A 54180-nucleotide genomic window follows, 5' to 3' on the forward strand; every position below is an offset into this window, starting at 1 on the left:
GGCCGAAGCGGCAACGAAAATCGACCGCTGCGCTGAACCTTGGCGTCCTCGCCCCGACCGAGCGAGGACGCCAAGCACCGCTCATCCCACTTCGAGGACCGCCTTCACGACCTCGGGCCCATGCACCATCAGGCTGTGCAGCGCACTGACCTGCCGGGCGCCGGCCCACACTCCCGTGGTCGGTACGCCGAACTGCCGCAGTTCGACCCGTTCAGCCGTGAACGGGTCCGGCTCGATGTACCTGCTGCCGCCCGTGCCGCACAGGTACGTATCCGCGCCGACCGCCAGACACAGGTCCACGAGGCGCTGCGTCCGCCCGGAGCCTGCGGACAGGGCGCTGCTGCGGACCACCGTTCCTGACCAACCGAGGAAACGGAGCAGTAGCAGGGTGGACGCTTCGGCGATCTCCGCCATCCGGTCGGTACTCCTGAAGAGTGTCAGGAGCCCTGGTAGGTCCGTCGCCAACAGAGGCCAGTAGGGGCTGACCCCGTAGTGCTGGCGAAGGACGTGTTCCACCCGGCGGACGCTGCGCGGGATTTCGACGAGGCGGGCGTCGCGGATCAGGGTTGCCCTTCCGGACGGAAGGTGCGTGGGAACGGACAGCCACCGGGTCGGGCGGCTACCGTCGACCGGCGCCACCCGGGCCCGGTGCTGGTAGTCACGGCGGCTGAACTGGACGTCGTCGAGGACCACCCAGACGTCCGCGGCGGCGAGTTTCGCCACGGTGGAGAGGCGGGGGAGGAAGTTGGGTTGGTGGACGGCGCACACCAGCCCGGAGGGCGGTGCCGCGTCAGCCGATGACCTTGCTGTCGAATCCGTCGGCGAGAAGCCGCTGGTACGCATCATGAACCGTCTCCGGAACATCCTGGGCGACGGCGAACCCGAGCCTCGGATACTCGATCACCCGCTGGAGGTCGCCCACGAGACTGTCGATCACGAGTCTTTCGTCGCCGATGCTTTTCACGTAGTCGTTCAGGTTCATCGGGGTGGAGGTGCACACCACCTCCGCCTCCGGCCACACCTGGCGGGCCGTCGCGTACGCCCGGCGCTCCATGTAGGGCGTGCTCACGAGCAGCACCGACCGTGCCTCGACGCCGGCGGCCTCCAGGACCTCACGGGAGTACTGGATGTTCTGCCCGGTGTTGCGGGCGCGGGGTTCCTGGTGGATCGCACGCTCGGGCACTCCGAGGGCGATGGCGTGTTCGGTGAAGTGCACGGCCTCACCCCGGGGGAAGAGCTCCGGCCGGGACGGGTTCGGCCCGCCCGTGAACACGATCTTCCCTACCAGGCCGTCCAGGTACAGGGCTGCCGCCTCGGCCGCCACTCCGAGATCGTGGCAGCCCAGACCGATCGCCACATCGCACGGCCGCCGCTCGTGCCCCACCTGGTGGTATTCCCAGATCAGCGTGGCGTCCGCCCACTGTCGGTCGGTGATCTCGCGCTGCTGCGTGTCCGCCACGTTCTTCTCCCGCTCACTGAAGGCACCGTGCCTGCTGGAATCCGGACCGGATGCCTCGGATGCTCCTTCGCTGGTGGGTCATACCGTACTTGTCCGCCATCACCTCGGCCCTGTCCAGCAGGGCGAGCCCCTCTCCGGCAGTCGCGCGGTCGGTCAGCAGGATGTGCCCGTGCGCGGTGGTCAGCCGCACGTCTTGCATGGGCGTCGAACCGCTCGTGTTCGTCCTCGCCACCTCGATCAACCGGACTGCCTCTCCGAGATTCCCCGCACCTCGGTACGCGAGCGCAAGCTTCTGGTTGCCTGTCGCCCAGTCCTCCATCTCATCCAGGTTCTCGAACACCCGGATCGCCGACTCGGTGATGCCGATGGCCTGTTCGTGCTCGCCCTGCTTGTCGAGCGAGGTTCCCACCCACAGAGCCGCCCGGGTTCGATCCCGTACGCTGAGGCGGAAGTCACCGGAAAGGTCCGAGTACCGGCCCGCCGCAGCCGAGAGCTGCCCGGACATCTCCGTCACCACGGCCAATGCCAGGTCCAACTGGGCCGTCCGCCGGGGGATGTCGAGCTGGGTGTACAACAATCGGGCCTTGGTGTACGAGGCCGAGGCCGACAGCGGGCCGATCAGTGCACCCTGATCACGACGGAGGTCGCCGACCAGGGCCGTCGAACGGGCCAGCAGGTAGAGGCCGCGGTCGTCGAGTTCGGCTGCCGGCCAGCGTGACTGCCAACGTTCCAACAGGACTCCCGCCAAGGCGAATTCCTGCCGGGACGCCGCCAGCACCGCCCGTTCGATGTCCTCCGTCCACGACTCGTACTCCCATGCCCGCGGCCCGGCCTGGATCTCCGCGAGTACCGGAGTGCCGACTTGTTGCGCCACCAGTGCCTCGAATCGCATACGAGCATCGGGATCGCACTGGCGCAGCACGTGTACGCCGTCGTGCTGCCCACGATCGCGCACCTCGGCGACCAGGATGCCGCCGACAGACGACGCAAGCACCTTGAGGACATCGGCATACGCGTCCTGGTCACTCGGACCTAGAAACCGCGGTCTGCGGGATTTCTTTCTTCCTCCCGGCCCCTGACGCAAAGAGTCTCAGCGAGAACGCGATGACCATCACTCGCCACTCCCGCCACCGGCCCGGGATCGCCTCCCCACGTCCATCCCGGAGGAACAGCCATGAATCGCGTCCTGGAGTTCAGCACCACAGTCACGACCGCGTCCCTCGGCACGATTCGCCACCTGCTGTCCGAGGAGGTCGTGAGAGTCGGCGTAGTCCTCGACGAATCCCGGGCGTACGCGCTTCGTGTGTGCTCGTCGGAGTTCATCGACAACGCGATCAAGCACTCCACCGGTCAAGGGCCCCGAAAAGAGGCCGAGTTGTCGATCGAAATCGGTGTCGACAGGGAGCGCGACCGGCTGCGGATCACCGTGACGGACCCGAACGTGGTCGAACCGGCGATGAACAGCAGCATCGATGACCTCGACGCGACCAGCGGCCGCGGACTGGTGGTCGCCGACGGCTACGCGGACGACATCGGCTGGCACCAGCGGCTCGACCTTCAGGGACAGCCCACCGGTTGGTCCGTCTGGTTCGAACTCGACCTGGAACCGGAGACCTTCGACCAGGCCACCGTCGCTGAGGCGGAAGCGCAGTCGAAGGCCGTCGCGCGACCCGTGAGCGTTGCCTGAAGGCCGGCTCCGGGCACGTACTCGGGAATGTCCCAAGGCTGAACTGCCCGGCGCAACGGCCCAGGCAACGCACCACCACCTTGACGACGGCCACGAGTCGACGTCTCCAGAGGCCGGGCCGATCCCCTCCCTCTGTCCACCCGTCCACTCCGTACCCGAGGACTGCGCCGTGAGCGTCGGACCGCGCACCAGAACACTGCTCAAGACCTCCACTCCGGCCCGCAGACTGGACATCGCGGCCTCCTACGAGGCGCTGACGCAGGCCTGCGTGGTCACCGGCGACGACCCGGCGAAGGCCGAGCTGGTCAGTGAGAGCCCGAACCACCTGTGGTCGCTGGGCTCGCGCTCGTGCGCACTCGCCATCGTCCACCCGGACCTGGATGAGGCCTGGGCGCTCATCAAGGGCGCCCAGTTCCTCCGACAGCACCGGGTCGCCGTCACCTCGCCCTACTACACCGAGGCTCGCGCGACTGCCGACGGCCGCGCCGTGACCTTCTGGCGCGACCTCGGGAAGCCGAGCACTGACACGTCGCTGTCCGCGTGGGTGACCGCCCTCACGCACCGAATCGACCCCAGGACGGCCCCGTGGCTGCGGGAACACGACCCGTTCGCCGGGCTGCTGGACGGCTTGGACGACGCTCCGCTGGACGATCCCGCCCGCCGGTTCCTGCGCGAGCGCGCGGCCCGACTGCGTGAGGAGTGGGACTACCTGGACTGGCCGACGCCGGACGCCGTCGTCCTTGGCGCCCTCGGCATGGTCCCCGTCCACGACGACGGAGTCCGTGTCGGGCTCCTGCTGCGCCGCCCACTGCGGCGCGGCCACCGCGAGTGGGACCTGGTCGCCGCCCGCTGGCGCAGCGAACTGCTCACGGGCGCCCGCGAGGACCACCGGACCTTTGCCGACACCTACCTCTCCTACGAGTGGGAGAATCAGGCCCCCGGCCACCCCTGCATCGGCGCTTGGTCCGGCTACCAGGTCGTACGCGACATCGTCGTCCTCGCCACGGTGATGGACACGGTCCGCCGCTCCCGGCTCGACGACGGCGCCCGTCGGCAGGCCGTCCATCGCCTCGCGTATTTGCGTGGTGCGCACCCCTCCCCGTGGAACTGGGGCCGTGATGACGGCCCGAACATCGTGCACTCGCACGTTCCGCATCACATCGAGAAGGGCAACTCGCCATGACCGTTACTGAGTTCGAAGCGAAAATTCTCAACGTCGAGCCGGAGAAGGTGCGCGCGCTCCTGATCCGGGCCGGGGCGGAGCACGTGGGCGACCGGGCTCAGCGCCGGTACGTCTACGACATCCCCGGTCGGCCCGGTGCGTGGGTACGGCTGCGTGACACCGGCACCGACGTCACGTTGTGCGTCAAGGAGATCCACTCCGACGCGATCGACGGCGTGACCGAGACGGAGACGACCGTCGGTGACTTCGACGCCGCGAACACGCTTCTCGGCAAGCTCGGCTACCAGCCGAAGGCGTACCAGGAGAACCGCCGGTCCTCCTGGACGCTGGGCGGCGCGTCCGTCGAGATCGATGAGTGGCCGTTGATCCCCCCGTACCTGGAGATCGAGGGCAACAGCGCCGAACACGTCCACACGACCGCTCTCGCACTCAAGCTTCCTCTGCAGGAGCTGACGAGCGAGAACACGATCAAGGTCTACCGCCGGTACGGGATCGACATCGAGTCGATTCCCCGGCTCACGTTCGAGTGACAGGAGACGAACGGGGTCGGTTTCCTCTCCGCCAGGATGGCCCCGGACATGGCTTTCCGGCGGGCCGTACGAACCGTGGCGAGGGCTTTCGACGCCGACGAGGTTCACCTCACCGGTGGGGAACCCACTCTCCACACGGAGGTTCCCGCACTGGTCGGGGCACTCACCGGCATGGGCTTGAACGTCGGGATGACCAGCAACGGGGAGCGCGGCCGGCAGGTCATGCCGGAGTGTTCGGCAGCCGGCCTCAACCGGGTCAACGTCTCGGTCTTCGGCACCACTGCGGCAGAACTCCAGGCCGTTCAGTCCGAGCGCTTCAGGTCGGCGGGCTTGGCCGAGGCGAAGATCCGTGCAGCGGAGCAGACCGTCCGGTCCGCCGTCTCCAACGGCGTGAAGGTCTCCGTGAACATCGTCGTTCCCGGGATGGTCCACGTCGACCGGGTCGTCAACCTGGTCGAGTCGTACGGCCAGTTCGCGGACGTGCGGATGCTCACCAGCATCCAGCACGGACCGGAGTCCGTGGCGGCGATCTCCGAAGTGCTGGCCCGGGTCGGTGCGGAACCGGTGCTCCGGACGTTCACCGCCGGCACCTCCGACGAGCGCACCCTGTACCGGGCGCTGGGCGGCCGGGCGGTCTACGTCAAGCGGCTGCTGCCCGTGCGGCTGCCCGACACCTGTGCGTCGTGCCGGTTCAACAACGACACGGACTGCGAGGAGGGCTACTACGGCATCCGGCTGTACCTCACCGATCAACGGGAGTACATGGTGGGCGTCTGCATCCAGCGGATGGACCTCTGTGTTCCCGTGGCCGAGTTGCCGAGGAGTGGAATCGTGGAGGAGGTACAGGCCTTCAAGGATGCCGAGGTCCGGAGGTTGACGCGCGAGTACGGGGCCGCTGCCTGAGTGGAGGGCCTTGCCGGTGGGGCTGTGGCGGCCTCGCTCGGTGCGAGCGAGGCCGCTGTCCATGTGCGGGTCAGCCCGTGATCCTGCCTAATCCACGCAACACCACTCGAACGAGGGAAGTGTCGCCAATTCTCCTGGTGTCGAATATTTCAGCGATAATCGTAAAGAAATTTAAACATTCTTCGTGAAAGTCAACTGCCCGCGCATCTGTCTTTGTGTGGCAGCGATCCGCGCCCTAGCCTCTGCCATGCACATTGAGATGGCAGGAGGCCAATGCGATGAGTTTGGAAGTTTTCGAAGACGGTCAAAATTCACCCGAGTATCGGCAAGTCTTGACGCCGGAGCAAGAGCAGTACCTTCAGGAAGATTACCGGAGGAAGGTCAAGGACTTTGACCAGCTGGAGGTGGTGCTCCGCGAGATCCGAACCTCCCAGCGGATCTATTTTCTGGTCATGGTCGGTGCGACCGTGTTGACTGTCCTGTTGGGCTACAGCGTGCTCGCCGGGTTTTGGGGAGTCAAAACCGCATTCACGAGATGCCTGGGGCTTGTAACCTTTGTCGCCCTGTCGATTGCGATGCTTCGACTCCTGAAGGATGGCCGCAAGAGGCTCGCCGCCAAGTCTGGCGAGCTGCGCAATGCGCTGCAGGACCGCCAGACCGCCGCTGCCCGACTCCCGCTGGACTCTCCGTCCGGGCTGAGGATCTACCGAGAAGCATCGCTGGAGATCGTCGACCAGTACAGGAAGAGTGCCAACAGGAATCGCAGGGTCCACAACTTCTTCCAGGTGATCATCATCACCGGGTCAATTGTGACCTCATCCCTCACTGCGATGAACACTGGAGACAGTGTCGTGCTCAGGATCGGAACCACATTCCTCAGTGGCTTTGTTGGAATTTCGGCAGGTGTGACCGGATATTTCAAGTTCCGGGAGCGAGGCTATAATCTCCAGTCAACTGCTGATGAGATCGAGAAGCATTACAATGCTTCGCAGTTCATGCTCGATGAATATGCCGGGAGTGACCCGAATGAACCGCCTTCGGAGAGCCATCGTCTGCGAATGTTTGCTCGATTCGTCGAACGCTTGAAGGAGGAGCAGCGGAAGCGAGAGTTGCAGCTTGAGCAGTCCAGTTCGACGAGCGAGGAGCATGTCGGCGGATGAGGCCAGGGTGCAGAAGGATAGGGCTGGGATCGCGCTATCTGCTCGCGCCGGCCCAGCATTGGCGCGCTCGCCGATTGATGGCGGCGCATGGCTCAATTTCGTACGCGACCGCTTGGTGCTTGGTGGAGTTGGCGAGATCTCCTTCCGAACTCCCGTACGTTCACAACATCGCTGTTCGGATGGCGGCACGCGGCATATCGGCGTCAGGAGTCACTCTCGATTCCTGGGCTGCCCTGGAACCGGGAGAGCAACGCCGTCGGCTTCTGTGGCTGGAGCGTCATGGGGCCACCCCACTCGCTGTCATGGGCGTGACTCTCGGAGCGGTCGAGCAGGCGAAACTCCATGTTGTGGAGTGGGGCTTGCCGACCGGGCATCGAGCCATCGCGGTCAGACCGAGTCGGGGCGTTGCGCCTGATTGAGGTCCACCGGTTGGGCCCGCACGTTGGTGTCGAACGTGCGGGCCCCTTCGGTGTGTGCTCAGCGGGCGGCGAGGGCCTCCAGGACGCGGTCGAGGGAGGTGCCGAGGCCCCAGCGGGTGGCGAGGTGTTCCAGGGTCATGGGGTCGAGGGGCTCGCGGGGGACGGTGGGGTCGAAGGCGGGGAGGGGGGCGTCGTCGGCGACGCGGACGACCTTGGGGGCGACGTCGAGGTAGGCGGCGCCCTCGACGATGTTGCGGCGGCGGGCGGGGGTGAGCTTGGAGGCGACGTCGAGGGCGGCGGCGCGGATGGCCGCGAGGTCGCCGTACTCGTTGATCAGCTGGGCCGCCGTCTTCTCGCCGATGCCCTTGACCCCGGGCAGGCCGTCCGACGGGTCGCCGCGCAGGGCGGCCATGTCGGCGTACCGGGCGCCGCGCACGCCGTACTTCTCCAGCAGCAGGGCGTCGTCGGTGACCTGGAGGTTGCCCATCCCCTTGACCGGGTAGAGCACGGTGATCCCGCGGGCGTCGTCCACCAGCTGGAAGAGGTCGCGGTCGCCGGTGACGATCTGCACCGGCCCGGTGGCGCGGGCGGTGAGGGTCCCGATCACGTCGTCCGCCTCGTAGCCGGGGGAGCCGACCCGGGCGATGCCGAGGGCGTCCAGCACCTGCTCGATCACCGGGACCTGCGGGGCCAGCGTGTCGGGCACCTCCTCCTCGCCGTCCTGGGCCTCCTCGGCGACCCGGTGGGTCTTGTACGAGGGGACGAGGTCCACCCGCCACTGGGGGCGCCAGTCGGCGTCCATGCACGCGACCAGCTGGTCGGGGCGGTGGTCGTGGACCAGCCGGGCGATGAAGTCCAGCAGGCCGCGGACGGCGTTGACCGGCTCACCCTGCGGCGAGCGCAGGGTGTCCGGTACGCCGTAGTAGGCCCGGAAGTACAGGCTGGCGGAGTCGAGCAGCATCAGTCGCGGTGCGGTCACGCCTCCGATCATGCCGCATCGGGGTGACGGGCCGCCGGTTCTCAGTGCTCGTGCGGTCCGGCGCGGTGGACCGGGCCGTGGGTGTTGGCGCAGTGCTCGGCGGCGGAAGCGGAAGCGGCGGAGTCGCCCGGGGTGGCGATCTGCAGCAGCGCGCCGGCCTCGTCCTCGCCGACGTGGTCGACCTGGAGGGTGGAGTGGGTGATGCCGTACTCGGTCGAGAGCCGGCGCTCCAGGGAGCGCCGCACCGCGTGGCAGTCGCCGCCGGGGGTGACCAGGATGTGCGCGGACAGGGCGGGCTGGCCGGAGGTGATCTCCCAGATGTGCAGGTCGTGGATCTCCTCGACCAGCGGCTCGGTGACCATCCGGTCGGCCACCGCGTCCGGGTCGATCCCGGCCGGGGCGGCCTCCAGGAAGATCCGCCCGGAGTCCCGGACCAGCGCGATGCCGGCCTTGAGCATCAGCGCGACGACGATCAGCGAGGCGATCGAGTCGGCCCGGGCGAAGCCGGTGGTCAGGACGATCAGGCCGGCGACGGCGGTGGCGATGAAGGCGTACAGGTCGGTCAGTACGTGCTGGAAGGCGCCCTCGACGTTCAGCGAGCTGCGGTTGGCCTTGGACATGCACCAGGTGGCCGCGAGGTTGACGACGATCCCGACCAGTGCGGTGACCAGCACCAGTGAGCCGGTGACCTCCGGCGGTTCGAGCAGTCGGGCGATCGCCTCGTAGCCCAGCCACGCCGACAGCACCAGCAGGGTGACCCCGTTGGCCTGCGCGGAGAGGATCTCGGCGCGTTTGAGGCCGTAGGTGTAGCCGCCGCGGGCCGGGCGGGCGGCGAGGCGCATGGCGATCAGGGCGAGCACGATCGAGGCTGCGTCGGTGAGCATGTGCGCCGCGTCCGAGATCAGCGCCAGGGACTGGGCGGCGAAGCCGACCACGACCTCGCCGGCCATGAAGACGACGATCAGGGCGAGGGCACTGAGCAGCCAGCGGCGGTCCGCGTTGGCGGCGACTCCGTGCGAGTGTCCGCCGTGTCCGCCGGATCCGTGCGCGTGGCCGTGTCCGCCGGAACCGTGTGAGTGCGACGGCGAGTGCTCGTGGTCATGCGCATGATCATCGTGCGAGTGCTCGTGCCCGGCCATGGAAGTCCTCTCTGGGCGCACGGGTGGGAAGGGGGCCTCGATGCGACCGGCCCGCACCCGAAGTGAACCGCAGAATCGACAAAGATCCAAAGGCTGTACTGGTGACCGTTGTCGTTGCCGTTCAGGCGGCCGCAGCCGGCGCACTCCACAGCCGCCAGGCACGACGAACTCCCCTCCCATTGAGCCCAGTTGAGCTATCCCAGTGCCAGTGCGTCGAGACTCGCGGCGGTGGCCGCCCGGACCAGGGCCCGCATCAGCCGCAGGTCGTCCCCCTGCTCCGGGTGCCACTGCACTCCGAGTGCGAACCCCGGCCCCTCCACCGCCTCCACCGTCCCGTCCGGAGCGTGGGCGCTCACCCGCAGGCCCGCCCCCACCCGGTCGACGGCCTGGTGGTGGAAGGTCGGCACCTCCAGCTCGCTCTCCGGCAGCAGCCCGCCCAGCAGCGTCCCGGGCACCGGTCGCACCGGGTGCGAGCCGTAGTGCCCGGGCGAGCCGCCGTGCACGTCGACCGCCAGGACGTCCGGCAGGTGCTGCACCAGCGTCCCGCCGCACACCACGTTCAGGATCTGCATCCCCCGGCAGACCGCCAGCAGCGGCATCCCCGCCGCCAGCGCCGCCCGCAGCAGCGCGACCTCCCAGGCGTCCCGCTCCGGCGAGTCCAGCTCGGCGGCCGGGTGGGCCGGCTCCCCGTAGTAGGCCGGGTCGATGTCCGGTCCGCCCGCGATCACCAGGCCGTCCAGCCGGGCCAGCACCTCCGGCGCGCGCTCCGGGGCGTCGGGCGGAAGCAGGATCGCGATCCCGCCGGAGTCCCGGACCTGCGCGGTGTACCGCTCGGGCAGCAGCGCCACCCGGCGCCCCCGCCAATCGCTCCAACTCGCTTCCACCAGATAGGTGCTGATGCCGATCAAAGGCCTGCGATCCATGGCGGGCATTCTCCACCCGAACCGCCTGATGAACCGTCAGACACGCGCGTCGGCGCGCCGAGGGCGTCCGACACCCGCCGCCCTCTTCCGCCCCGCGAGCCGCAGGCCGTACGGTTCGCTGTGACCGCTTGATCTCGAAGAGTGATCGAGGAGGAGGGTTCGGTCATGCCCGAACAGAGCGCCGCGGGCTCGCGGCCCCGGCCGCCGCTGACCCTGGACGAGCTGCGCACCCTGGTGGACGCCGGGGAGGTGCACACCGTCGCGCTCGCCTTCACCGACATGCAGGGGCGCCTCCAGGGCAAGCGCTTCGCCGCCCGGTTCTTCCTCGACGAGGTCGCCGAGCACGGTGCCGAGGCCTGCGACTACCTGCTGGCCGTCGACGTCGACCTGAACACCGTGGACGGCTACGCCTTCTCGTCCTGGGCCACCGGCTACGGCGACTTCGCGATGCGGCCCGACCTCGCCACCCTGCGGCTGACCCCCTGGCAGCCCGGCACCGCCCAGGTCACCGCCGACCTCGCCCGGCACGGCGGCCGCCCGGTGGACGCCGCCCCGCGCCAGCTGCTGCGCCGCCAGCTCGCCCGGCTCGCCGAGCACGGCCTGGCCGCCGACGTCGGCACCGAGCTGGAGTTCCTGGTCTTCCGCGACACCTACGAGCAGGCCTGGCAGGGCGGTTACCGCGGCCTGACCCCGGCCAACCTCTACAACGTGGACTACTCGATGCTGGGCACGGCCCGGGTCGAGCCGCTGCTGTCCCGGATCCGCGCCGAGATGGCCGGGGCCGGACTGGTGGTGGAGTCCGCCAAGGGCGAGTGCAACCTCGGCCAGCACGAGATCGCCTTCCGCTACGCCGACGCCCTCACCACCTGCGACCAGCACAGCGTGTACAAGACCGGCGCGAAGGAGATCGCCGCCCAACTCGGCTGCGCGCTCACCTTCATGGCCAAGTACGACGAGCGCGAGGGCAACAGCTGCCACATCCACCTCTCGCTGCGCGACGCCGTCGGAGCGCCCGCCTTCGCCGACCGGGACGGCCGGATGACCGACAACATGCGGCACTTCCTGGCCGGGCAGCTGGTCGCCCTGCGCGAGTTCAGCCTGCTGTACGCGCCGAACATCAACTCCTACAAGCGCTACCGCCCCGGCTCCTTCGCCCCGACCGCCGTCGCCTGGGGCCGGGACAACCGCACCTGCGCCTACCGGGTGGTCGGCCACGGGCCCGGTCTGCGGATGGAGAACCGGGTGCCGGGCGGCGACGTCAACCCCTACCTCGCGGTGGCCGGGATGGTCGCGGCCGGCCTGCACGGGCTCCAGCGCAAGCTGGAACTGCCCGCGCCCTGCCTCGGCAACGCCTACGCCGTCGAGGAGTACGCCCGGGTGCCCGGATCGCTGCGCGAGGCGGCCGAGCTGTGGGCGGGCAGCGAACTGGCCCGGGAGGCCTTCGGCGACGACGTGGTCGAGCACTACCTGAACATGGCCCGGGTCGAGCAGGCCGCCTACGACGGGGCGGTCACCGACTGGGAGCGCTACCGATCCTTCGAACGGATGTGACGCATGACCGAGTCGACGGCGGGCGACGGCCCCGTGAGCACCGTCCGCAACCCCGCCACCGGCGAGCCGCTCGCCACCGTCCCGGACACCACCCCCGAGCACCTGGACGCGGCCGTCCGGCGGGCGGTACGCGCCCAGGCCGGCTGGGCCGCGCTCGCCCCCGGCGACCGGGCCCGGCTGCTGCGCCGGTTCGCCGACCAGGTCGAGGTGCACGTCCCGGAACTGGCCGCCCTGGAGGTGAGCGAGGCCGGCCACCTCCTGGCCAACGCGCGCTGGGAGGCCGGCAACGTCCGCGACCTGCTGGAGTACGCGGCCGGGGGAGTGGAACGGCTCACCGGCCGGCAGATCCCCGTCCCCGGCGGCCTGGACGTGACCTTCCACGAGCCGGTCGGCGTGGTCGGCGTGATCGCGCCGTGGAACTTCCCGATGCCGATCGCCGCCTGGGGCTTCGCCCCCGCCCTCGCGGCCGGCAACGCCGTCCTGCTCAAGCCCGCCGAGGCCACCCCGCTGACCGCGCTGCGGCTGGCCGAACTCGCCCTCGCGGCGGGCCTGCCCGAGGGCCTGTTCCAGGTGGTCCCCGGCGCGGGCGCCACCACCGGCCGGGCCCTGGTGGACCACCCGGCCGTCCGCAAGATCGTCTTCACCGGCTCGACCCTGGTCGGCAAGGAGGTCGCCGCCCGCTGCGCCGCCCGCGCCAAGCGGGTCACCCTGGAACTCGGCGGCAAGAGCCCCAGCATCGTCTTCGCCGACGCCGACCTGGCCCGCGCCGCCGACCCGATGTCCTTCGCCGACAACAGCGGCCAGGACTGCTGCGCCCGCAGCCGCGTCCTGGTCCAGCGGGAGGCGTACGAGGACTTCCTCGCCCTGCTGCTGCCCGCCGTCGAGACCCTGCGCACCGGCGACCCGACCGACCCGGAGAGCCGGCTCGGCCCGCTGATCTCGGCCGCCCAGGTCCGCCGGGTGGCCTCCTACGTCACCCCCGACCTGCCGGTGCTGGCCCGCGGCAAGGTCCCCGACGGGCCCGGCTACTGGTACCCGCCGACGGTGATCGCCCCCGAGGACCCGGACGTCCCGGCGGTCACCGAGGAGATCTTCGGCCCGGTCGCCGCCGTCCTGCCGTTCACCGACGAGGCCGACGCGCTGCGGCTGGCCAACGCCACCCGCTACGGCCTGTCCGGCTCGATCTGGACCCGGGACGTCGGCCGCGCGCTGCGCCTGGCCCGGGGCGTGCGGGCGGGCAACCTGTCGGTCAACTCGCACGCCTCGGTGCGCTACTGGACGCCCTTCGGCGGCTTCGGCGAGTCAGGGGTGGGCCGGGAGCTGGGGCCGGACGCGCTGCGCCACTTCACCGAGACCAAGAACGTCTTCTTCCACAGCGAGGAGTAGGAGCCCGATGAGCGACAACGACGCCGTGGTCTGCCGCCGGCTGGTCGGCCGCACCGCCGTGGTGACCGGCGCGGGCAGCGGCATCGGCCTGGCCGCCGCCCGCCGGCTCGCCGCGGAGGGGGCGAAGGTGGTCTGCGCCGACCTCGACGAGGAGACCGGGCGGGCCGCCGCCAAGGAGGTCGGCGGGCTGTTCACCCACACCGACGTCACCGACCCGTACATGGTCGAGGCGCTGTTCGACGAGGCGTACGAGACGTACGGCAGCGTGGACGTCGCGTTCAACAACGCGGGCATCTCACCGCCCGAGGACGACTCGATCCTGACCACCGGTCTGGACGCCTGGCGCAAGGTCCAGGAGGTCAACCTGACCTCGGTGTACCTGTGCTGCAAGGCCGCGCTGCCGTACATGCGCCGGCACGGGCGGGGCTCGATCATCAACACCGCCAGCTTCGTGGCCCGGATGGGCGCGGCCACCTCGCAGATCTCCTACACCGCCTCCAAGGGCGGGGTGCTGGCGATGTCCAGGGAGCTGGGCGTGCAGTTCGCCCGGGAGGGCATCCGGGTCAACGCGCTCTCGCCCGGGCCCGTGGACACCCCGCTGCTGCGCGAGCTCTTCGCCGCGGACCCGGAGCGGGCCGCCCGCCGGCTGGTGCACATCCCGCTCGGCCGGTTCGCCCGGGCCGAGGAGATCGCCGCCGCGGTGGCCTTCCTGGCCAGCGACGACTCCTCGTTCATCACGGCGAGCGAGTTCCTGGTGGACGGGGGCATCTCCGGGGCGTACGTCACCCCGCTGTAGCCGCCGTGCCGGGTTCTCACCGGAATCTCATCGAAAACGCCGGGAATTCCCGGCTGCGCTGATTTCGCGTTTATCCGGCTGCCTTTAGATTCTCTGTCGTGAGCGAGCAGATTCCCGCCGGGTGGTACCCGGACCCGAAGGACACCACCGGCGACCCGAGGCCGCAGCGGTGGTGGGACGGCAGGGGCTGGACGGCCGACACCCGGCCCGCCCCCTCGGACGCCCCGGCGCCGGGTGCCGCGCAGGCCGAGCCGACCGCCGCCGCGGACCCGGAGCCGGGAGCGGCCGAGCAGCCCCGGGTGCTGGAGGGCGAGGTGCTGGACAGCGGCCCGACCGTCCGCTTCCCGGAGCCGCCGCCCTTCGGCACCGCCTACGGCTCGCCGGCCGGGCCGCCGGCCAAGGCCCGGCGCAAGCCCTCCAGGCTGGCGGTGGCCACCACCGTCGCCGCCCTGCTCGGCCTGGGTGTCGGCTCGGGGATCACCTACCTCGCGATGGACGGCCACTCGGACCGTGCCCCGCGCAGCGCCCGGCCGGCCCCGCAGGGCGGCTACGGAGGACCGTGGGGCGGCATCCCGGGCTTCGGCGATCCCGGCAACGGCGACGGCGGCGACGGCAGTGGTGGCGGGAACGGCGGCAGCGGTGGCGGGAACGGCGGTGGGAGCGGCGGCAACGGCAAGGGCGGCGGCGGCAAGACCCGCCCCGGCACCGACCAGGCGATCGACGTGGTGAACCGGCTCACCCTGCCGGTCCCGGACGGCTGGGAGGCCGGCACCACCACCCAGGGCTTCGCCGCGATCACCATCGGCTCGTACACCTGCGCGGACGGCAAGGGCAGCTGCTCCCTCGGCGGGGTGAACACCGGCCGGATCGACGGCGGCGGCACCGACGCCCAGGCGGCGGCCAAGAACGACATCGCGGCGGCCGCGAAGGACTCGTACGGCGACGTCACCGGGCACCAGGAGCTCAAGTCCGAGGCCGTGAAGGTCAACGGCCAGGACGGCTACCTGGTCCGCTGGAAGGTGGACGTCTCCAAGGGCAACAGCGGCTACGTGCAGACCGTGGTCTTCCCGTCCGCCGACGGCAAGGCGCTGGTCTCGGTGCACTTCGGCTTCGACATCGCCGACAAGTCGCCGGACGTCGCGGTGATGGACACCGTCGTCCAGGGCATCACCGCCTACAAGGGCAAGCTGCCGAGCCTCCCGGGACTGCCCGGTTCGGGCTCGGGCTCCGGTCAGGGCGGCTCCGGCGGCACCACCACCTGAGCCCCGCGCTCCTCACACGGCGGCGGCCCACCCGGGAGGGATACCTCCGGGTGGGCCGCCGCCTTCTCGTCGCGCGTGTCACGGGAACCGGGCCGGACGGGGGAGTGGCCGGCCCGGTCCCGCGCCCGGCGTCAGGCGTCGCGTCGAACAGCCTCGACGCGACGGCGCCGGAGCACCATGCCGGCCCAGCCGACGCTGATCGCGGCGGCACCGGCGAGCAGCAGCGGGCCGGTGGAGGAGGTGCCGCCCACGGCCGCCGAGGCGGTCGGGATCACCTGGCCGGCCGGGGAGTCGGGGTCCCCGCCGTGGCCGTGGTGGGCGACGGTGGACTTCGAGGCGTCGGCCGCGATCTGGGCGTCGCTGGGCGCGGCCGGGGCCTGGGCGGCGAGCGCCGACACGGCGGCGGTCTTGGCGCCGAAGTCGACGTCGGAGCAGGCGTAGAAGGCCTCCGGGCTGTCGCTGCGCTGCCACACCGTGTACAGGACCTGGCGGCCGGTGCGCTGCGGCAGGGTGCCGGAGTAGCTGTAGGAGCCGTTGACGGCGTTGCGGTCGACCTGCACCTGGGCCACCGGGGTCGGGTCGAGGTCCGACCACTTCAGCGCCTTGGTGGGGTCGTAGCTCGCCTTGGTGATGTAGACCGTCTGGGTGCCGACGTGCGGCGCGGTGGTGCGGAACTGGAAGGTGAAGGCACCGGGCTTCACCGCGGTGGCCGGCCAGTCGGTGCGCGGCCAGTCCAGGGCCGCGTACTTGTCGCGGTTGGCCGAGCAGAGCTTGCCGTCCGGGATGATCGCCTGGCTGTTGCCGGCGGCGTTGGCGATGTTGACCTCGTTCCAGTCGTAGAGCGGCTGGGTGCCGCTCGCGGCGACGAGGTCCTTGCAGACCTGGGACACCGGGTGCTCGGGGCCCTCGGCGTAGCAGGCGGCGACCCGGCTCACGGGGTTGGTCATCGTGCCGTGGGCGCTGGCGGTGCCGGCGGTGGCACCGGCCACCGCGAGGACGGCGGCGCCGATCACGCCGACGGACAGGGCACTTCGCTTGATGGACATGGGGTGGGGCTCCTTGACCGTCGTTCCGGGCGGGTGTGGGGGAACGGACACGCCTGCCCGTTCGGGGGCCGCCGGCCCGGCGCACGCCCCCCGGGCCAGAGCGTAGGATTGGTCTGGACCATAAGGCAATAGTCGGGCGCACTGTGCTTGCTGACGGACTGTAGGCCCACGAGCAGCGCAAAGGCCCGACGGAACGTCGCGGTTAGCCGTTCCATCGGGCCCCGTTAAGGCTCCGGAAAGGTCCGAATCAGAAGTGCAGGTCGCCGTTGATCGTCTCGGTCTTGACGACCTTGCCGCCGTTGCCGACCTGGCCGACCTGGAAGACGGCCCCCTCGACGGTGGTGTCCCGGATCTCGTTGTGGTACACGGTGGCCGCCTGGCCGGTCTCCGCGGGCGTGAACTCGGCGATGATCTCCCGGAGTTCCGCGGCCAGGGCCGGGTCGGCGGCCAGCAGGCGGCGCAGCCTCGGCTGCCACTCGCTCTCGACGCTCCGCAGGGCGGACTCGCGGCCGGCCTCCGGGGCCGCCGTCAACTCGGCCCGGGTCTCGTCCAGTTCCTCGGAGACCGAATCCGCCTTCTGGCCGAACAGCGCGACCACGCGCGGCTTCACCCGGTCCCAGGCCGAGGTGACCATGAGGCCGGCCAGAACGGTCGCGCCCCTCGTGGCGATGTCCGTGAGCTCGGGGTCCATGCTGCTCCCTTGTCGTGCCGAGGTGTCGGCACCACGGTAGGGCAAGGCCGGACGAAGCGTCAGAGGAACGTCCTGCCCTCGCCCCGGTAGGTCGGCACCGTCCGGACGACGCGGTCGCCCTCGATCAGGTGCAGCTCGGCGAAGCGCTCGCACAGCTCGCCCGCCTTGGCGTGCCGGAACCAGACCCGGTCGCCGATCAGCAGGTCGTCCGCGGCCGGGCCGAGCAGCGGGGTCTGCACCTCCCCGGCGCCCTCCATCGGGTCGTAGCGCAGCCCGGCCGGCAGGTACGGCACCGGCGAGCGGTCCGGGCCGGCCGCGCCGGAGGCCGGGTAGCCGCCGCCGAGCACGGTCACCACGCCGAGGCCGGGGCGGCGCACCACCGGCTGGCCGAACAGCGCGGCCGGTCGGCCCCGGAACGAGCGGTAGTGGTCGAAGAGCCGCGGCACGAACAGCCCGGAGCCGGCGGCGACCTCGGTGACGGCGCGCTCGGCCACGGTGGACTCCACGCTGCCGGTGCCGCCGCCGTTGACGAACTCCAGGTCGGCCACCCGCCGCAGCCGCCGGACCACCGCCGCGCGCCGCTCGGCCAGTTCGGCGCGGGCCTTGGCCTGCATCAGCCGGATCAGCCGCGAGCGCACCGGCCGTCCGGGCACCCGGTCACCCACCCCGGCGACGTGCCCCTCGTACGCCATCAGGCCGACCACCCGGAAGCCCCGGCGGCGCTGGACGAGCTCGGCGAAGGCGCCGAGCTCCTCGGGGGTGCGCAGCGGCGAGCGGCGGGCGCCGACCCGGACCCGGCCGCCGAGCAGGTGCAGCGAGGTGTCCAGCTCCAGGCAGACCCGCACCTCGGCGTCGCCGGTCCGGGCCGCGTCGATCAGGTCCAGCTGGGCCGGGTCGTCCAGGACGACGGTGATCTCGCGGGCGGCCTCCGGGTCGGCGGTCAGCTCGGCGAAGCCGGACCGGTCGGCGGACGGGTAGGCGAGCAGGACATCCCGGACGCCGGTGCGGGCCAGCCAGAGCGACTCGTCGAGGGTGAAGCTCATCACCCCGAGGAAGCCGTCCACGGCCAGCGCCCGGTCCAGCAGCGCCCGGCAGCGGATCGACTTGCTGGCCAGCCGGATCGGCTTGCCGCCCGCCCGGCGCACCAGGTCGGCGGCGTTCGCGTCGAACGCGGCGAGGTCCACGACGGCCACCGGGCCGTCCAGGTGGGCGGTGGCGCGGTCGTACCGGAGGCGGTCGGAGACCGGGGTGGGCGCGGTCGCGGGCGCGTCGAGGATCACCATGGGCGCAGGGTGCCACACCGCGCTACCGGTGGGTAGGCCTCGCGTGCGGGGAAATGGGGCCGCTCGGGCGCGGTGGCATAGGGTCGGGCGGGTGGACCGCAAAGACTTCTCCAACCCGGCGTTCGTCGGCAAGAGCATCCCGAATCCCGGCTTCTCCGACGACGACGGCACCGCCGACCAGGCGCTCACCGAGGCCCTCGCCCGCTGGTCGCGGGACCGCGCGGCCGAGCCCGAGGTGCTGGCGGCGCTGACCCCGACCCGGCTGATGGTCCCGATCGTCGCGATCCTCGGCGAGGTCGAGGTGGACGTGAACGGGCACCGCCACGAGAAGACCAGCGACATGGCCGTCCCGGTGCTGGAGGCCCCGGACGGGCGCCGCGCGCTGCCGGCCTTCACGTCGCTGGAGTCGCTCGCCCGCTGGCGCGCCGACGCCCGCCCGGCGCCGACGGCGGCCCCGCAGGCCGCGATGGTCGCCTTCTCGGAGCGCGCCGACACCCTGTTGATCGACCCGGCCGGGCCGGTGCCGTTCCAGCTGAGCGGTGCCCGGCTGCGGGCGCTCGCGGAGAACCGCCCGTTCCTGCCGCCGGCCCGGGACCCGGAGGTGCGCGAGGCGGTGCGCGGGCTGCTGGCGGCCGAGCCGCAGGTGGTCACCGGGCTGCTGGAGGCCTCGGAGGGTTCGGACGGGGTGCTCGCGGTGGTGTTCGACCCGGCGCTGGACCAGGCGGGGCTCCAGGAGGCCGCGCAGCGGGTCGGGCGGGCGGTGGCCGGCGATCCGGTGCTGCGGGTGCGGCTGGACCGGGGGCTGGACCTCGCGGTGCTGCCGGCCGGCGCGGCGCTGCCGGGGGAGCCGCTCTACCGGCGGTGAGGGGCGGAGGACGGAGGAGCGGCGCAGGTGTGCCGCTCCTCCGTGTCGGGCCTCAGGAGTAGACGGGCCCGGTGAACTTCTCGCCCGGGCCCGCGCCCGGGGCGTCCGGCACGACGGAGGCCTCACGGAAGGCGAGCTGGAGCGAGCGCAGCCCGTCGCGCAGCGGCGCGGCGTGGAAGTTGCTGATCTCCGGGGCGCCGGCGGTGACCAGTCCGGCCAGCGCGGTGATGAGCTTGCGGGCCTCGTCCAGGTCCTTGTCCTCGTCGCCGCCCTCGGCGAGACCGCACTTGACGGCGGCGGCACTCATCAGGTGCACCGCGACGGTGGTGATCACCTCGACGGCCGGGACCTCGGCGATGTCGCGGGTGAGGTCGTCGAAGCCGATCGCGTCGTCGTCCGCGCCGGGGTTCTGGGTGGGCTCGCTGCTCAAGGGGGGCTCGTTCCATCGTGTCGTGTGGGTACACGTGGAGCGTACAAGGGGCCCCACGCCGGGGCGGAATAGCGTTCGACCCCCCGACGCTGTAAGCTTCGAGACTGACCGGCCGGGCTCCCGTATGGGCACTCGGCCAGCAAGTGGAGGCTCCACTGAGGAGGCCCGAGAGGGCAACCGCGAAAGTCTCCCACCCGAGCGGCCTCGCGGTCGACGGGTCCCGGTCCGCGACGGGCGCCACTGGCGCCGAGTCGCCGCAGCGCCCCTCACCGGGCGCAGCCCCCGGTTGTGTGGAGCCCCGCTTGTACCGAGCGGGGCTTTTTTCGTGTGGCGGTGTACGTACCGGACAGCGCAGCACGAATGAAGCCCCGCCCAGTGGTCGAGTCCACTACGTGCGACCGCCGTCCGACGGCCGCATCGCAGAAGGTGCAACCGAGGAGGCCCCATCAGCACCGAGCCCCGCATCAACGACCGGATTCGCGTCCCCGAGGTGCGACTCGTCGGTCCCAGCGGCGAGCAGGTCGGCATCGTGCCGCTTGCCAAGGCGCTGGAGCTCGCGCAGGAGTACGACCTCGACCTGGTCGAGGTCGCGGCGACCGCCCGGCCGCCGGTGTGCAAGCTCATGGACTACGGCAAGTTCAAGTACGAGTCGGCCATGAAGGCCCGTGAGGCGCGCAAGAACCAGGCGCACACGGTCATCAAGGAGATGAAGCTCCGGCCGAAGATCGACCCGCACGACTATGACACCAAGAAGGGTCACGTCGTCCGGTTCCTCAAGCAGGGCGACAAGGTCAAGATCACGATCATGTTCCGTGGTCGCGAGCAGTCCCGCCCCGAGCTGGGCTTCCGTCTGCTCCAGCGGCTCGCCGACGACGTCCAGGACCTGGGCTTCGTCGAGTCGTCGCCCAAGCAGGACGGCCGCAACATGATCATGGTCCTTGGTCCGCACAAGAAGAAGACCGAGGCGATGGCCGAGGCCCGCGCCCTCGCGGACGCCCGCAAGGCCGAGCGTCAGGGCCGCACCGCCGGCTCCGACGCCCTTGCGGAGGACGAGCTCGAGGACGTCGTGACCGAGGACATCGAGACCGAGGTCGAGGACGTCGTGACCGAGGCGCAGGACGCCCCGGCCGAGGCGCCGGCCGTCGAGGCCGACGCTCCGGTCGAGCAGCCGGCCGCCTCCCAGGGCGCCTGAGCCCTCACCGGCCAGGAGGCCCGGGAGACCGGCCCACAGGGTGACGGGGCGACCCGCCCGGTCACCGCAGATCCATCCAGTTCGCGCCCGCGTGGCAGCAGCCGCGCGGGCGTGGACGGGACCGACGAGGAGATACGGCGAAATGCCGAAGCAGAAGACGCACAGTGGCGCCAGCAAGCGCTTCAAGATCAGTGGCTCTGGCAAGGTGCTGCGCGAGCGCGCCGGCCGTCGCCACCTCCTGGAGCACAAGCCCTCGACGCTGACCCGCAAGCTGGCCGGGACGGTCGAGCTGGCCCCCGCTGACGCCAAGAAGATCAAGAAGCTTCTCGGCAAGTGATCGCCCTCCCGCCCGGCGCGAGCCGCGTGCGGGGCAGCTGATCCTTCCCGACCCATTCGAATGACGGACCACGTGAAGTAGTCCGTGGTCCAACCCAAGGAGTAATCAAGTGGCACGCGTCAAGCGGGCAGTCAACGCCCACAAGAAGCGCCGGGTCATCCTGGAGCGCGCCAGCGGCTACCGGGGCCAGCGCTCGCGCCTGTACCGCAAGGCCAAGGAGCAGGTCACCCACTCGCTGGTCTACAACTTCAACGACCGCAAGAAGCGCAAGGGCGACTTCCGTCAGCTGTGGATCCAGCGCATCAACGCTGCGGCCCGTGCCAACGGCATCACCTACAACCGCTTCGTGCAGGGCCTGAAGGCCGCCAGCGTCGAGATCGACCGCAAGATGCTGGCCGACCTGGCCGTCAACGACCCGGGTGCGTTCGCCTCCCTGGTCGAGGTCGCCCAGAAGGCGCTGCCGGCCGACGTGAACGCCCCCAAGGCCGCCGCGGACGCCGCCTGATCTTCCGAGATCGGTTGAGCTCTGACCGGACCCGCAGGCTCTCCTGCGGGTCCGGTTCTGCTTTTACCCCCTCCTCCAGCGCCTCCAGAGATCGAGACCATGCCGAGCACCGAGACCCCCCTGCTGACCTCCCTGCGCTCGCCGCGCGTCGTCGCCGCCCGCCGGCTGGCCAAGCGCAACCAGCGCACCAAGGAGCGCCGCTTCCTGGCCGAGGGCCCGCAGGCCGTCCGGGAGGCCATCGCCTTCGGCAGGCTGCCGGGCACCGGTGAGCACGCCGTGGTCGAGGTCTACGCGACGCAGGAGGCCGCCGAGCGGCACGCCGGGATCGTCGAGGCGGCCCGGGCCGAGGGGCTGTCCGTGCTGACCGCCACCGACGAGGTGATCGCGGACATCTGCGACACCGTGACCCCGCAGGGGATCGTGGCGCTCTGCCGCTTCATCGACACCCCGTTCGCCGAGGTGCTCAAGGCCCGCCCCAAGCTGGTCGCGGTCCTCGCCCACGTGCGCGACCCCGGGAACGCCGGGACCGTGCTGCGCACCGCCGACGCGGCCGGCGCGGACGCCGTGGTGCTGACCGACGCGTCGGTGGACCTCTACAACCCCAAGGCCGTCCGAGCCTCCGTGGGCAGCCTGTTCCACCTGCCGGTGGCGGTCGGCGTGCCGGTCGAGGAGGCCGTCGGCAAGCTGCGCGAGGCCGGGGTCCGGGTGCTCGCCGCGGACGGTGCGGGGGAGCGCGACCTGGACCGGGAACTGGACGAGGGCACCCTGGGCGCGCCCGGCGCGTGGGTGTTCGGCAACGAGGCCTGGGGGCTCCCGGAGGAGACCCGGGCGCTGACCGACGAGGTCGTGCGCGTCCCGATCCACGGCCACGCCGAGAGCCTCAACCTGGCCACCGCGGCGGCCGTCTGCCTGTACGCCTCGGCCCGCGCCCAGCGCTCGCCGGGCGGCTGCCGTTCGAACGCCTGATCCCTCCCCGGGGGCGCACCGGGATCACCCCTTGCAAGCCCTACTGCGGGCGCCTGGGAGGCGCTAGGGTCTGCCTCTGTGGGGGGAACGGCACGGTGGGTAATCGGGGAGGCAACCCATGGTCGGCAGCGGACCCGAGCTCGACCCGGACGACCTGCCGGACGGGCTGGTGGTCGCCGACGCGCTGGGCCGGGTGGTCTGCTTCAACCGGGCCGCGGCCCGGCTCACCGGCGTGCTCCCGCAGGCCGCGCTCGGCAGCGCGGTGGAGGACGTCCTCCCGTTGGAGGACCTGGACGGCCGCCGCTGGTGGCAGCTGACCGACCCGTACGGCGGCCTGGCCATCCGCACCCGCCAGCCGGAGCGCAACCTGCTGCTGCCCGGCGGGCGCGAGGTGCTGGTCTCCGCCATGTACGTGCGCGCCGTGCCGGGCGGGCCGCTGGAGCGCCTGGTGATCGCCCTGCGCGGCACCGAGGCCCGGCGCCGCACCGAGCGCAGCCACGCCGAGCTGATCGCCACCGTGGCGCACGAGCTGCGCTCCCCGCTGACCAGCGTCAAGGGGTTCACGGCGACGCTGCTGGCCAAGTGGGAGCGGTTCACCGACGGGCAGAAGCGGCTGATGCTGGAGACGGTGGACGCCGACGCCGACCGGGTCACCCGGCTGATCGCCGAACTGCTGGACATCTCCCGGATCGACGCCGGCCGGCTGGAACTGCGCAAGCAGGTGATCGACCTGACCGCGGCGGTGCGCCGGCACGTCGAGCGCAAGGTCGCGACCGGCATCCCCGAGGAGCGCTTCGACATCCGGATCGGCGAGCCGCTGACCGTGCTGTGGGCCGACCCGGACAAGGTCGACCAGGTGCTGGCCAACCTGCTGGAAAACGCGGTGCGGCACGGCGAGGGAACTGTCACGATCGAGGTGGCACCGGCCAAGGAGATCGTCGAGGCACCCGTCTGGGAGCGCTCCGGCACTCCTCCCCGCATCGTGGAAGGCACAGCGGTCACCGTGAGCGATGAAGGCAGCGGCATCCCCGAGGACTCGATGCCGCGCGTCTTCACCCGCTTCTGGCGCGGCTCCAAGCGTGGCGGCACCGGCCTCGGCCTCTACATCGTCAAGGGCATCGTGGAGGCCCACGGCGGCTCGATCCGCGTCGACCGCGCACCCGGCGGTGGCGCCCGGTTCCGGTTCATCCTGCCCGCCGGGGTGCCCGACTTCATGCTCTAGGGGCGCTCCGCGGGGAAGCGGCGCCGAGCGGCGCGACACGCTGCGACTACACTCGACCTTCGGCGATGGCCCAAAGACCTTGAGCACGGACGAGCAGGAGCACGGGAAAGATAGAGATGTCGGCACCCAACAAGTCGTACGACCCGGTCGAGGTCGAGGCCCTCAAGCCCGAGGTGGTGGAGCAGGCGCGCGACGAGGCGATCGCCGCCTTCGCCGCCGCCGGCTCCCTGGACGAGCTGAAGCAGGCCAAGGTCGCCCACACCGGCGACCGCTCCGCGCTCTCGCTCGCCAACCGCGAGATCGGCGCCCTGCCCCCGCACGCCAAGGCGGCCGCCGGAAAGCTGATCGGCCAGGCCCGCGGGGCCGTCAACCAGGCCCTCGCGAAGCGGCAGGCCGAGCTGGAGGCGGAGCGGGACGCCCGCGTGCTGGTCGAGGAGGCGGTGGACGTCACGCTGCCGTACGACCGCGCTCCGCGTGGCGCCCGGCACCCGCTGACCACCATGGCCGAGCGCATCGAGGACACCTTCGTCGCGATGGGCTACCAGGTCGCCGAGGGCCCCGAGGTCGAGGCCGAGTGGCTCAACTTCGACGCCCTCAACCTGGGCCCGGACCACCCGGCCCGCTCGATGCAGGACACCTTCTTCGTCCAGGCCCCGGACGGCTCCGCCGACTCCGGCGTGGTGCTGCGCACCCAGACCTCCCCGGTCCAGGCCCGCACCATGCTCGACCGCGAGCCCCCCATCTACGTGGTCTGCCCCGGCCGGGTCTACCGGACCGACGAGCTGGACGCCACCCACACCCCGGTCTTCCGCCAGGTCGAGGGTCTCGCGGTGGACGAGGGCATCACCTTCGCCGACCTCAAGGGCACCATCGAGGTGCTGGTCGAGAAGCTGATCGGCGGCGGCCTGGAGCTGCGCTGGCGCCCGTCGTACTTCCCGTTCACCGAGCCGAGCGCGGAGATCGACCTCCAGTGCTTCGTGTGCCGCGGCGAGAGCGTCGGCAACCCGGACCGGCCGTGCCGCACCTGCTCCTCCGAGGGCTGGATCGAGCTCGGCGGCTGCGGCGTGGTCAACCCGCGGGTGCTGGTCGCCTGCGGTGTCGACCCCAACCGCTACAGCGGGTTCGCCTTCGGCCTGGGCCTGGAGCGAATCCTGATGAATCGTCACAACGTCGCTGACATGCGCGACATGGTCGAGGGTGACGTCCGCTTCACCCTCCCGTTCGGGATGGAGATCTGATGCGCGTCCCGCTTTCCTGGCTGCGCGAGTACGTCGACCTGCCGGCCGGCGAGACCGGTCGCGACGTCGCGGAGCGCCTGGTCCGGGCCGGCCTGGAGGTCGAGACCGTCGAGCAGCTCGGCGCGGACTTCAAGGGCCCGCTGGTGGTCGGCGAGGTGCTCTCCATCGAGGAGCTGGCCGGCTTCAAGAAGCCGATCCGGCACTGCTTCGTCAACGTCGGCGACGCCAACGGCACCGGTGAGCCGCAGGAGATCGTCTGCGGTGCGACCAACTTCGCCGTCGGCGACAAGGTCGTCGTCGTGCTCCCGGGCGCCGTGCTGCCCGGCCCGTTCCCGATCGCGGCCCGCAAGACCTACGGCCACACCTCGGCCGGCATGATCTGCTCCGCCCGCGAGCTGGGCATGGGCGACGACCATAACGGCATCATCGTGCTCCCGCCGGAGTACGAGGCCGGCACCGACGCCATCGAGCTGCTCCAGCTCGTCGACGAGGTGCTCGACATCGCCGTCACCCCGGACCGCGGCTACTGCCTGTCCATGCGCGGTGTGGCCCGCGAGGCCGCCGCCGCGTACGGGCTGCCGCTGGCCGACCCGGCGCTGCTCGACGTGCCGCCGGCGAACTCCTTCGGCTACCTGGTGAAGGTCAACGACCCGACCGCCTGCGACCGCTTCGTCGCCCGTACGGTCATCGGCCTCGACCCGACCGCCAAGTCGCCGATCTGGCTCCAGCGCCGGCTCCAGAAGTCGGGCATCCGCCCGATCTCGCTGACCGTCGACATCACCAACTACGTGATGCTGGAGGTCGGCCAGCCGCTGCACGCCTACGACAAGCAGCGCGTGGACGGCCCGATCTCGGTCCGCCGGGCGGAGCAGGGCGAGACCCTCACCACCCTGGACGGCGTCGAGCGCGAGCTCTCCGCCGAGGACCTGCTGATCTGCGACAACAGCGGCCCGATCGGCCTGGCCGGCGTGATGGGCGGCGCCTCCACCGAGATCCTCGACCCGGCCGCCGGTCCGGGCACCACCGAGGTGATCATCGAGGCGGCGCACTTCGAGGCGGTCACCATCGCCCGCACCGCCAAGCGGCACAAGCTGCCCTCCGAGGCGTCCAAGCGCTTCGAGCGCGGCGTCGACCCGGAGGCCTCCCGCGCCGCCGCGCAGCGCGCCGTCGACCTGCTGGTCCTGATCGCCGGCGGCACCGCCGAGGCCGGGGTCACCGACATCGCCGCGCCGCACCCGCTGCGCACCATCACCATCGCCGCCGACCTGCCCGACCGGGTGGCCGGCACGGTGTACGGCCGCGAGAGCGTCACCCGGCGCCTCCAGGAGATCGGCTGCTCGGTCTCCGGCGCCGACGTCCTGGAGGTCACCCCGCCGACCTGGCGTCCCGACCTCACCGACCCGTACGACCTCGCCGAGGAGGTCATCCGGCTGGAGGGCTACGACAACGTCCCCGCCCGGATGCCCAACGTGCCCCCGGGCAAGGGCCTGACCGAGGACCAGCGGGTGAACCGCCGGATCGGCGTCGCGCTGGCCGGGGCCGGCTACGTCGAGGTCAACAACTACCCGTTCCTCGGCGAGGCGGCCTTCGAGGCGCTCGGCCTGGAGTCGGACGACCGGCGCCGCCGCACGGTGAAGCTGGTCAACCCGCTGAACGACGAGGAGCCGGCGCTGCGCACCACGCTGCTGCCGGGCCTGCTCGGCGCGCTGCGCCGCAACGTCGGCCGGGGCAACACCGACCTGGCGGTCTTCGAGACCGGCACCGTCTTCCTGCCCAAGGACGAGCTGAGCGTCGCTCCGCGTCCGGCCGTCGACCACCGCCCCAGCAACGAGGAACTGGCCGCGCTGGACGCCGCGCTGCCGGAGCAGCCGCGCCGGATCGCCGTCGCCCTCGCGGGCGAGCGGCTGCCGTCGGGCTGGTGGGGCAAGGGCGCCCAGGCCTTCTGGGCGGACGCCGTCGAGGCGGCCCGCACGGTGGCCCGCGCGGCCGGCATCGAGCTGACCGTCCGCCAGGGCCAGCTGGCTCCCTGGCACCCGGGCCGCTGTGCCGAACTGCTGGTGGCCGGCACCGACCGGGTGGTCGGCCACGCCGGTGAGCTGCACCCGCGGGTGGTCAAGGCGCTCGGGCTGCCGGCCCGTACCGCCGCGATGGAGATCGACATCGACCTGCTCATCGCCGACGGCGCCGAGCGGGTCAGCGGCCCGACCGTCTCCGGTTTCCCGGTGGCGACCCAGGACGTCGCGCTGATCGTCGACACCGCCGTCCCGGCCGCCGAGGTCGAGGCCGCGCTGCGCTCCGGCGCGGGTGAACTGCTGGAGGCCATCCGGCTGTTCGACGTGTTCACCGGCGAGCAGGTCGGCGAGGGCAAGAAGTCGCTGGCGTACGCGCTGCGCTTCCGCGCGGTCGACCGCACGCTGACCGCCGACGAGGCCACCGCGGCCCGCGAGGCGGCCGTCGCCGAGGCCGTCGCCCGCACCGGCGCGGTGCTGCGCGGCGCCTGACCCGGCAGCGCCTGAAGGAGGGCCCTGCCCCGGACCACGAGTCCGGGGCGGGGCCCTTTCCGTTTCCCTGGTTCGACGGCGCCCCGGTGTGCCGGTGGCCCGGTTCGAGGGCGCCCCGGTTCGACGGCGCCCTGCCTGCCGGTGGCCCGGTTTGACGAAGCCTCAGTTCATCGATTATCTCTTTACCTATGGAAGTAGATAAAGAAGCGGACCAGCCCTCCCCGATCGAGTTCCGGCTGGACCCGGCCTCGGGTGTCCCGACCTACCTCCAGCTCGTCCAGCAGGTCGAACAGGCGCTGCGGATGGGCTGGTTGACCGAGGGGGACCGGCTGCCCCGGGTGCGCGAGGTGGTGGCCGGGCTGGCGATCAACCCGAACACCGTCCTCAAGGCGTACCGGGAGCTGGAGCACCGCGGCCTCGCGGCCGGCCGCCGGGGCCAGGGCACCTTCGTCCGCGGCCTGCCCGCCGGGGTGGTGCCGCTGCGCGAACGGGCCGCGCTGCGGCGCGGGTTGCTGGACTGGATGCGCTCGGCGCGGACCGCCGGGCTGGACGAGGAGGGGATGACGGCGGTGTTCGAGGACGCGCTGCGCGACCTGCGCGAGGGCCGGGACGGGGTGGTGGCCTGATGGCCGCGGACACGGTGATCGACTGCGCCGGGCTCGGCAAGCGCTACCGCCGCTCCTGGGCGCTGCGGGACTGCCGGCTCGCCGTCCCGGCCGGACACGTGGTGGCCCTGGTCGGCCCGAACGGCGCCGGCAAGACCACGCTGCTCAGCCTGGCCGCCGGGCTGGCCCTGCCGAGCGAGGGTGCGCTGACCGTCCTCGGCGGCCAACCGCCCGGCTCTCCGCGTGCGTTGGACCGGATCGGCTTCGTCGCCCAGAACGCCGCGCTCTACCCCGGCCTGCCGGTGCGCGACCTGCTGGCGATGGGCCGCCACCTCAACCGCCGCTGGGACGAGGCCCGGGCCCTCGCCCACCTGGAAGGGCTCGGCATCCCGCTGGAGCGCAGGTACGGCCGCCTCTCCGGCGGTCAGCAGGCCCAGGTCTCGCTCGCCCTGGCCCTTGCCAAGCGGCCCGAACTGCTCTTGCTGGACGAGCCGTTGGCGGCCCTCGATCCTCTCGCCCGGCACGACTTCATGGCCGTGCTGCTGACCGCGGTGGCCGAGGACGGGGTGTCGGTGGTGTTCTCCTCGCACGCCGTCAACGAACTGGAGCAGAGCTGCGACTACCTGGTGGTGCTCGGCGGCGGCCGGGTCCAGGTGGCCGGCGAGGTGGACGACCTGCTGGCCGGCCACCGGATGCTCACCGGCCCGACCGCCGAGGCCGACCGGGTCGCCGGGCAGCTGCCGGTGGTCCGCGACCGCCGGGCCGGCGTCCAGTCCCACCTCCTGGTCCGCACCGGTGGCGCGGACGCCCCGGTCTCCGGCTCCTGGCGCCAACAGCGCGTCGGGCTCACCGAGTTGGTGCTCTCCTACCTGCGCCAGCCGGCCGCCTCCGCGCTCCCCGGCCCGCGCGGCGCCGTCCCCCCGAACGAGAAGGTGGCACTGCCGTGAGTTCGCTGTCCCTCGCCCCGCCCCGCTCCGCCGTGCTGCGGGCGGCCGGGCTGCGCCACCGGCCGACGCTGGTCACCCTGTTCCTGGTGATGGGCGCCGTCTCGCTGGCGCTGCTGGTGCACGGCTGGTACCTGCGCGCGGGCCTGGAGCGCTCGGGCGCCACCTCCTGCGATCCGGCCGCGGATGCCTGCCTGGAGCGGTACAAGCGGTTCCTGCGCGAGTACGGCACCTCGATGGAGGCCCTCGACATGGTGCTCCACGTGCTCGGCGCCGGCTTCGGCGCGTTCGTCGGCGGGCCGCTGCTGGCGCGGGAGTTCGAGCACGGGACGGTCCGCTTCGTCTGGACCCAGGGGGCCGGCCGGTCCCGCTGGACGGTCGGCTCGCTGGTCGTGGCGGGCGGGGCGCTGGCGGTCGTCGCCGCGCTGTTCGGTCTGCTGCTGCGCTGGTGGAGCGCCCCGCTGGCACTGATGAACGGGCGGTTCAGTCCGGACCTCTTCGAACAGACCTGGCCGGTGATGGTCGGCCGGGTGGTGCTGACCTTCGGTGTGGCCGCGCTGGCCGGCGCGGTGCTGCGCCGCACGGTGGCGGCGGTCGGCATCGGCCTGGGCGTCTCGGTCGCGCTGCCCTTCCTCGCGGAGTCCTTCCGGTTCCACTACCGGCAGCCGCTGGAGGAGCCGGTGCACTCGATGCGGGCGATGGCGCTGGACGGGCGCTGGCTGGGGGAGGTCTGGTACTCCGATCCGGCCGGGAACCGGATCTCCACGGACGCGTTCTACGAGCACGGCGACTTCGAGCAGCTCCAGGCGCTGGTCAGGGACGGCGGCTACACCGCCCACCAGGTGTACCAGCCGGCGGACCGGTTCTGGCCGTTCGAGTTCGTCGAGTTCGGCTGGATGACGGCGCTGGGCGTCGCCGCCTGCGCGGCGGCGGTCTGGTGGGTGCGCCGCCGGGCGTACTGACCAGGTGCTTCACCGATCGCTTGAAGAGGTTCTGTCAAAACCCTTGCGGGAGTGCGGCCGAGGGCGTTTCCTTCTTCTTGTTAGGAAAGTTTCCTAACCCATCGAGGAATCGGAGCTCCCATGCGCCCTCAGCCCCGTCGTGCCCTCCGCATCGCCCTCGCCGCCGCCCTGGTGGCCGCGCCGCTGACCGTCGCGGCCACCTCGGCGGCCCAGGCCGCCCCGTCGCCGGCCGGTGCCGTCCGGCTCCAGGCGGTCGGGCTGGACGACCCGCACAAGAAGGACATCGCGATGCAGCTGGTGTCCAGCGCGGAGAACTCGTCGCTGGACTGGAAGGCCCAGTACAAGTACATCGAGGACATCAAGGACGGCCGGGGCTACACCGCCGGCATCATCGGCTTCTGTTCCGGCACCGGTGACATGCTGGAGCTGATCCAGCACTACACCGACCTCAAGCCCGGCAACATCCTGGCCAAGTACCTGCCGGCCCTGAAGAAGGTCAACGGCACCGAGTCGCACGCCGGCCTCGGCTCCGCGTTCGAGAAGGACTGGGCCACCGCCGCCGCCGACACCGTCTTCCAGCAGGCCCAGAACGACGAGCGCGACCGGGTGTACTTCAACCCCGCCGTCAACCAGGCCAAGGGCGACGGCCTGCGCGCGCTCGGCCAGTTCGCCTACTACGACGCCATCGTCATGCACGGCCCGGGCACCAGCTCGGACAGCTTCGGCGGCATCCGCGCCGCGGCGATGAAGAAGGCCAAGACCCCCGCGCAGGGCGGCGACGAGGCCACCTACCTCAAGGCCTTCCTGGACGCCCGCAAGGTGGTCATGAAGAAGGAGCAGGCCCACTCCGACACCAGCCGGGTCGACACCGAGCAGCTGGTCTTCCTCAACGCCAAGAACTTCGACCTCAACCCGCCGCTGAAGTGGAAGGTCTACGGCGACAGCTACGCCATCAACAGCTGACGCACCATCAGGCCGCGGGGCCCGGCAGCCGGTTCGCAGCCGCCGGGCCCCGCCGTTCCGGTTCCGCCGCGGGCGTCAGGCGCTCGCGGTGTAGTCGTAGAAGCCGCGGCCGGACTTGCGGCCCAGCAGGCCCGCGTCGACCATCCGGGAGAGCAGCGGGGGAGCGGCGTACAGCGGCTCCTTGTACTCGTCGTACATCGACTCGGCGATCGAGACGATGGTGTCCAGGCCGATCAGGTCGCACAGCCGCAGCGGTCCCATCGGGTGGGCGCAGCCGGCCTCCATGCCCTTGTCGATGTCGGAGGCGGTGGCCACGCCCGACTCGAACATCCGCACCGCGGACAGCAGGTACGGCACCAGCAGCGCGTTCACCACGAAGCCGGCCCGGTCGCGGGCGCGGATCGGCTCCTTGGCGAGCACCTGGGAGGCGAAGGCCTCGACCCGCTCGGTGGTGGTCGCCGAGGTGGTCAGGGTCGGGATGACCTCGACCAGCTTCTGCACCGGCGCCGGGTTGAAGAAGTGCAGGCCGATCACCTGCTCCGGGCGGCTGGTGGCGGCGGCCAGCTTCACGATCGGGATCGAGGAGGTGTTGGAGGCCAGGATCGCGTCGCGGCGCTCGACCACCCGGTCCAGGGTCTCGAAGATCTTGACCTTGATGTCCTCGCGCTCGGCGACGGCCTCGACCACCAGGTCACGGTCGGCGAAGTCGGACAGCTCCACGGTGAAGGACAGCCGGGCCAGCGCCTCGTCCCGCTCCTCGGGGGTCAGCTTGCCCCGCTTGACCGCCGTGTCCAGGGAGTTGGTCAGCCGGGTGCGGCCGAACTCCAGCGCCTCACCGCTGGCCTCCGACACCAGGACGTCCAGCCCGGCCCGGGCGAAGACCTCGGCGATGCCCGACCCCATCAGGCCGCAGCCGATCACTCCGACGCGCGCGATGTCACTCACTCAGTTGCCCTTCGGTGGTGCTGGGGGTCGCCCAGCTACTGGTGGCCCAGCGAGCTGCTGGTCAATGGGCCGGTGTACCGGAATGGGTGCACCGGACACCGTCCCGACGACGTTACTACTCCGTACTGGCCAGTAGGTCACCCCCTCCCCGGCGGGGTGACGGTGCTCGGGGCTCGCCCGAACGAGTGAGGCGGAGGCCTCGGCCCGTGTGCCCGGGGCCGGTCCCGCCCGGCGGCGGACAGAATGCCGCAGACGGGCCGGGGCGGACCGCGGACAGGGCCGGGGGCGCGAAGGGAGCACAGGGTGTCGACGGGATCGCTCGCGGGACAGGCCGCCCTGATCACCGGCGCCGGCCGGGGCATCGGCCGGGAGATCGCCATCGGCCTGGCCGCCGAGGGGATGGCCGTCGGACTGGTCGGCCGCACCCACGAGACGCTGACCGACACCCTCAAGGAGTGCGCCAGGCACGGCTCCCGGGGCGTCGCCGTCACCGCCGACGTCACCCGCCCCGGTTCGGTGCGCGAGGCGGTCCGGGTGGTCGAGCGCGACCTCGGGCCGATCGACCTGCTGGTCAACAACGCCGGCCTGGTCGACCGCGCCGAGGTGCCGCTCTGGGAGACCGACGCCAACCAGTGGTGGCAGGTGATCGAGACCAACCTGCGCGGCCCCTACAACCTGCTGCGCTGCGTGCTGCCCGGCATGGTCGCCCGCAAGCGCGGCCGGGTGGTCAACCTCAACTCCGGCTTCGCGCTGCGCCCGGACGGCAACTACACGGCGTACGCCACGTCCAAGGGCGCGCTGCTCCAGCTCTCCGACAACATGGCGGACTCGCTGGCCCGCAACGGCATCGTCGTGCTGGACATCAGCCCGGGCGCGGTGGCCACCGACATGACCGCGGGGATGCCGATGTTCCGGGAGACCACGGCCTGGGGGTCCATCCCGTACATGGTCGCCGTCACCGTGGACGCCGCCCGCGGCCGCTTCGACGGGCTGCACGGGCGGTTCATCCACGCGGGCCGGGACGACCTGGAGGAGCTGGTCAACCGGGCCGACGCGATCCGCGCGGCGGACGCCCGGACGCTGCGGCTGCGCCCGTACAAGGACGACGACCCGATGGTCTGATCACCCGGTCGGGCGCGGCGGGCCGGCTGACCCCGAGAGCCCCCGGGCCGGACAGGACACCTAGGCGCAGAGCTGGCTGGCGGTCACCGGCTTGAGTCCCGCCTTGGCCAGGCCGTCCAGGATGGCGGGCAGCGCGTCCACCGTGCACTGGTGGCCCATGTGCAGCGCCACCACCGAGCCGCCGCGCACCGAGTTCAGCACCCGGCGCTGCAACTCGGCGGCCGAGGGGTCGTTGTAGTCGCGCGGGTCGACGTCGAAGGACAGCACGTGCTCGTACCCGACCGCCTTGGCCTGCTCGCGCACCATCGGGGTGGCGTACTGGGCGGCGGAGGGCCGGAACCAGCGGCCGATCGAGCCGGTGAGCCGCTGCAGGCGCTCCGCGCACTGGGCGATCTCGGCGCGGGCCTGGTCCGGCGTCATGGCGGAGATGTTGAGGTGGTTCTGGGTGTGGTTGCCCAGCTCGTGCCCGCCGTCCAGGATCCGCCGGGCCATCTGCGGCTGCTGGTCGAGCCAGCTGCCGACGACCATCACGGTCAGCTTGGCGCCGCGCTGCTCGGCGGCCTCCAGCAGGGCGGTGGCCAGCTTCGGGTCCCCGCTGCCGTGGACGGTGAGCGCCACGTTCTTGCCGGTCCGCGGCCCGTACGCGACCTCGGCCGGGGTGCCGGGCGCGAGCGGCGGCAGCGGGGGCGGGGTCGGCGGCGCGGTGGGCTGGGCGGCGGCCGGCTCCCCGCCGGGCTGGGGCTCCTCCGGGGCGGCGGGCGCCGCGGAGGCCGGGCCCTCGCCGCCGCTCCAGGCCGGGTCGGTGGTGTGCTGGGGGTCCACCGTGCCGGGGTGCGCGGCGAACGCCCCCGGGTCGGCCCGGCGGGGCGTGCCGGTGCCGCACGCGGCGAGCAGGCCGCTGCTGGCGGCGAGGGCGGCGAGTCGGGCGGTGGCGCGCAGCACGGTGCGGCGGTCGGCAGTCATCGGCAGCCAGCATAGAGAGGACGGTCCCGGCGGGCGATCCGGGCCGGGCATCCGCCCGCCTTGACGTGCACACACTCCGTCACCGGAGTGTTGCGTGAACCTGAACTTCCGCTGTTTCGCCGGTGTGTCCTTGGATACGATCGCCGCGCACCGAGAGTCGACCGGCTCATCGCCGTACTCATCCGGAATTGCGCACAGGGGGCGGACAGGATGTACGAGGACAGCGCGGCCGGAGGCCGGACCGCGGACGTGGACTGGGCCTGGGCCAGAGCCGACGACTGGCAGCCTCCGGGCGAACTGGACACCGGCGTCCCGCACACCGCCCGGATGTACGACTACTACCTCGGCGGCAAGGACAACTTCGAGGCCGACCGCAGGGCCGCCCGGGCCGCGATAGCCGCCTACCCGGCGCTGCCGCTGGTGGCCCGCACCAACCGGCAGTTCCTCGGCCGCGCCGTCGAGTACGTGGCGAGCCGGGGCGTGCGCCAGTTCCTCGACATCGGCACCGGCATCCCGGCCGTCGGCTCCACCAACGAGGTCGCCCAGCGGGTCGCCCCGGACGCCCGGGTGGTGTACGTGGACAACGACCCGATCGTGGCCTCCCACGCCCGCGCCTTGCTGGGGAGCCACCCCGCCGGGCACACCTCGGTGATCGAGGCCGACCTGCGCGACCCGGCCGCGATCCTCTCCCACCCCGCGCTGGCCGGAGCCGTCGACTTCGGCGAGCCGGTCGCGCTGATGCTGGTCGCCGTCCTCCACTTCATCCGCGACGAGGACGGCGCGCGGCGGATCGTCCGCACCCTGCGCGACGCGCTGGCCCCGGGCAGCGCGCTGATCCTCTCCCACGGAAGCCCCGACTTCGCCTCCCGCGAGAGCACCGCCGAGGGCACCCGCATCTACCGGGGCGCCAGCGCCCCGCTCGTCCTGCGCTCCCGGGCCGGCGTCGAACCCTTCTTCGGCGACTGGGAGTTCGTCGGCCCCGGGCTCGTCCAGCTCCCGCTCTGGCGCCCCACCGCGGGCCACGTCCGGACCGCCGAGCTGCCCGAGGGCTGGCAGGACGTCTCGGCGTACGCCGGCGTCGCCTTCAAGAGCTGAGACCCCGGCCGGTCCCGGCGCCCCCCTCCGGCGCCGGGACCGGACCTCGGATCCTACGGAACCCCACTGACAACCCCTCACCGCGGCGGCTACCCTGCGGCGTGACCGCCACCCTGCCGCCGCTGCCCCCCGACGCCGCCGAACTGCTGGCGGCCCTGGACGCCCCGCCCCGACTCGTCGCCCACCTCGCGCTGGTCCACGAGGTGGCCGAGCTGATCGCGGAGTTCTGCGCCGGCGAGGGCCTGGTCTTCGACCGCGCGGCCGTCCGGTACGGCGCCGCCACCCATGACATCGGCAAGACCGTCCACCCCGAGGAGCTGTCCGGGCCCGGTTCCCGGCACGAGGCGGCGGGACACGCCCTGCTGCTCTCGCGCGGCGTCCCCGAGCACCTCGCCCGCTTCGCCCGCAGCCACGCGAGCTGGGACGAGCCCGGCACCACCGTCGAGGAACTGCTGGTCAGCCTCGCCGACAAGGCCTGGAAGAACAAACGGGTCCGGGACCTGGAGGATCGGGTGGTCGACCGCCTGGCCGCCGCCGGCGGACGGGAGCGCTGGGAGGCCTTCCTCGCCCTGGACGACCTGCTAACCGCCATCGGCGAGGACGCCCCGCGGCGGCTCGCCGTCCAGGCCGCCCATCCGCTCCGCCAGCGGGCCGCGCACCCGGTGCGCAACGGCCGGCGCGCCCGGTCCGTACCGGGAGAAACCGGCGCGACACGGCGGCCGGGCCGGTGCTAGCTTCCGCGCATGGAACCCCTGAGTGAGAACGAGATCCGCGCGTCCTTCGTCAACTGCTCCAAGGGCGAGGCCCGTCGGCTCAACCTGCCCCGGGGGCTGGCCGAACTCCCGTGGGAGAACCTGGACTTCCTCGGCTGGCGGGACCAGGGCGCACCCGACCGGGCGTACCTGGTGGCGCCGCACGGGGGCGAGCTGGTCGGCGTGACGCTGCGCTCGGCGATGGTCCGGCGCAGCCTGACCAAGACCAACGTGTGCTCGCTGTGCATCACCGCGCACGCCGGGTCGGGCGTCGCGCTGCTGGCCGCCCGCCGGGCCGGGGCCGCCGGGCGCGAGGGCAACACGGTCGGCACGTACATCTGCGCCGACCTGGCCTGTTCGCTCTACGTGCGCGGGCTGAAGAAGTCCACCCTGGTCACCCGGCCGAACGAGTCGCTGCCGGTGGAGGTGCAGGTCGAGCGGACGGTGGGCAACCTCGACGAGTTCCTCGCCAAGGTGCTCACCGACACCCTCGGCTGACCGCGCTCAGTGCGGCCCGCGCAGCTGGTCCAGCTCGCGGCGGTCCCGCTTGGTCGGCCGCCCGGTCCCGCGGTCGCGCAGCCCGGCCGCCGCGACGAACTCGCGCGGCGGCCGCGGCGGGCTGTTGTCGACCAGGCACTCAGCGGCCGCCACGGCGCCGACCCGCTTGCGGATCAGCTGCCGCACCACCACGACCCGCTCGTACTCCTCCTCGCGGACCCGGACCTCGTCCCCGGGCTTCAGCGCCTGCGCGGGCTTGACCCGCTCGCCGTTCACCCGGACGTGCCCGGCGCGGCAGGCGGCCGCCGCCAGCGCCCGCGTCTTGACCAGCCGGACCGACCAGATCCAGCTGTCCACCCGCACGCTTCCCTCGTGTTCAGCCATTCCCGGAGCCTACCGAAACGGCGAACGGCGCCTCCTGCACCGCCCAGCCGTTGCCGTCCGGGTCGTTGAAGAACACGAAGTTGTTCCACGCCTCGCCGTGCCCGTCCACCCGGCCCCCGGCCACGAAGTGCTGCACGGGGCTGACCTGCACGCCCCGCGCGGCCAGTTCGGCGTGCGCCTTCTCGATGTCCGGCACCACCAGCTGGAGTCCCTTGACCGACCCGGGCGGGGCGTCGATGACGCCCGTGCCGACCACGATCGAGCACCGCGAGCCGGGCGGCGTCAGCTGGACGACGCGGATCCCGTCCCTCAGCCGGGTGTCGTGGTCGACGGTGAACCCGGCCTGCTCCTCGTAGAAGAGCTTCGCGCGGTCCACGTCCGACACCGGGACCACCACGACTTCGAGTTTCCACTCCATCGCCCTCACCCCTCTCGGCCGGGCCCTTCCAGTATCCGTCCGTAATCGCCGCCGAGAGCCGTCCGATAGCCTGAGAACACGATGAATCCCCAGACCACGCCCGCCGCGACCCCGCCGGACACCTCCTTCGCCACCCCGTGGGGCACCTTCGAGCTCACCCGTTACCCCGCCGACCCGCGCGAGCGGCTACGGGCCTGGGACGCCGCCGACGAGTACCTGCTGCGGCACCTCGCGGGGGAGACGGACAGCGCGGCCGGCACCGCGACGGAGCTGGCCGGCCGTACGGTGGCCGTCCTCGGTGACCGCTGGGGCGCGCTGACCACCGCGCTCGCCGGGCACCGGCCGATCCAGATCACCGACTCCCACCTCGGCCGGCAGGCCACCACGGCCAACCTGGCCCGGGCCGGCGCCGAGGTCGACGAGGACCGGCTGCGCACCACCCGGGACGCCCCGCCGGAGCGGATCGACGTGCTGCTGGTGCGCATCCCCAAGAGCCTGGCCCTGCTGGAGGACCAGTTGCACCGGCTGGCCCCGGCCCTCCACGCCGGCACCGTGGTGGTCGGCACCGGCATGGTCACCGAGATCCACACCTCCACCCTCCAGCTGTTCGAGCGGATCCTCGGCCCGACCCGCACCTCGCTGGCCGTCCGCAAGGCCCGGCTGGTCTTCTGCACCCCCGACCCGGCGCTCGCCCCCGGCCCCAACCCGTGGCCGCACCGCTACGCGCTGCCGTCGGACATCGGCGCCGTCTCCGGCCGGACGGTGGTCAACCACGCGGGCACCTTCTGCGCGGACCGGCTCGACATCGGCACCCGCTTCTTCCTGGCCCACCTGCCCACGCCCGCCCCCGGCGCCCGGGTGGTGGACCTCGGCTGCGGCAACGGCGTGGTCGGGACGGCCGCCGCGCTGGCCGGGCCCGGCGCGGAGCTGCTGTTCGTGGACGAGTCGCACCAGGCGGTGGCCTCGGCGGAGGAGACCTTCCGCATCAACCTGGGCCCGGACGCCCCGGCCGAGTTCCTGACCGCCGACGCCCTGGCCGAGGACGTGGTCGCCCCCGGCTCGGTGGACCTGGTGCTCAACAACCCGCCGTTCCACTCCCACCAGGCGACCACCGACGCCACCGCCCGGCGGATGTTCACCGGGGCCAAGCGGGCGCTGCGGCCCGGCGGGGAGCTCTGGGTGGTCGGCAACCGCCACCTCGGTTACCACGTCACGCTGCGCCGGCTCTTCGGCAACTGCCGGCTGGTCGCGGGGAATCCGAAGTTCGTGGTGCTGCGGGCCGTCAAGCGCTGACCGGGCCGCCCCGCCCCCGGCCGCCGCCGGGCCGCCCCGCCCCCCGGTCCCCTCCGGGTCACCTCGCCCCCGCCGGGTCGCCCCCGCGCCGGCGGGGGCCGACGCGAAACTCCTTGCATGAATTTTCTACCGCGCGTATATTCATGCCAAGACTAGGGAGGAACGCCATGGCATTGCGAGTCGCCGTCGCCGGCGCGAGCGGATACGCGGGCGGCGAGGTGCTGCGCCTGCTGCTCGGCCACCCGGAGGTGGAGATCGGGGCGCTGACCGGCGGCTCGAACGCGGGTATCAGGCTGGGCGTGCTCCAGCCGCACCTCCGCCCGCTCGCCGACCGCGTCCTGGAGCCCACCACCCCCGAGGTGCTGGCCGACCACGACGTGGTGTTCCTGGCGCTGCCGCACGGCCAGTCCGCCGCCGTCGCCGAGGAGCTCGGCCCGAACGTCCTGGTGGTCGACTGCGGCGCCGACTTCCGGCTCAAGGCCGCCACCGACTGGGAGCAGTTCTACGGCTCCGCGCACGCCGGCACCTGGCCCTACGGTCTGCCCGAACTCCCCGGCCACCGCGACGCGTTGAAGGGCAGCAACCGGATCGCCGTCCCGGGCTGCTACCCGACCGCCGTGTCCCTGGCGCTGTTCCCCGCCTACGCCGCGCAACTCGCCGAGCCGGAGGCCGTGGTGGTCGCCGCCTCCGGCACCTCCGGCGCCGGCAAGGCGGCCAAGCCGCACCTGCTGGGCAGCGAGGTGATGGGCAGCGTCAGCCCGTACGGCGTCGGCGGTGTCCACCGGCACACCCCGGAGATGGCGCAGAACCTCACCCCGCTCGCGGGCGAGGCCGTCACCGTCTCCTTCACCCCCACCCTCGTCCCGATGCCGCGCGGCATCCTCGCCACCTGCTCGGCCAAGGCCAAGCCCGGGGTGACGGCCCAGAGCCTGCGCGCCGCCTACACCGAGGCGTTCGCGGACGAGCCCTTCGTCCACCTGCTGCCCGAGGGGCAGTGGCCGCAGACCAGCAGCGTCTACGGCGCCAACACCGCCCTGGTCCAGGTCGCCCTGGACGCCACCGCCGGGCGGATCATCGCGATCAGCGCGATCGACAACCTGGTCAAGGGCACCGCCGGCGGCGCGGTGCAGAGCATGAACATCGCCCTGGGCCTGCCCGAGGAACTCGGCCTGCCCGTGAACGGAGTCGCACCGTGAGCCAGAGCAGCAACGTCGGCGTGACCGCCGCCAAGGGCTTCCGCGCCGCCGGGGTGACGGCGGGCCTCAAGGCCTCCGGCAACCCCGACCTGGCCCTGGTGGTCAACGACGGCCCCTCGCTCGCCGCGGCCGGCGTCTTCACCGCCAACCGGGTCAAGGCCGCACCCGTGATCTGGTCCGAGCAGGTGCTCAAGGGCGGGCAGGTCTCCGCCGTCGTCCTCAACTCCGGTGGCGCCAACGCCTGCACCGGCCCGCTCGGCTTCCAGGACACCCACGCCACCGCCGAGAAGGCCGCCGCCGAACTGGGCCTCAACGCGGGCGAGGTCGCCGTCGCCTCCACCGGCCTGATCGGCGTCCGGCTGCCGATGGACCTGCTGCTGCCCGGGGTCGAGCTGGCCGCGGGCGAGCTCAGCGGGACGGGCGGCGAGGCCGCCGCGATCGCCATCAAGACCACCGACACCGTGCACAAGACCGCCCAGTACACCAGCCCGGCCGGCTGGACGGTCGGCGGCATGGCCAAGGGCGCGGGCATGCTCGCCCCCAGCCTCGCCACCATGCTGGTCGTCCTCACCACCGACGCCGCCCTGGACGCCGCCGCCCTGGACACCGCGCTGCGCGGCGCCACCCGCACCACCTTCGACCGGATCGACTCCGACGGCTGCATGTCGACCAACGACACCGTGCTGCTGCTCGCCTCCGCCGCCTCCGGCGTCACCCCGGAGCAGGCCGAGTTCGCCGAGGCCGTCCGCACGGTCAGCGGCGACCTGGCCCGCCAGCTGATCGGCGACGCCGAGGGCGCGAGCAAGGAGATCCGGATCGACGTCACCGGTGCCGCCACCGAGGACGAGGCGGTCGAGGTCGCCCGGACGATCAGCCGCAACAACCTGCTCAAGTGCGCCATCCACGGCGAGGACCCCAACTGGGGCCGGGTGCTGGCCGCGATCGGCACCACCTCCGCCGCCTTCGACCCGAACGAGCTGGACGTCGCCATCAACGGTGTCTGGGTCTGCAAGTCCGGCGGCGTCGGTGAGGACCGCGACCTGGTGGACATGAAGGGCCGAGAGGTGGTCATCACCGCACACCTCAACGCCGGTACGGCGAGCGCCGCGCTGTGGACCAACGACCTGACGGCCGACTACGTTCACGAGAACAGCGCCTACTCCACCTGATCCGACAAGGACACCGGAACCGTGCAGATCGCACCCAAGGGCGAACAGGCCCGCAACAACACCGCGTTGCCCAAGGCCATGACGCTGATCGAGGCCCTGCCGTGGCTGGAGCGTTTCCACGGCAAGACCGTCGTGATCAAGTTCGGCGGCAACGCCATGGTGGACGACGAGCTCAAGTCCGCCTTCGCCCAGGACGTCGTCTTCCTGCGCTACGCCGGCCTGCACCCCGTCGTGGTGCACGGTGGCGGCCCCCAGATCAGCGCCCAACTCGACAAGCTGGGCCTGGAGTCCAGCTTCACCAACGGCCTGCGGGTGACCACCCCGGAGACCATGGACGTGGTCCGGATGGTGCTGGCCGGCCAGGTCCAGCGCGAGCTGGTCGGCCTGCTCAACGAGCACGGGCCGTTCGCGGTCGGCATGACCGGCGAGGACGCCCACACCATGACGGCGGTCAAGCGCTACGCGGTGGTGGACGGCGAGCAGGTCGACATCGGCCTGGTCGGCGACATCGTCAACATCGAGGCCGGTGCCGTGAAGGCGCTGATCTCCGACGGCCGCATCCCGGTCATCTCCTCGATCGCCCGCGGCACCGACGGCCACGTCTACAACATCAACGCCGACACCGCCGCCGCCGCCCTGGCGGTCGCGCTCGGCGCCGAGATGCTCGTCGTCCTCACCGACGTCGAGGGCCTCTACAAGGACTGGCCCAACTCCGACGACGTGATCAGCCAGCTCACCGCGAGCGAGCTGGAGAAGCTGCTGCCCGGCCTGGCCAGCGGCATGCTGCCCAAGATGGAGGGCTGCCTGCGCGCCGTCCGCTCCGGCGTGGGCACCGCCCGCGTGCTGGACGGCCGGGTCCCGCACAGCCTGTTGCTGGAGATCTTCACCGACGAGGGCATCGGCACGATGGTCGTGCCGGGCGACGAACCGACCGTGACCGGGGGACTGGCATGACCCGCAACGAGCAGCTCACCGAGCGCTGGCAGCACGCCTTCACCGACAACTACGGCACCCCCCGCATCCCGCTGGTGCGCGGCGAGGGCTGCAAGCTCTGGGACGCCGACGGCAAGGAGTACACCGACCTGCTCGGCGGCATCGCCGTCAACGCCCTCGGCACCGCCCACCCGGCGATCGTCGAGGCGGTCGGCAGGCAGATCGCCACCCTCGGCCACGTCTCCAACCTCTTCATGGCCGAGCCCACCGTCACGCTCGCCGAGCGGCTGCTGGCGCTGGACGGCCGTGAGGGCGGCCGGGTGTTCTTCTGCAACTCCGGCGCCGAGGCCAACGAGGCCGCCTTCAAGATCGGCCGGCGCACCGGCCGCACCCACGTGGTCGCCCTCCAGGGCGGCTTCCACGGCCGGACCATGGGCGCCCTGGCGCTCACCGGCCAGCCCGGCAAGCGCAACCCCTTCCTGCCGCTGCCCGGCGACGTCACCCACGTCCCGTTCGGCGACATCGAGGCGCTGCGCGCGGCCGTGACCACCGAGACCGCCGCGGTCTTCCTGGAGCCCGTCCAGGGCGAGAACGGCGCCGTCCCGCTGCCCGACGGCTACCTGAGGGAGGCCCGGGAGATCACCCGGGCCACCGGCACCCTGCTGGTCCTGGACGAGATCCAGACCGGCATCGGCCGCACCGGCCACTGGTTCGCCCACCAGGCGTACGAGGGCGTCGAGCCGGACGTCGTCACCCTCGCCAAGGCGCTCGGCGGCGGTCTGCCGATGGGCGCGGTGCTGGCCTTCGGCGAGGCGGCCGAGCTGCTCACCCCGGGCCAGCACGGCACCACCTTCGGCGGCAACCCGGTGGCCGCCGCGGCCGGCCTCGCGGTGCTGGACACCATCGAGTCCGAGGGCCTGCTGGACCACGTCCGCAAGATCGGCGACCGGCTGCGCACCGGCATCGAGGCGATCGGCGACCCGCTGGTCTCGCACGTGCGCGGCGCCGGTCTGCTGCTCGGCATCGTGCTCACCGAGCCGGTCTCGGAGAAGATCCAGGCCGCCGCCCAGGAGGCGGGCTTCCTGGTCAACGCCGCCGTCCCGGACGCCGTGCGGCTGGTCCCGCCGCTGGTGATCACCGAGCAGGAGGCGGACGCCTTCCTGGCGGCGCTGCCGGGCATCCTCCGGACGGTGCGCGAGGGCGCCCCGGCCGATGCGAGCTGACCGTCGTCCGGGAGAATGACCACATGACCGCATCCAACCCCGACGCATCCGCCACCGGCGCGACGCCGCAGGTCCCGCAGACCCGCACCGCGCGCCACCGGCGGATCGTGGACCTGCTCACCCGCCAGCCCGTACGTTCGCAGAGCCAGCTCGCCAAGCTGCTCGCCGACGACGGACTCGTGGTGACCCAGGCGACGCTCTCCCGGGACCTGGACGAGCTGGGCGCGGTCAAGATCCGCAACCGGGACGGCGCGCTGATCTACGCCGTCCCGGCGGAGGGGGGCGACCGCACGCCCCGGGCGCCGATGGGGGAGTCGGCCAGCGAGGGCCGGATGGCCCGGCTGGCGGGCGAGCTCATGGTCTCCGCGACGGCCTCCGGCAACCTGGTGGTGCTGCGCACCCCGCCGGGCGCCGCCCAGTTCCTGGCCTCGGCGATCGACCAGGCCGAGGTGTTCGAGATCATCGGCACCATCGCCGGCGACGACACCGTCCTGCTGATCAGCCGCGATCCGGCCGGCGGCCAGGCGCTCGCCGACCACCTCATGCAACTGGCCCAGGCCAAGGCGCAGTAGTCCGCTCTCCCACACGACCCCGGCCGACGGTGACCCGTCGGCCGGGGTTGTGTGTTTCATACGAAGTCATGCATACTTATGCCACCTACTGCACATGTGTGAAGGAGCCAGCGATGACCGCCCAGCAGTCCGCCGACGTCCGCCTCTGGGGCGCGCGCTTCGCCGACGGCCCGTCCGAGGCGCTGGCCAGGCTCTCGGCCTCGGTCCACTTCGACTGGCGCCTCGCGCCGTACGACATCGCCGGCTCCAAGGCCCACGCCCGGGTCCTGCACAAGGCCGGTCTGCTCTCCGACGAGGAACTGGCCGGCATGCTGGCCGGCCTGGACCGGCTGCTCGCCGACGTCGAGGCGGGCACCTTCACCGGCACCGTCGCCGACGAGGACGTCCACACCGCCCTGGAGCGCGGCCTGCTGGAGCGCCTCGGCCCCGACCTCGGCGGCAAGCTGCGGGCCGGACGCTCGCGCAACGACCAGATCGCCACGCTGTTCCGGATGTACCTGCGGGACCACGCGAAGATCATCGGCGGCCTGCTGCTCGACCTCCAGGAGGCCCTGGTCGGCCTCGCCGAGGCGCACCCGGACACCGCGATGCCCGGCCGCACCCACCTCCAGCACGCCCAGCCGGTGCTCTTCGCCCACCACGTCCTCGCGCACGTGCAGGCCCTCGGCCGGGACGCCGAGCGGCTGCGCCAGTGGGACGCCCGCACCGCCGTCTCTCCGTACGGCTCCGGGGCGCTGGCCGGCTCCTCGCTCGGCCTCGACCCGCGGGCCGTCGCCGCCGACCTCGGTTTCGAGGGCGGCTCGGTCGGCAACTCCATCGACGGCACCGCCTCGCGCGACTTCGTCGCCGAGTTCGCCTTCGTGACCGCGATGATCGGCATCAACCTCTCCCGGATCGCGGAGGAGGTGATCATCTGGAACACCAAGGAGTTCGGCTTCATCACGCTGCACGACGCCTTCTCCACCGGCTCCTCGATCATGCCGCAGAAGAAGAACCCGGACATCGCCGAGCTCGCCCGCGGCAAGTCCGGCCGGCTGATCGGCAACCTGACCGGCCTGCTGGCCACCCTCAAGGCGCTGCCGCTCGCCTACAACCGGGACCTCCAGGAGGACAAGGAGCCCGTCTTCGACTCCTGCGACACGCTGGAGGTGCTGCTGCCCGCGTTCACCGGGATGATGGCCACCCTCACCGTGCACCGGGAGCGGCTGGAGGAGCTGGCCCCGGCCGGATTCTCGCTCGCCACCGACATCGCCGAGTGGCTGGTCAAGCAGGGCGTCCCGTTCCGGGTCGCGCACGAGGTGGCCGGCGCCTGCGTCAAGGTCTGCGAGGCCGAGGGCATCGAGCTGTCCGACCTGACGGACGAGCAGTTCGCGGCGATCTCCGGACACCTGACCCCCGAGGTGCGCTCGGTGCTCAGCGTCCACGGCGCCATCGCCTCCCGCGACGGGCGCGGCGGCACCGCCCCCTCGGCGGTCGCGGTCCAGCTCGCCGAGGTGAAGGCGGACCTGGCGCGGCAGCAGGAGTGGGCGAAGCGCTGAACCGCCGCCGGGGCCCGGCTCCGAACCCGCGTCCGCGGGGTGAGGCTCCCCCGGCCTCGGCCCCGGGGCCGACCCCCGGCGCGGCGTGAGAGGGGCGTGGCGGGCCGGCCGCCGCGCCCCTGCGGCGTCCGCGCCCCGGCCCGGGCGTAACCGGCCCCGCCCCGGACCGTCATGCACGGTGTGTGCACCGCCATCCCGCCCGTCCCGTCCGCCGAGGACGTCTACCTCGCCGACCGCCGCCGCCGCGTGGTCCGCGAGACCGTCGCCGCCCTGCCCGGCCGCTGCCCCCAGCTGGTCGCCGCCCTTGCGGAGGACCCGCCGCCCACCTACCGTGAGCTCTCCGAGCGGCTCGGCATGCCCCGTGGCTCGATCGGCCCCACCCGCTCCCGCTGTCTGGCCTGCCTGCGGATGCTGCTCCACTCGGAGCGCTACCCCTGAGCGGAGCTCTCGCGGCCAGGCCGGATCCCGTGCGGCACACGGGGTGACCCTCCTCACGTCTGCCTCCGCGAAGGTTGAGCGGAGCTGACACCCGGGTAGAGCGCTGGCGAACGCAGCTCTTGACGGTGGCGCGATCGCTCGGATACTGAGCGTGAGCGCGCCACCCTCTGCGCGCCGCGCACGACGACTGGGGAGGCCCCTCCACATGGGCATGAGCGTGATCATCTCGGCCGCCGAGGCCGAGGACGCGGAGCAGATCCTCAAGCTCCAGTACCTCGGCTACCAGCCCGAGGCCGAGCTGTACGGCGACTGGGCGATCGAGCCCCTGACGCAGAGCCTGGAGAGCCTGCGCGCCGAACTGTCCGAGCAGCACTTCCTGGTCGCCCGGCTGGGCGGCGAGGTGGTCGGCACCGTCCGCGGCCACATCGGCCCCGACGGCGTCGGCCGGATAGGGCGCCTGGTCGTCCACCCGCGGATGCAGCGCCACGGCCTCGGCGGGCGGCTGCTGGAGGCCTTGGAGCGCCGCCTCGCCCAGGACGGCCCGGTGAGCGCCTACCGGCTGTTCACCGGTCACCGCAGCCTCGGCAACCTGCGCCTGTACGCCCGGCAGGGGTACCGCCAGACCCGGGTCGAGCCGGTCAGCAACCGGCTGAGCGTCGTCCACCTGGAGAAGGACGCCGGCGCGCCGCTCGCCGCGACGGCCTGAGCCCGCCGCCCCGCACCCCCTCGGCGCCGCCACCATCCGGATCACCGGTGGCGGCGCCGAAACGTGTCCGCGCTGGTCACGGCGGTGGATGTCCGCATTGCGGACAGTGACGGCCAAAGAATTGGGCGGAATTCCGCCCATCTGTTTTACTGGTTCACATGACTGCGACGACGAACTGGACCCCCACCGGCACGCTGCCGGCAGGTGAGTGTGCCATGTGCCGTCGAATGTGTCACCGCTGAGGGCCACCGCCCGCGGCACCCTGTCGAGGGTGCCTCCCCCTCGCGCCCCGAAGCGAGACTCCGGCGCCGCTCCCGCCCGTGCGAGCGCGCCCCTCCTCCCGTACCCGCCCCCTTGGCGTGCCCGCCCACTCGCGGGCGCCGTGACCCGTCAGGGCCACGCCGTCGCGCGGCCCACCGGCCGCGGCCGCGCTCCCGGGGCGGCAGGTGCGGATCCCCCCGGCGCAGCGCCGTGACGCCGCCGCCGACCGGCAGATCCGGTCGGCCGGTCGAATCGCGCCGCGCGCCCCCGACCCACGGAAAGCCGCTGTGATCACCACCACGGACCTGACGAAGGTCTACCGTTCCCGAGGCCGCGAGGTGACCGCCCTCGCCGGCGTCGACCTGCACGTCCGCCCGGGCGAGGTCTACGGAGTCGTCGGCACCAGCGGTGCCGGCAAGTCCACCCTCATCCGCTGCGTGAACATGCTGGAGCGCCCCACCTCCGGCACGGTCACCGTGGACGGCGTCGAACTGACCGCGCTGCCCGGTGGCGAGAACCGGGCCGGCAAGGAACTGCGTGAGGCCCGCCGCCGGATCGGCATGGTCTTCCAGCACTTCAACCTGCTCTCCTCGCGGACGGTCCAGCAGAACGTCGAACTCCCGCTGGAGATCATCGGACTGGACCGCACCGAGCGCCGCCGCAAGGCCGCCGAACTGCTCGACCTGGTCGGCCTCGGCGACAAGGCCCGCAGCTACCCCCAGCAGCTCTCCGGCGGCCAGAAGCAGCGCGTCGGCATCGCCCGGGCGCTGGCCGGCGACCCCAAGGTGCTGCTCTCCGACGAGGCCACCTCGGCGCTCGACCCGGAGACCACCCGCTCGATCCTCAAGCTGCTGCGCGACCTCAACCAGCAGCTGGGTCTCACCGTCCTGCTGATCACCCACGAGATGGACGTCATCAAGTCCGTCTGCGACTCCGCCGCCCTGATGCGCGGCGGCCGGGTGGTCGAGTCCGGCGAGCTCACCGACCTGCTGGCCGAGCCCCGCTCGGAACTGGCCCGCGAGCTGTTCCCGCTCAGCGAGTTCGGCACCGGCCGGGCCGGTTCCACCGTGCTGGAGATCACCTTCCAGGGCGACAGCTCGGCCCAGCCGTTCGTCTCCCAGCTCGCCCGCACCTACCAGATCGACATCAACATCCTCGGTGCCGCGGTGGAGACCATCGCCGGCCGGATGGTCGGCCGGATGAGGGTGGAGCTGCCCGGCAGCCACCAGGACAACGTGGTGCCGATCGGCTACCTGCGCGAGCAGGGCCTCCAGGTGGACGTCCTCGGCTCGAACGGCATCGGCACGGCGAACGGAGCGGTGGCATGACCTGGGACCAGATGCAGGAGCTGATGGGGCCCGCCACCCAGGAGACCCTCCAGATGGTCGGCGTGTCGACCCTCTGCACCGTCCTCCTCGGGCTGCCCCTCGGCGTGCTGCTGGTGCTCACCTCCAAGGGCGGCGTGCTCCAGAACCAGCCGGTCAACAAGGTGCTCGGCGCGATCGTGAACCTCACGCGCTCGATGCCGTTCATCATCCTGATGATCGCGCTGATCTCCTTCACCCGCTGGCTGACCGGCAACTCGCTCGGCTGGCAGGCGGCCACCGTGCCACTGACCGTCGGCGCCATCCCGTTCTTCGCGCGGCTGGTCGAGACCTCCATCCGCGAGGTCGACCGCGGCCTGGTCGAGGCCGTCCACGCGATGGGCGGCGGCACCTGGACCCTGGTCCGCAAGGTGCTGATCCCCGAGGCCCTGCCCGGCATCGTGGCCTCCGTCACCACCACGGTCATCGCGCTGATCGGCTACTCGGCGATGGCCGGCACCGTCGGCGGCGGCGGCCTCGGCGACCTCGCGTACCGGTACGGCTACCTGCGGTTCGAGACCTCCTTCATGTGGATCATCGTGGCGGAGATCGCCGTCATCGTCACCGTGATCCAGCTGGCCGGCGACTACGCCGTGCGCCGACTGAACGGCCGGGGCCGCGGCGGCGGACGCACCCGCCTGCTGCCCCGCCAGCGCCCCGCCACCACCGACGAGGACCTCGTCGCCCCCTAGACCTCCCCCGTCCGACCCCGGACGCGGCTCCCCGTTCCACGCAGAAAGGCACTTTTCGTGCGCAACGCCCTGAAGTTCACCAGCATCCTCGCCACCGCCGGCGTCGCCCTCTCGCTCGCCGCCTGCGGCAGCTCCGGGTCCTCCTCCTCGGACCCGAACGCTCCGCTCAAGATCGCGGCGACCCCCACCCCGCACGGCCAGATCCTGAAGTTCGTCAAGGACAACCTCGCGGAGAAGGCGGGCCTCAAGCTCGACATCAAGGAGGTCACCGACTACGTGACCCCCAACACGGCGGTGCAGGACGGTTCGGCCGACGCCAACTACTTCCAGCACGTGCCGTACCTGGAGGACTTCAACAAGAAGAACGGCACCGACATCGTCTCGGTCGAGACCGTTCACCTGGAGCCGCTGGGCGCCTACTCCAAGAAGGTCAAGTCGCTCGCCGACCTGCCGGACGGCGCCACCGTGGGCCTGCCCAACGACGCCACCAACGAGGGCCGCGCGCTCAAGCTGCTCGCCGACAACAAGCTGATCACCCTCAAGGACGGCGCCGGAACCGCCGCCACCCCGGCCGACGTCACGGGCAACCCGAAGAACCTCAAGTGGAAGGAGCTGGAGGCCGCCCAGCTGCCCCGCTCCATCTCCGACCTGGACGCCGCCGTCATCAACGGCAACTACGCGATCGAGGCCGGCCTGAAGCCGACCACCGACGCCCTGGTGCTGGAGAAGGCCGAGAACAACCCGTACGCCAACATCCTGGCCGTGAAGAAGGGCAAGGAGAACGACCCGCGGGTGAAGAAGCTGGCCGAGCTGCTGCACTCCGACGAGGTCAAGAAGTACATCGCCGACACCTTCCAGGGCGCGGTCATCCCGGCCTTCTGAGCCGAGCTCCGCACCACGTCCTGACCCCGACCGGGCCCCCGCCGCACCTCGGCGGGGGCCCGGTCGGGCAGTATGCACCAGGGACGCTCCGGCCGGCCGCCACCTGACACACCGTCGTTCGATCTGACGTACCGTCGTGCGGGCGGGCGCACCGTGTGGCACCCGGGGCACGACCGAGGCGTACGGTGTTGTGTTCACGACCCGGCGAGGAGAGACGGCATGGCAGCGAGCTTCCCCGAGACCGCCATCAGCACCGATCGGCTGCTGCTGCGACCCCTTGCGGAGGACGACGCCCCCGGCCTGGCCACGATGATGGCCGACGACCTCGTACTCGCCTGGACGGACCTGCCGCAGCCCTTCACCGAGGAGTACGCGACCGAACTCGTCCGCACCCTCGCCCCCGCCCACCGGGCCACCGGGCGCGGCATCGTCTTCGCCGTCACCGAGCACCTGACCCAGCGCCTGGTCGGCCTGGTCGAGCTGCGCAACACCGACTGGCGGCTGCGCAGCACCGAGATCTCCTACGTCACCGCCGTCTGGGCGCGCGGCGAGGGCTACGCCCCGGAGGCCGTCCTCGGCGTCGCCCAGTGGTTGTTCGAGGACCGCGGCTTCCTGCGCCTGGAACTGCGCACCGCCGCCGGGAACACCGCCGCCCAGCAGGTCGCCCAGAAGGTCGGCGGGATCAGCGAGGGCGTGCTGCGCAGCGCCTGGATAGTCCGGGAGGGGGCCGGCGAGGCGGCCCTGGGGGAGCCCGCGGGCCGCCGGGCCGGGGGAGAGAGCCGCAGCGACCTGATCCTGTGGAGCCTGCTCCCGGAGGACCTGGAGACGCCGGAGCTGCAGCACGCGGGCTGGCACGGCGAGGACCGCTACGTGCTGCGGGACTGAACCCGGCCGGTTCCGGTCGGTCCCTCCACCGGCCCGACCGCCTGTTCGGTCACGCACCGGCCCGGCCACCTGTCCGTTCACCTGCGTGTCCACCTGCGTGTCCACCTGTCCGTCCACCCGACGCGGACATGTGTACGAGATGTCGGGTTCCCGGGGATCACACCCGGTAGCCTCGGCACCGGCACCGCACGACGGCGGATCGAGTGCCGCACCGAGTCGAGGGAGAACAGCCGCAGATGGCTGACCGGATCACGGTCATCGGGTGGGACGGCACGCCACTGACCGAGGCCGCCGGCGCGGCCCTCGCCGCGGCGACCCTGGTGGCCGGCGCCCCCTACCAACTGAACGCCCTCCCGGTGCCGGAGTCCGCCGAGCGGATCGTCCTCGGCACCATCCGGCAGGCCGCCCGCCGGATCGCCGAGCACCGCGGCGCGGCCGTCGTGGTCGCCGAGGGCGACCCCGGCTTCTTCGGCGTGGTGCGCACCCTGCGCCGCCCCGAGTACGGCCTCGAACTGGAAGTGCTGCCCGCCGTCTCCTCGGTGGCCGCCGCCTTCGCCCGGGCCGGCATGCCCTGGGAGGACGCCCAGGTGGTCAGCGCGCACGGCGGACGGCTGCGCCGCGCGGCCAACATCTGCCGGGCCCACCCCAAGGTCGCGGTGCTCACCGCGCCGGGTGCCGGGCCCACCGAACTCGCCCTGATGCTGCGCGGGGTGCACCGGACCTTCGTGGTCTGCGAGGCCCTCGGCACCCCGGACGAGGCCGTCACCGTCCTCACCTCCGACCGGATCGCCGACCGCGTGTGGCGCGACCCCAACGTGGTGCTGGTGATCGGCGGCACCGCCCAGTCCGGGGCGGACGAGGCGGCCGGCTGGCTCGCCGGGCGCCCGGTCGGCTACCCCGGCGCGGACCGCGGCTGGGCGCTCCCCGGTGATGCCTACGCGGCCGCCGGGCGCACGGAGGGCGAGACGGGCGCGCCGGAGGCACTGCCCGCTCATGTACGCGCCCTGGTGCTGGCCCGGCTGGGCGCCCGCCCCGGGGACCTGGTCTGGTCGGTCGGCGCCGGCAGCGGCGCCCTCGCGGTGGAGGCGGCCCGGTTCGGCGCCGCCGTGGTCGCCGTCGAGGGCTCCCGCTCGGCCTGCGCCCGGCTGACCGTCAACGCCCGCCGCTACGGCGTCGAGGTGGAGGCCGTGTACGGCAGCGGGCCCGAGGTGCTGGGCGGCCTGCCGGAGCCGGACGCGGTGGTGGTGGAGTCCGGCGGGCCCGACGTGGTGCGCGCGGTGCTGGACCGCCGTCCCGAGCGCTTCGTCGCGCTGCCCCGGACCCTCGGGGAGGCGCAGGAGGTCCGCCGGGCCATCGTCGGGGCCGGGTACCGGGCGGACGGCGCGCTGCTCCAGGAGACCCCGTTGCGGCCGGCGGGGGAGGACGACGGGCTGGCGCTGGGCGCGGGCGGGACCGGGGTCCTGGTGCTCTGGGGTGAGCAGATCGGGTGAAGGATTCGCGCGCGGCCGGGGCGCACCCGGGGCACGACCAGGACCCGCTCCGGGGTGCCCCCGGGGACCTCCGGCGGCACCGACGGTGATCCAGGTCGCATCCGGACACCGATTCGATAGGTGACCGCGCCGGGCCGGTAGTGTGACGTCCTGGTGGCCGCAGCGGTCGGCGCCCCACCCGATTCAGTCGGTTTGTCACCTTTTTGACGTGGTGCAACCCGCTTCTGCTCGGAGTGTGGGCAATTCGACGGGCCTCGTGCCGGACCTGGAGAATGCCGTAGGGTCCGGTGCGGTGGTGCCGGTTGCCCCGGGTTGTCGTTGTTTCAGACGATGTGCCGCCCCGGGCGGGCGGTGCGCCGGGCCGGGGTGCCGCAGCGCACCGGACGGACTCGGGCCGCAGCGCCACGGCGCGGCGGCCGCACGTGGTTAGGGGCGGGTCGGTGCAGGTTCGGCCCGCGCGGATGGGCGTTGCGATCGGTGATCGCGTCGCCGAGGGCGCGGCAGCGGCCTGGAAGGAGCTTTGACAATGACCGATGGCGGCCACGTCCCGGGCGAGGGACTGCCGGACCACCTGAACGCCGGGCCCGACCCGCTCGGCGGACCGGAGGGCGTCGCGGGCGTTGCACCCCTCCAGGGCGTCGCGACGGACGGCGGTGCGATCCCGAACCCGGCGGCCCCGATCGGCGGCGTCCCCGGCGCGGTGCCCCCGGGCGCCGGCATCATGCCGCCGCAGGGCCGGCACGGCTACGGCGTTCCCGGCGAGGGCTGGGCCGTCGGCCAGGGCGCCCCGCGCCCGGCCTTCCACTTCCTCGACCAGCCCGACGCGCCGGACGGCCTGGACGACGATGACGACGTGCTGCTGATGCCCGGCCCGCAGGGCTCCTGGGGCGAGCCGGTGGCGGCCGCTCCGCAGCCGGACGGCACCCCGGTCGAGCCGTCCTGGCCGCCGGTGGACCCGCCGGTGTTCGGCACCGAGCACGCCGTCCAGCAGCAGCCCGTCCAGACGCAGACGCAGGTCCAGCAACCGGTGACGCAGGCTCAGCAGCCGCGCCGCCCGCTGCACGCCGGTCCGCCGATCCCGGACCCGTCGCTGATGACCGGCCAGGTGCCGGTCCGCTCGCTCGCCGACCGCGGCCCCTCGCAGGGCGGCACGCCCGCGCACGGCATCCCGGCCATCGGCCGCCCGCCGGTGGCCGATGGCGTCGTCCCGGCACAGGCCGCCGTGCCGCAGGCCGCCGTTCCGGTCGTGGACGGGCAGCAGGTGCCGCAGGCTCAGGACTTCCCGCAGACCGAGCAGGTCCAGCAGGTTCAGCAGATCCACCAGGGTGAGCAGGCCCACCAGACCCAGCAGGTCCACCAGGTGCCGCTGGCCTCGCCGCCGGTCGAGGCGGTGCTGGCCGTCGAGATGGTCGGGGCGATCGAGGTGATCGAGGTGATCGAGACGCCGGAGGCAGTCCAGGCCGCCCAGGCCGCTCAGGTCGTGACGGCCCCTGAGGCCGTCGCGGAGGCCCTCGTGGCCCAGCCGCTCCCGGCCGAGACCGCCGCCGTCCAGCCGGTGGCCGAGGCGGCTGCCGCGCCCGTCGCCGCCGTGCCCGCCGCTGCCGAGGGTGTCGCCGCCGAGCCCGTCGCCGCCGCGTCGGCCGAGCAGCCCGAGGCCGCGGCCTCGGCCGGTCAGCCGCGCCGGATCTCCGCCTTCCTCGCCGCCCCCACCCCGCACGGCCTGCCCAAGGTCGCGGCGGCCGAGCAGGCCCCGGCCGTCGAGGTGACGGCCCAGCAGCAGACCGCGCCGATAGCGGCCGTCGAGCCGCAGGTCGTCGAGGTCGTCGAGGTCGTCGAGGTCGTCGAGGCTGCCCAGGCCGTCGACGCCGTGGCGGGTGCCGAGTCCGCTCCGGCCGCCCAGGCCGCCGAGCAGGCGCCCCCGGCCGGGACCGCGCCGGAGGCCGCGGCCGAGCCGGTCGCGGAGCAGGCCGTCGAGGCGCCCGTGGAGCCGGTCACCGAGCCGGTGGCCGAGACCGCCGCAGGTACCGGCGAGATGCCGTCCGGTCAGGCGGTCGCCGAGGCCGCCGCCGAGGGCGAGCAGCCGCAGGCGCAGGCCCCGGCCGAGGCGCCCGCCGAGCCGGTCGAGCAGGCCGAGCCGGTCGCGGAGCAGGCCGTCGAGGCGCCCGTGGACGCCGCTGTCGTGGCCGAGGGGGCCGCCCTGGCCGAGCCGGTCGCCGAGGCACCGGCCGAAGCCG

The 54180-nt window shown here is 72.4% G+C and carries 53 protein-coding genes and 1 pseudogene; 40 read left to right on the top strand and 14 right to left on the bottom strand.

Annotated features, from left to right (window positions below; genetic code table 11):
* Positions 1-81 precede the first annotated feature (81 nt).
* From ACFRMQ_RS03085 to ACFRMQ_RS03095, 3 genes are read right to left on the bottom strand one after another with little or no spacing between them, the layout of a single operon-like run.
* Entirely contained in the window at positions 82-846 is a 765-nt protein-coding gene (locus ACFRMQ_RS03085; RefSeq protein WP_380726288.1) for a WbqC family protein, read from the bottom strand.
* Positions 791-1459, bottom strand: a complete 669-nt coding sequence (locus tag ACFRMQ_RS03090) for a YdcF family protein (RefSeq protein ID WP_380726290.1) — start codon at positions 1457-1459, stop codon at positions 791-793. Before ACFRMQ_RS03090 ends, ACFRMQ_RS03085 begins: the two co-directional genes overlap by 56 nt.
* A 13-nt stretch (positions 1460-1472) precedes the next feature.
* Positions 1473-2453, bottom strand: a complete 981-nt coding sequence (locus ACFRMQ_RS03095) for a hypothetical protein (protein ID WP_380726292.1) — start codon at positions 2451-2453, stop codon at positions 1473-1475.
* 180 nt (positions 2454-2633) lie between these two features.
* Between ACFRMQ_RS03095 and ACFRMQ_RS03100 the strand changes: the two genes are divergently transcribed.
* The 5 genes from ACFRMQ_RS03100 to ACFRMQ_RS03120 all read left to right on the top strand — a co-directional run bounded on the left by ACFRMQ_RS03100 (position 2634) and on the right by ACFRMQ_RS03120 (position 6922).
* The gene (locus ACFRMQ_RS03100; protein ID WP_380726294.1) at positions 2634-3146 is read left to right on the top strand and encodes an ATP-binding protein; all 513 of its coding nucleotides are present in this window, start codon (positions 2634-2636) and stop codon (positions 3144-3146) included.
* Between the two features lie 169 nt (positions 3147-3315).
* Positions 3316-4329, top strand: coding sequence for a hypothetical protein (locus ACFRMQ_RS03105; protein ID WP_380726296.1), 1014 nt, complete (start codon positions 3316-3318; stop codon positions 4327-4329).
* On the top strand, positions 4326-4859 hold the full coding sequence (locus ACFRMQ_RS03110) for a class IV adenylate cyclase (protein WP_380726298.1): 534 nt from the start codon (positions 4326-4328) through the stop codon (positions 4857-4859). Before ACFRMQ_RS03105 ends, ACFRMQ_RS03110 begins: the two co-directional genes overlap by 4 nt.
* A 48-nt stretch (positions 4860-4907) precedes the next feature.
* Positions 4908-5762, top strand: coding sequence for a radical SAM protein (locus ACFRMQ_RS03115; RefSeq protein ID WP_380726300.1), 855 nt, complete (start codon positions 4908-4910; stop codon positions 5760-5762).
* A 278-nt stretch (positions 5763-6040) separates the two neighbouring features.
* Complete coding sequence (locus ACFRMQ_RS03120) at positions 6041-6922, top strand: DUF4231 domain-containing protein (RefSeq protein WP_380726302.1); 882 nt, start codon at positions 6041-6043, stop codon at positions 6920-6922.
* A gap of 477 nt (positions 6923-7399) precedes the next feature.
* Here the strand turns inward: ACFRMQ_RS03120 and ACFRMQ_RS03125 are convergent, their stop codons facing one another.
* From ACFRMQ_RS03125 to ACFRMQ_RS03135, 3 genes are all read right to left on the bottom strand, one after another.
* Positions 7400-8302 carry a 5'-3' exonuclease H3TH domain-containing protein gene (locus ACFRMQ_RS03125; RefSeq protein ID WP_380726384.1) on the bottom strand — a complete coding sequence of 301 codons (903 nt, stop codon included), beginning with the start codon at positions 8300-8302 and terminating at the stop codon, positions 7400-7402.
* Between the two features lie 59 nt (positions 8303-8361).
* A complete protein-coding gene (locus tag ACFRMQ_RS03130; protein WP_380726304.1) occupies positions 8362-9459 on the bottom strand; it encodes a cation diffusion facilitator family transporter in 1098 nt (365 codons plus the stop codon).
* 194 nt (positions 9460-9653) lie between these two features.
* A complete protein-coding gene (locus ACFRMQ_RS03135) occupies positions 9654-10382 on the bottom strand; it encodes a gamma-glutamyl-gamma-aminobutyrate hydrolase family protein (RefSeq protein ID WP_380726306.1) in 729 nt (242 codons plus the stop codon).
* Between the two features lie 165 nt (positions 10383-10547).
* Here ACFRMQ_RS03135 and ACFRMQ_RS03140 point away from each other — a divergent pair, with 165 nt between their 5' ends.
* The 4 genes from ACFRMQ_RS03140 (at position 10548) to ACFRMQ_RS03155 (ending at position 15377) form a co-directional block, all read left to right on the top strand.
* Positions 10548-11933, top strand: a complete 1386-nt coding sequence (locus ACFRMQ_RS03140) for a glutamine synthetase family protein (protein ID WP_380726308.1) — start codon at positions 10548-10550, stop codon at positions 11931-11933.
* Between the two features lie 3 nt (positions 11934-11936).
* On the top strand, positions 11937-13319 hold the full coding sequence (locus ACFRMQ_RS03145) for an aldehyde dehydrogenase family protein (protein ID WP_380726310.1): 1383 nt from the start codon (positions 11937-11939) through the stop codon (positions 13317-13319).
* Positions 13320-13326: 7 nt separating this feature from the next.
* The gene (locus ACFRMQ_RS03150) at positions 13327-14115 is read left to right on the top strand and encodes a 3-oxoacyl-ACP reductase (RefSeq protein WP_380726312.1); all 789 of its coding nucleotides are present in this window, start codon (positions 13327-13329) and stop codon (positions 14113-14115) included.
* 98 nt (positions 14116-14213) lie between these two features.
* A complete protein-coding gene (locus ACFRMQ_RS03155) occupies positions 14214-15377 on the top strand; it encodes a DUF2510 domain-containing protein (protein WP_380726314.1) in 1164 nt (387 codons plus the stop codon).
* Between the two features lie 131 nt (positions 15378-15508).
* Here the strand turns inward: ACFRMQ_RS03155 and ACFRMQ_RS03160 are convergent, their stop codons facing one another.
* From ACFRMQ_RS03160 to ACFRMQ_RS03170, 3 genes are all read right to left on the bottom strand, one after another.
* Positions 15509-16423, bottom strand: coding sequence for a lytic polysaccharide monooxygenase (locus ACFRMQ_RS03160; protein WP_380726316.1), 915 nt, complete (start codon positions 16421-16423; stop codon positions 15509-15511).
* A gap of 247 nt (positions 16424-16670) precedes the next feature.
* Positions 16671-17114, bottom strand: a complete 444-nt coding sequence (locus ACFRMQ_RS03165) for a hypothetical protein (protein ID WP_380726318.1) — start codon at positions 17112-17114, stop codon at positions 16671-16673.
* A gap of 59 nt (positions 17115-17173) precedes the next feature.
* Positions 17174-18397, bottom strand: coding sequence for an amino acid deaminase/aldolase (locus ACFRMQ_RS03170; RefSeq protein ID WP_380726320.1), 1224 nt, complete (start codon positions 18395-18397; stop codon positions 17174-17176).
* 91 nt (positions 18398-18488) lie between these two features.
* Between ACFRMQ_RS03170 and ACFRMQ_RS03175 the strand changes: the two genes are divergently transcribed.
* Positions 18489-19262: an SseB family protein gene (locus ACFRMQ_RS03175; RefSeq protein WP_380726322.1), complete on the top strand. Its 774-nt coding sequence runs from the start codon at positions 18489-18491 to the stop codon at positions 19260-19262.
* A gap of 52 nt (positions 19263-19314) precedes the next feature.
* On the opposite strand, the gene ACFRMQ_RS03180 is transcribed toward ACFRMQ_RS03175, so the two are convergent.
* Positions 19315-19692 carry a DUF1844 domain-containing protein gene (locus tag ACFRMQ_RS03180; RefSeq protein ID WP_380726324.1) on the bottom strand — a complete coding sequence of 126 codons (378 nt, stop codon included), beginning with the start codon at positions 19690-19692 and terminating at the stop codon, positions 19315-19317.
* A gap of 445 nt (positions 19693-20137) precedes the next feature.
* On the opposite strand from ACFRMQ_RS03180, the gene infC reads away from it, so the two are divergent.
* The 11 genes from infC to ACFRMQ_RS03235 all read left to right on the top strand — a co-directional run bounded on the left by infC (position 20138) and on the right by ACFRMQ_RS03235 (position 31127).
* Positions 20138-20884 (top strand): translation initiation factor IF-3, encoded by a 747-nt coding sequence (gene infC, locus ACFRMQ_RS03185; protein WP_380726386.1) that lies wholly within the window; start codon positions 20138-20140, stop codon positions 20882-20884.
* A gap of 142 nt (positions 20885-21026) precedes the next feature.
* Positions 21027-21221, top strand: a complete 195-nt coding sequence (rpmI, locus tag ACFRMQ_RS03190; protein WP_030055648.1) for a 50S ribosomal protein L35 — start codon at positions 21027-21029, stop codon at positions 21219-21221.
* Between the two features lie 109 nt (positions 21222-21330).
* Positions 21331-21726, top strand: a complete 396-nt coding sequence (rplT, locus tag ACFRMQ_RS03195; RefSeq protein WP_030055649.1) for a 50S ribosomal protein L20 — start codon at positions 21331-21333, stop codon at positions 21724-21726.
* 99 nt (positions 21727-21825) lie between these two features.
* A complete protein-coding gene (locus ACFRMQ_RS03200; protein WP_380726326.1) occupies positions 21826-22692 on the top strand; it encodes a TrmH family RNA methyltransferase in 867 nt (288 codons plus the stop codon).
* A 118-nt stretch (positions 22693-22810) separates the two neighbouring features.
* The gene (locus ACFRMQ_RS03205) at positions 22811-23914 is read left to right on the top strand and encodes an ATP-binding protein (protein WP_380726328.1); all 1104 of its coding nucleotides are present in this window, start codon (positions 22811-22813) and stop codon (positions 23912-23914) included.
* Between the two features lie 116 nt (positions 23915-24030).
* On the top strand, positions 24031-25152 hold the full coding sequence (gene pheS, locus ACFRMQ_RS03210; protein WP_316520288.1) for a phenylalanine--tRNA ligase subunit alpha: 1122 nt from the start codon (positions 24031-24033) through the stop codon (positions 25150-25152).
* Positions 25152-27653 (top strand): phenylalanine--tRNA ligase subunit beta, encoded by a 2502-nt coding sequence (pheT, locus tag ACFRMQ_RS03215; protein WP_380726331.1) that lies wholly within the window; start codon positions 25152-25154, stop codon positions 27651-27653. The genes pheS and pheT overlap by 1 nt, the downstream gene beginning before the upstream one ends.
* A gap of 188 nt (positions 27654-27841) precedes the next feature.
* Complete coding sequence (locus ACFRMQ_RS03220; RefSeq protein ID WP_380726333.1) at positions 27842-28279, top strand: GntR family transcriptional regulator; 438 nt, start codon at positions 27842-27844, stop codon at positions 28277-28279.
* Positions 28279-29205 carry an ATP-binding cassette domain-containing protein gene (locus ACFRMQ_RS03225; protein ID WP_380726335.1) on the top strand — a complete coding sequence of 309 codons (927 nt, stop codon included), beginning with the start codon at positions 28279-28281 and terminating at the stop codon, positions 29203-29205. The genes ACFRMQ_RS03220 and ACFRMQ_RS03225 overlap by 1 nt, the downstream gene beginning before the upstream one ends.
* Positions 29202-30164, top strand: coding sequence for a hypothetical protein (locus tag ACFRMQ_RS03230; protein ID WP_380726337.1), 963 nt, complete (start codon positions 29202-29204; stop codon positions 30162-30164). The genes ACFRMQ_RS03225 and ACFRMQ_RS03230 overlap by 4 nt, the downstream gene beginning before the upstream one ends.
* A 120-nt stretch (positions 30165-30284) precedes the next feature.
* Complete coding sequence (locus ACFRMQ_RS03235; RefSeq protein ID WP_380726339.1) at positions 30285-31127, top strand: chitosanase; 843 nt, start codon at positions 30285-30287, stop codon at positions 31125-31127.
* A 75-nt stretch (positions 31128-31202) separates the two neighbouring features.
* Here the strand turns inward: ACFRMQ_RS03235 and ACFRMQ_RS03240 are convergent, their stop codons facing one another.
* Positions 31203-32072 (bottom strand): 3-hydroxybutyryl-CoA dehydrogenase, encoded by an 870-nt coding sequence (locus tag ACFRMQ_RS03240; RefSeq protein ID WP_380726341.1) that lies wholly within the window; start codon positions 32070-32072, stop codon positions 31203-31205.
* A 303-nt stretch (positions 32073-32375) separates the two neighbouring features.
* Here ACFRMQ_RS03240 and ACFRMQ_RS03245 point away from each other — a divergent pair, with 303 nt between their 5' ends.
* Positions 32376-33194, top strand: a complete 819-nt coding sequence (locus tag ACFRMQ_RS03245) for an SDR family NAD(P)-dependent oxidoreductase (RefSeq protein WP_380726343.1) — start codon at positions 32376-32378, stop codon at positions 33192-33194.
* Positions 33195-33254: 60 nt separating this feature from the next.
* Here the strand turns inward: ACFRMQ_RS03245 and ACFRMQ_RS03250 are convergent, their stop codons facing one another.
* A complete protein-coding gene (locus ACFRMQ_RS03250; RefSeq protein WP_380726345.1) occupies positions 33255-34157 on the bottom strand; it encodes a polysaccharide deacetylase family protein in 903 nt (300 codons plus the stop codon).
* A 210-nt stretch (positions 34158-34367) separates the two neighbouring features.
* On the opposite strand from ACFRMQ_RS03250, the gene ACFRMQ_RS03255 reads away from it, so the two are divergent.
* The 3 genes from ACFRMQ_RS03255 (at position 34368) to ACFRMQ_RS03265 (ending at position 36502) form a co-directional block, all read left to right on the top strand.
* Positions 34368-35252 carry an SAM-dependent methyltransferase gene (locus tag ACFRMQ_RS03255; RefSeq protein ID WP_380726347.1) on the top strand — a complete coding sequence of 295 codons (885 nt, stop codon included), beginning with the start codon at positions 34368-34370 and terminating at the stop codon, positions 35250-35252.
* Positions 35253-35353: 101 nt separating this feature from the next.
* Positions 35354-35986 (top strand): HD domain-containing protein, encoded by a 633-nt coding sequence (locus tag ACFRMQ_RS03260; protein ID WP_380726349.1) that lies wholly within the window; start codon positions 35354-35356, stop codon positions 35984-35986.
* Between the two features lie 9 nt (positions 35987-35995).
* On the top strand, positions 35996-36502 hold the full coding sequence (locus ACFRMQ_RS03265) for an FBP domain-containing protein (protein WP_380726351.1): 507 nt from the start codon (positions 35996-35998) through the stop codon (positions 36500-36502).
* A 6-nt stretch (positions 36503-36508) separates the two neighbouring features.
* Here the strand turns inward: ACFRMQ_RS03265 and ACFRMQ_RS03270 are convergent, their stop codons facing one another.
* On the bottom strand, positions 36509-36886 hold the full coding sequence (locus ACFRMQ_RS03270; protein ID WP_380726353.1) for an RNA-binding S4 domain-containing protein: 378 nt from the start codon (positions 36884-36886) through the stop codon (positions 36509-36511).
* Complete coding sequence (locus ACFRMQ_RS03275) at positions 36879-37304, bottom strand: VOC family protein (protein WP_380726355.1); 426 nt, start codon at positions 37302-37304, stop codon at positions 36879-36881. The genes ACFRMQ_RS03270 and ACFRMQ_RS03275 overlap by 8 nt, the downstream gene beginning before the upstream one ends.
* A gap of 81 nt (positions 37305-37385) precedes the next feature.
* Here ACFRMQ_RS03275 and ACFRMQ_RS03280 point away from each other — a divergent pair, with 81 nt between their 5' ends.
* The 15 genes and pseudogenes from ACFRMQ_RS03280 to ACFRMQ_RS03350 form a co-directional block, all read left to right on the top strand.
* Positions 37386-38597: a methyltransferase gene (locus ACFRMQ_RS03280; RefSeq protein WP_380726357.1), complete on the top strand. Its 1212-nt coding sequence runs from the start codon at positions 37386-37388 to the stop codon at positions 38595-38597.
* A 167-nt stretch (positions 38598-38764) separates the two neighbouring features.
* Positions 38765-39793, top strand: a complete 1029-nt coding sequence (argC, locus tag ACFRMQ_RS03285) for an N-acetyl-gamma-glutamyl-phosphate reductase (RefSeq protein ID WP_380726359.1) — start codon at positions 38765-38767, stop codon at positions 39791-39793.
* Positions 39790-40962: a bifunctional glutamate N-acetyltransferase/amino-acid acetyltransferase ArgJ gene (gene argJ, locus ACFRMQ_RS03290; protein WP_380726361.1), complete on the top strand. Its 1173-nt coding sequence runs from the start codon at positions 39790-39792 to the stop codon at positions 40960-40962. The genes argC and argJ overlap by 4 nt, the downstream gene beginning before the upstream one ends.
* 78 nt (positions 40963-41040) lie before the next feature.
* Positions 41041-41916 (top strand): acetylglutamate kinase, encoded by an 876-nt coding sequence (argB, locus tag ACFRMQ_RS03295; RefSeq protein WP_380726388.1) that lies wholly within the window; start codon positions 41041-41043, stop codon positions 41914-41916.
* Positions 41913-43118, top strand: coding sequence for an acetylornithine transaminase (locus tag ACFRMQ_RS03300; RefSeq protein WP_380726363.1), 1206 nt, complete (start codon positions 41913-41915; stop codon positions 43116-43118). The genes argB and ACFRMQ_RS03300 overlap by 4 nt, the downstream gene beginning before the upstream one ends.
* Positions 43119-43141: 23 nt before the next feature.
* A complete protein-coding gene (locus ACFRMQ_RS03305) occupies positions 43142-43690 on the top strand; it encodes an arginine repressor (protein WP_380726365.1) in 549 nt (182 codons plus the stop codon).
* 113 nt (positions 43691-43803) lie between these two features.
* Complete coding sequence (gene argH / locus ACFRMQ_RS03310) at positions 43804-45228, top strand: argininosuccinate lyase (protein WP_380726367.1); 1425 nt, start codon at positions 43804-43806, stop codon at positions 45226-45228.
* 180 nt (positions 45229-45408) lie between these two features.
* A complete protein-coding gene (locus tag ACFRMQ_RS03315) occupies positions 45409-45666 on the top strand; it encodes a hypothetical protein (protein ID WP_380726369.1) in 258 nt (85 codons plus the stop codon).
* A gap of 205 nt (positions 45667-45871) precedes the next feature.
* Entirely contained in the window at positions 45872-46372 is a 501-nt protein-coding gene (locus ACFRMQ_RS03320) for a GNAT family N-acetyltransferase (RefSeq protein WP_380726371.1), read from the top strand.
* A gap of 548 nt (positions 46373-46920) precedes the next feature.
* On the top strand, positions 46921-47961 hold the full coding sequence (locus tag ACFRMQ_RS03325) for a methionine ABC transporter ATP-binding protein (protein ID WP_380726373.1): 1041 nt from the start codon (positions 46921-46923) through the stop codon (positions 47959-47961).
* Complete coding sequence (locus ACFRMQ_RS03330) at positions 47958-48689, top strand: methionine ABC transporter permease (protein ID WP_380726376.1); 732 nt, start codon at positions 47958-47960, stop codon at positions 48687-48689. The genes ACFRMQ_RS03325 and ACFRMQ_RS03330 overlap by 4 nt, the downstream gene beginning before the upstream one ends.
* A gap of 57 nt (positions 48690-48746) precedes the next feature.
* The gene (locus ACFRMQ_RS03335) at positions 48747-49571 is read left to right on the top strand and encodes a MetQ/NlpA family ABC transporter substrate-binding protein (RefSeq protein ID WP_380726378.1); all 825 of its coding nucleotides are present in this window, start codon (positions 48747-48749) and stop codon (positions 49569-49571) included.
* 219 nt (positions 49572-49790) lie between these two features.
* On the top strand, positions 49791-50456 hold the full coding sequence (locus tag ACFRMQ_RS03340; RefSeq protein ID WP_380726380.1) for a GNAT family N-acetyltransferase: 666 nt from the start codon (positions 49791-49793) through the stop codon (positions 50454-50456).
* A 236-nt stretch (positions 50457-50692) separates the two neighbouring features.
* Positions 50693-51946 carry a precorrin-6y C5,15-methyltransferase (decarboxylating) subunit CbiE gene (gene cbiE, locus ACFRMQ_RS03345; protein WP_380726382.1) on the top strand — a complete coding sequence of 418 codons (1254 nt, stop codon included), beginning with the start codon at positions 50693-50695 and terminating at the stop codon, positions 51944-51946.
* A 526-nt stretch (positions 51947-52472) separates the two neighbouring features.
* Positions 52473-54180 (top strand): annotated as a pseudogene (locus ACFRMQ_RS03350) (hypothetical protein); the annotation flags it as partial.

This window comes from Kitasatospora sp. NPDC056783 (genome assembly GCF_042789895.1).
Lineage (GTDB): Bacteria > Actinomycetota > Actinomycetes > Streptomycetales > Streptomycetaceae > Kitasatospora.

Bases quoted from the DNA above. Each gene is read 5' to 3' on its own strand.
- ACFRMQ_RS03085 (WP_380726288.1), bottom strand. From the start codon at position 846: ATGATGCGTACCAGCGGCTTCTCGCCGACGGATTCGACAGCAAGGTCA.
- ACFRMQ_RS03100 (WP_380726294.1), top strand. From the start codon at position 2,634: ATGAATCGCGTCCTGGAGTTCAGCACCACAGTCACGACCGCGTCCCTC.
- ACFRMQ_RS03110 (WP_380726298.1), top strand. From the start codon at position 4,326: ATGACCGTTACTGAGTTCGAAGCGAAAATTCTCAACGTCGAGCCGGAG.
- ACFRMQ_RS03115 (WP_380726300.1), top strand. From the start codon at position 4,908: ATGGCTTTCCGGCGGGCCGTACGAACCGTGGCGAGGGCTTTCGACGCC.
- ACFRMQ_RS03120 (WP_380726302.1), top strand. From the start codon at position 6,041: ATGAGTTTGGAAGTTTTCGAAGACGGTCAAAATTCACCCGAGTATCGG.
- ACFRMQ_RS03125 (WP_380726384.1), bottom strand. From the start codon at position 8,302: ATGCTGCTCGACTCCGCCAGCCTGTACTTCCGGGCCTACTACGGCGTA.
- ACFRMQ_RS03130 (WP_380726304.1), bottom strand. From the start codon at position 9,459: ATGGCCGGGCACGAGCACTCGCACGATGATCATGCGCATGACCACGAG.
- ACFRMQ_RS03135 (WP_380726306.1), bottom strand. From the start codon at position 10,382: ATGGATCGCAGGCCTTTGATCGGCATCAGCACCTATCTGGTGGAAGCG.
- ACFRMQ_RS03140 (WP_380726308.1), top strand. From the start codon at position 10,548: ATGCCCGAACAGAGCGCCGCGGGCTCGCGGCCCCGGCCGCCGCTGACC.
- ACFRMQ_RS03145 (WP_380726310.1), top strand. From the start codon at position 11,937: ATGACCGAGTCGACGGCGGGCGACGGCCCCGTGAGCACCGTCCGCAAC.
- ACFRMQ_RS03150 (WP_380726312.1), top strand. From the start codon at position 13,327: ATGAGCGACAACGACGCCGTGGTCTGCCGCCGGCTGGTCGGCCGCACC.
- ACFRMQ_RS03160 (WP_380726316.1), bottom strand. From the start codon at position 16,423: ATGTCCATCAAGCGAAGTGCCCTGTCCGTCGGCGTGATCGGCGCCGCC.
- ACFRMQ_RS03165 (WP_380726318.1), bottom strand. From the start codon at position 17,114: ATGGACCCCGAGCTCACGGACATCGCCACGAGGGGCGCGACCGTTCTG.
- ACFRMQ_RS03170 (WP_380726320.1), bottom strand. From the start codon at position 18,397: ATGGTGATCCTCGACGCGCCCGCGACCGCGCCCACCCCGGTCTCCGAC.
- rpmI (WP_030055648.1), top strand. From the start codon at position 21,027: ATGCCGAAGCAGAAGACGCACAGTGGCGCCAGCAAGCGCTTCAAGATC.
- ACFRMQ_RS03200 (WP_380726326.1), top strand. From the start codon at position 21,826: ATGCCGAGCACCGAGACCCCCCTGCTGACCTCCCTGCGCTCGCCGCGC.
- ACFRMQ_RS03205 (WP_380726328.1), top strand. From the start codon at position 22,811: ATGGTCGGCAGCGGACCCGAGCTCGACCCGGACGACCTGCCGGACGGG.
- pheS (WP_316520288.1), top strand. From the start codon at position 24,031: ATGTCGGCACCCAACAAGTCGTACGACCCGGTCGAGGTCGAGGCCCTC.
- pheT (WP_380726331.1), top strand. From the start codon at position 25,152: ATGCGCGTCCCGCTTTCCTGGCTGCGCGAGTACGTCGACCTGCCGGCC.
- ACFRMQ_RS03220 (WP_380726333.1), top strand. From the start codon at position 27,842: ATGGAAGTAGATAAAGAAGCGGACCAGCCCTCCCCGATCGAGTTCCGG.
- ACFRMQ_RS03225 (WP_380726335.1), top strand. From the start codon at position 28,279: ATGGCCGCGGACACGGTGATCGACTGCGCCGGGCTCGGCAAGCGCTAC.
- ACFRMQ_RS03235 (WP_380726339.1), top strand. From the start codon at position 30,285: ATGCGCCCTCAGCCCCGTCGTGCCCTCCGCATCGCCCTCGCCGCCGCC.
- ACFRMQ_RS03250 (WP_380726345.1), bottom strand. From the start codon at position 34,157: ATGACTGCCGACCGCCGCACCGTGCTGCGCGCCACCGCCCGACTCGCC.
- ACFRMQ_RS03255 (WP_380726347.1), top strand. From the start codon at position 34,368: ATGTACGAGGACAGCGCGGCCGGAGGCCGGACCGCGGACGTGGACTGG.
- ACFRMQ_RS03265 (WP_380726351.1), top strand. From the start codon at position 35,996: ATGGAACCCCTGAGTGAGAACGAGATCCGCGCGTCCTTCGTCAACTGC.
- ACFRMQ_RS03270 (WP_380726353.1), bottom strand. From the start codon at position 36,886: ATGGCTGAACACGAGGGAAGCGTGCGGGTGGACAGCTGGATCTGGTCG.
- ACFRMQ_RS03275 (WP_380726355.1), bottom strand. From the start codon at position 37,304: ATGGAGTGGAAACTCGAAGTCGTGGTGGTCCCGGTGTCGGACGTGGAC.
- ACFRMQ_RS03280 (WP_380726357.1), top strand. From the start codon at position 37,386: ATGAATCCCCAGACCACGCCCGCCGCGACCCCGCCGGACACCTCCTTC.
- argC (WP_380726359.1), top strand. From the start codon at position 38,765: ATGGCATTGCGAGTCGCCGTCGCCGGCGCGAGCGGATACGCGGGCGGC.
- argB (WP_380726388.1), top strand. From the start codon at position 41,041: ATGACGCTGATCGAGGCCCTGCCGTGGCTGGAGCGTTTCCACGGCAAG.
- ACFRMQ_RS03300 (WP_380726363.1), top strand. From the start codon at position 41,913: ATGACCCGCAACGAGCAGCTCACCGAGCGCTGGCAGCACGCCTTCACC.
- ACFRMQ_RS03305 (WP_380726365.1), top strand. From the start codon at position 43,142: ATGACCGCATCCAACCCCGACGCATCCGCCACCGGCGCGACGCCGCAG.
- argH (WP_380726367.1), top strand. From the start codon at position 43,804: ATGACCGCCCAGCAGTCCGCCGACGTCCGCCTCTGGGGCGCGCGCTTC.
- ACFRMQ_RS03320 (WP_380726371.1), top strand. From the start codon at position 45,872: ATGGGCATGAGCGTGATCATCTCGGCCGCCGAGGCCGAGGACGCGGAG.
- ACFRMQ_RS03330 (WP_380726376.1), top strand. From the start codon at position 47,958: ATGACCTGGGACCAGATGCAGGAGCTGATGGGGCCCGCCACCCAGGAG.
- ACFRMQ_RS03340 (WP_380726380.1), top strand. From the start codon at position 49,791: ATGGCAGCGAGCTTCCCCGAGACCGCCATCAGCACCGATCGGCTGCTG.
- cbiE (WP_380726382.1), top strand. From the start codon at position 50,693: ATGGCTGACCGGATCACGGTCATCGGGTGGGACGGCACGCCACTGACC.